We start from the raw sequence: 57,671 nt of genomic DNA, 5'->3' as shown, positions 1-57,671 counted from the left end.
GTAGCTCGCTCGCTTGAACGCAAGATCAGCGTAAACCGAGGCGGCAGCGTGATCGAAGGGCATGACCGCGACCTCCTCGATCAATGTCGCAAGATGAGTAAGGGCAGGCGGCTTTCCTCGCCGCGATCCGTAGAGAACTTCGGCGTAGGCTATCGCCGACGTCACCGCATCTCCTTCGTCGAGGTCAGCGAGCCGCCGACGCGCGGCGTCCGCGGTGGCAAGCGCGACCGCGATCAGGATGTTGGTGTCGAGCATATAGCGCATTAGTCAGGCAGATGCTTCGCTCGCCATTTGGGGTCGTCCCACAACAACGGGCGTTCAACGAACGAACGATCCGGGTCCATTGCAAGTCCTGAGCCCTTGGCGCAGCCCCAGACCTTGTCGATGTTGAACTTGCGCGGCGCGGTTGTGACCGGCTCGACGATCCATTTGCCCTGCACCTCCCGCACCTCGACTGGAGTTCCGGCGACTGCGTTGAATGACGCGGGGAGGCGGACTGCCATGGCGTTGCCCGACTTGAACACCTTGGTTGTCGCCACAGCCGCCTCCGTCTATACGCGACGTATATACTAATCGACGAAGGCCGGGTCAATTACGACCCGGTCGCCGATCTCCGGCACCGCCGTCGGGGTCAGCGGAACCATGAAGATCTTGCGATCGGGTTTTTCGATCTCGAGGATGTCCCCGGCGCCGAAGTTCTCGACCGCGATTACGGTGCCGATCGCAGCGCCTTCGGTGTCGAACACCGCCAGCCCGATCAGGTCGGCGTGGTAATACTCGCCCTCGGCAAGCGGCGGGAGCGTGTCGCGTGGGACGGTCAGCACTGTTCCGCGCAGGGCCTCCGCGGCGTTACGGTCGGCGATCTCGGCAAAACGCGCGATGGCTCCGCCCTTGTCGGGGCGCAGCGACCTGAGCGTCAGCGTTCGCCCGGCGGCGTCGAAGCTTTTGTATCGCTTCAACGCATCGGGCGTATCGCCGAACAGCTTGAGGCGAACCTCGCCGCCGATGCCGTGTGCTCCGGCAACGGCGGCGAGGGTGATCGTCGTACTCAGACGGCGGGACCGGCGGGCGAGGCGTCGGTCTCGGTCGCCGCATCGACCGGAACTTCGGCATCGGCAGGCGCATCGGCAGCGGCTTCGGCCGGAGTTTCGACTTCAGCAACGGCTTCGGGCTCGGGCGGCGCTGCCGCGGCGATCTTGGCGGCTTCGGCTGCTTCGGCGGTCGCTGCATCGAGCTCGGCCTGCTTCGCTGCGGCGGCGTCGGAACGCTCCTTGGCCTTGTCGCCGGGAACGCCCTTGTTCGGGTTCGAACGGGCAGCGCGGGTGCGGATGCCGGCGGCGTCGAGGAAGCGGGCGACCCGGTCCGACGGCTGTGCGCCGACCGACAGCCAATGCGTCGCGCGCTCGCCGTCGAGCTTCACGCGCTCGGGGTTTTCCTTGTTGAGCAGCGGGTTGTACGTCCCGATCTTCTCGAGAAACTTGCCGTCGCGGGCGTTGCGGCTGTCCGTCACGACGATGCGGTAATAGGGCTTCTTCTTCATCCCGCCGCGAGCGAGCCTGATTGCGAGTGACATTCCGGTCTTCCTTCTTCGATCTGTAAGAGTCTGGTTCGAATTCTAGCGTTTGTTGAGTTTGTTGAAGTTGCCGGGCAGGCCGCCCTGGCCGCCGCCGCCGAGCATACCCGCTAGGCCGGCCATGCCGCCCGCGCCGCCGCCCATCTTGCCGAGCATCGCCGCCATGCCCTTCATGCCGCCCATCTTGCGGAGACGCTTCATCGCGCCCTCCATTTCCTGGTGCATTTTCATCAGCTTGTTGACGTCCTGCACCGTCGTGCCCGCGCCCTTGGCAATGCGGATCTTGCGCTTGGCGTTGATCAGGTCGGGCTTGGTCCGCTCCTTCGGCGTCATCGAGCAGATCATCGCTTCCATCCGCCCGAGCACCTTCTCGTCGACCGCGCCCGACGCCATCGCCTGCTTGGCCTTGGCCATGCCGGGCAGCATCCCCGCGAGCGCGCCGAGGCCACCCATCTTCTTCATCTGGACGAGCTGCATCCGCAGATCGTCCATGTCGAACTGGCCCTTGGCCATCTTCGCGGCGAGCTTTTCAGCGCTCGCGGCCTCGAAGCTTTCGGCGGCGCGCTCAACGAGGCCGACGACGTCGCCCATGCCGAGGATGCGTCCGGCGACGCGGTCGGGAACGAACTCCTCGAGCGCGTCGAGTTTCTCACCCGTTCCAGCGAACTTGATCGGCTTGCCGGTGACCGCGCGCATCGACAGCGCCGCGCCGCCGCGGGCATCGCCGTCCATCCGCGTCAGGATGATGCCGGTCAGCGCGACTTCGCTCGAGAACGAGGTGGCGACGTTGACCGCGTCCTGTCCGGTCAGGCTGTCGACGACGAGGAGGATTTCGTCGGGCGTCCCGGCTTCCGCGACCGCCTTCATCTCGGCCATCAGCGCGGCGTCGACGTGGAGGCGTCCGGCGGTGTCGAGGATGAGGACGTCGAAGCCCTGGAGCTTGGCGGCGGTCCGCGCGCGGCGCGCGATCTCGACCGGCTGCTGCCCGGCGACGATCGGCAGCGTCGTGACATTGGTCTGTTCGCCGAGAACGCGGAGCTGTTCCTGCGCGGCGGGGCGCTGGACGTCGAGCGACGCCATCAGGACTTTCTTGCCCTGCTTCTCGGTCAGCCGCTTCGCGAGCTTGGCGGTCGTCGTCGTCTTGCCCGACCCCTGCAGGCCGACGACCATGATGACGGCGGGCGGGGTGACGCCGAGGTTGAGCGGCGCGGCGTCGCTGCCGAGCATCTCGACCAGCGCGTCGTTGACGATCTTGACGACCTGCTGCCCGGGCGTGACCGACCGCGTGACCTCGGCGCCGATCGCGCGTGCGGTGACCGAATCAATGAAGTCCTTGACCACCGGCAGCGCGACGTCGGCCTCGAGCAGCGCGATCCGAACCTCGCGCATCGCCGCACGCACATCGAGTTCGGTCAGCGCGCCGCGACCGCGGAGCTTGTCGAACACGCCTGCAAGGCGATCGGAGAGACTGTCGAACATGCGGCTCGTTCACTCCAAACGGACAAACCGCCGGCGAGCGAGTCTTCGCTGGCCGGCGTACGTCCGTGGACGCTTTGGTTTAGATCGCCCGGTGGCAATCTTCGGCTGCATCTAGGGCAAACGGCCCGCACGGTCAAATCGCTCAAATAGTCGTCGCAGATAACTTCATGTCAGGCTCAAGGAACTTTAACGTTACGACAATGGAACGATATGCGGCTTTGCTTGCCGAACGTTTCATCGGCCGGTGGTGACGATGCAGATCAGCGACAATTACGGCTTCGGCGGGGTCATGCGGATCGACAACAGCGAGTATCAAAGCCGATCAAGATCATACCAATTCCGGCTCTGCAGCGACCTCCGAACGCTTCTGGCATACCAGAGCCGCCGGGGGGGGCGTCTGTAATCCACATCGGCACCCTGTCGCTGATGACCTTCAGCAGCGCGCAGGCGGCGCGCGAACAACGGGCTGGTCCCGACCGTAGATCTCCCCGCCTACACGCTGTCCAACGTCACGGTTTCGAGGACGCCTGATCCGACGACGGCGACGCTGGCGAATCTCGTCCAAGTCGTCGGAACCCTAGTCTCCCACCTGAAGCTCGGGAAGCTCCCGAAGTGAGCGCGGGCTTCTCCACAAACGTCCACGATGCCCACGCGAGCGGAACGCACACCGCAAGCGTCGCCGCGATCAAAATAGGCGGTGTCACATGCGGGTAGAGCGCGATAATCGTCTGCTGAACGGGGAACGCCGTGAGGTACAACCCGTAGGATAGGTCGACCGGCAGCTTCGGCAGGCCCGTATCCGGCACCTTCACGCCAAGCATCTTGAGCGACGCGCCGCCGAGGAAATACGGAATGACGCCCGATGCGCCCGCAAGCCCAAACCCGGCGATGTTTTGCGTGAACGGGTGGAGGATCAGCGCGACCGCGGCGGCGGCGCACGCCCACGGACCGGCGCGAACCAGCAGCGGCGTCAGCACGTACATGAAGGCCTCGACCGGCAGCGTCCACAGCGAGCCGTTGACGGCGGGCAGGGGGTTACTGGTGAACACGCCCGGCAGGACATGGAGCGGCAGCAGCAGCAAGTTGCGCCAGATGTAGCGCCATGCGCCAGCGGCGTAAGTCGGGTCGTTCGACAGGACCGGACCGAGCAACAGCGCGGTTGCGAGAACGACGACGATCAGCGCTGGCATGATCCGTCGAGCTCGTTTCTCGGCATAGCGCGCGATGTTTGGATCGGCGCGCCATGAACCCGTAATGAGGTAGCCCGAGATGGCGAAGAACAGCATCACGCCGAGACCGTGCGGGCCAATTCCGCCGATCGTCGGGACAGGGCTATTCGTCAGCACATAGGAATGGCCGACCAGCACGGCGATAGCCCCGCCGAGACGGAGGTAGTCGAACAGCGATGTGCGTTTCCCCATGATGGTCGGATAGCACACATCGAAGAAGGCGAACAATGATCCTCGCCCACTTCGCCGAGACGCGGCGGCTCCGCAAAGCCGAGTGGCTGCTCGCGTCGATCACAACCGGACTCTGTGTGGTCTACGCCCTGTCTCCCGGGCTGTTCGGCGCGTCTCGAAGGGCCCGGCCAAATACGGCAAGGACGTCGACCTCGACTCACCGATGATGAAGGCATTTTACGCCGAGCAGGCCAAGCGCTGCACGATCATCGACCCGACACTGACGGACTGGGAGCCGCTGATGACCTCCGGCGGCAGCGCCATCTCCCCTGAATGCGGCGTTCGCCGACATCGCGCCGCCGTCTGTCGCGCGCGAGTGGAAGACCAGCGGCTATCCGTTGTTCGGGATGTGACCCGCGACGATTTCGCAGAGCTTTGCCAAGATGGTCGGACTGGTCGGCAAGCTGCATCAGGCCGGCGTGCGGATCGTCGCCGGGACCGATGGCCATGGGCTCGAACTGGTCCGCGAACTCGAACTCTACGAGCAGGCTGGCCTCACCAATGGCGAGGCGCTGCAGACCGCAACGATCGTCCCGGCGCGGATGACCGGGATGGACGATCGAACCGGCTCGATTGCGCCCGGCAAGACGGCGGACATCATCCTTGTCGACGGCGACGTTTCGCAGGACCTCGGTAATCTGCGTCATGTCGAGACGGTGTTTCTCGACGGGTATTGCCTCGACGGAGCCGCGCTGCGGCAGGCGAGTGGTCTCAGCGGAATGCCCGAAATGACGGCGGACAGTCTGCGGCGCTGAGCGTACGCCGAGGACCGAGTTATAGGCGATGGGGCGGAGGCGCAGTTGAGCCGCGTGGCAAGCGACGATGCGCGAGAAGCGCCTGTCCTACAGTCCCATGTGTCGAGTATGCTCACCCGGCAACGCCACCGGGCGAGAGGCGCGGGTTCTTTCTCATTGCTGGATGACGGTCGCGACCGAAAGCGAGAACGCGAAAAAACAATGTGCTTTAGTGTGAACTTAACGTGACCTTAGCGTCCGAATTAACCGGATAGGCTTCTTGCAGCCGCCAGCGTCGCCCCTACCAGCGCATCGGTGGCGCTGACGACCGGCGCCGCGATGTCGCCGGGGGCGAACACCAGCGGGACTTCGGTGCACGCGGCGAGGATGACGTCGGCACCGGCTTCGACGAGCAACTGCGCCTGCGCGGCCATCGCGGCGCGGACGGCTGGGCCGGTGTCGCCGCGCTTTACCGCGTAGATCAGCGGCATGAACGCCGCCATGTCAGGGGCGATTACCGCGATTCCGGCGGCCTCGAAGCCATTATGATAGATACGAGAGGCCTGCGTCGCCTCGACCGCGAGCAGGCCGACGATGCGGGCTTCGGGCACCGCGGCGACGACGGTGGCGACCGCGGCGTCGATCATGCTGACGAACGGCAGCGGGGTTGCGGCGATGATGTCGGCGGCCCAGCTGTGCGCCGCATTGCACGGCATGACGAGGAACTCGGCCCCGGCGGCGGCGAGCCCGCGCGCTGTCTCGGCGAGCAGTCCGGCGGGCGAGGGGCCGTCGGCGACCATCGCGGCGTTACGGTCGGCGTGGCGCGGGTTGTTGTCGGTGATGACGCGAAGGTGGTCGCTCTCCTCGACCGCGCCGGTGGCGTGGTGGAGCTTGTCGAGGAAGTCGAGCGTTGCCGCCGGTCCCATCCCGCCGATGACGCCGACGGTTTTGGTCATGCCGCCAACACGTCGCGATAAGCGAACAGCACCGGCGCGCCGCCGGTGTGGACGAACAGGACGCGGTCGGTCGGCTTGAAGTGGCCTTCGCGCACGAGGCCGATCAGCCCCGCCATCGCCTTGCCGGTATAGACCGGGTCGAGCAGCACGCCTTCGGTCGACGCGAGCAGGCGGACGGCCTCGACCATTTCGGCGGTCGGGATCGAGTAGCCCGGACCAACCCAGCGATCGAGCGCCACGACCGAGTCGCGCGAAATGCCGCTTTTCAGCCCGGCGAACTCCGCCGTCGCCTCGGCGAGCTTGTGGACGTTGCCTTCCTGCTCGGCCTGCGGGCGGCGGACGTTGATGCCGGTGAGCGGGATGCCGGCGTTGGTCGCGGTCAGTCCGACGAGGAGCCCGGCGTGGGTCCCAGCGCTCCCGCTGGCGACCACGATGTGGTCGAAGGCGACGCCCATCTCGAACGATTGGCCGAGCAGCTCCTCGGCGCATGCGACATAACCGAGCGCGCCCAAGGGGTTCGACCCGCCGCCGACGATCGCATAGCCCTTGCGTCCCGAGGCAGCGAGATCGTCGAGTTGGGCCTGCATCGCGGCGGCAAGGTCGGTCCCGGCGGGAACAACGGTGACGCTTTCGACCCCGAGCAGGTCGAACAGCAGGTTATTGCCCGAGGCGTCGGCATGATAGCTGCCGGGGACACGCTCCTCGAGGATCAGGCGGCACTTCATGCCTTCGCGCACCGCCGCCGACAGCGTCAGGCGGCAGTGGTTCGACTGGACCGCACCGACCGTAACGAGCGTATCCGCTCCCTGCGCCAGTGCAGCGGCGACGAGGAATTCGAGCTTGCGGGTCTTGTTCCCGCCTCCCGACAGGCCGAGCAGGTCGTCGCGCTTGATCCACAGTTCGGGACCGCCGAGGTGCGCCGACAGATGCGGCATCGGCTCGATCGGCGTGGCGTTGGGGGTGTAACGGCGGCGGGGGAAGCGGGCGAGGTTCATGGCGTCAGGGTTAGCCCCTTCGCGCCGCGCCGTCATCCCCGTCGATAACGCGAAGTCGCCTGCGCCGACCCCTGTCCCATTGCGTACGGAACGGAAACGCGGGCGCGATTGTTACAGTATCACACCATCAGGATCGCCCCCATGACCATCGTCAAATTGCTGCGCGTTGCCCTTATCGGCGGTGCTGTCGCCACGCTCGGTGCGTGCGCCGACGGTTATGGGTATGGCGGCGGAGGCTATGGCGGCGGCGTCGCTTATGCCGGTGGGTATTCGGGACCGCTGGGTTACGGCGGCGACTATTACGGCGGCGTCGGCTACCCCGGCTATGGCTTCTACAACGACTATTATTACCCTGGCACGGGCATTTACGTGTTCGACCGCGGCGGGCGTCGCCGCGCGTGGAACGACGACGAACGCAACCATTGGCAGCATCGCGGTGAGTTCCGCGGCAACCACCTTTATCAAGGCCGTCAGTTCGATGCGCGCCGCGACCGCGCGTACATGGCGGACCGCGGTGCATCGTACCGCAGCTTCCGCCAGTCGGCGCGGCAGGGTGGCGGCGGGCGGCCGCAGGGCCAGCAGGGGCATGGCGGCGGACGGCCGCACAACTAACTGGGGATCGGGGTCGGCCTTCAGCTAGAAGTGCCACCCCATCGAGGTGACGACCCCGGTCTCGGGGCGGCGCATCCCTTGGACGAAACCGATCCGGACTAAGCCGAAATCGACCCCGACCTGCGCAAGGAACTGGCGGTTCCCGCGCAGGTCGACCGGGTTGGCTGCGAACGTCAGCGACCGGGAATCGAGATCATAGCCGTTGCCGAGCGTTAGCGTGGCGCCGCCACTTTCGACGTTGAGCGGCTCGGCGACGCCGACCGTGACGCGCGCGATCCCGATGTCGCGCCCCGCCTCGATCCCGAAGCGCGAGGTGACCAAGGTCGACGGCGCGGTCAGGAGTGAATTCGTCGCCTCACGCAGCGCAGTCATCCCGATCGAGCCGTAGCCGGTGAACGACCAGCGACCCGCCAACCGGATATAGCGCGCCTCGCCAAAGCCGGTCGTCGTGGCGCTCGCGAGTTGCAGCGCACCAGTCGAACGGCTGCCGAATACCGCACCGTTTTCGCTGATGACCCCGCCGCCGAGGCTCCATCGGCCATTGCTCCAGCCAACGCCGGCGGCATCGACGCTGGCTGTGGCGATATTGCGGACGGCACGAGATCCGCCGGTGCCGGCGTCGAAGGTCAGCGCGCCGTCTCCTAAGGGAACGATCGTCCGCGCCCCTGTCGTCACCGCCCCGGCATACGCCGCGAGCGCCAACGACGGTGCCCCAAGTCCCGCAACGGCGCTCCCTGTCCACGGTGCATAGCCCTGGGTAAAGGCAATCTCGGTCCCGCCCGTCCGAACTCTGATCTCGGTTCCTGCCAGCCGCGCGACGGGTTCACCCTCGCGAACCGGGCCGCTCGCATATTCGATGTCGCTGGTGACGCTGAAGGCCAGCGTGCCAGAGGTGTTGCGGCGGATCGTCCGTGTCAGCCCCGCGACCGCGCCGATGTTGCCCGACGACCGGACGATGCCACGCGCGTCGGCGGTGAAGTCGCGCCCGAAGGCGTCGAGGATCACGGCATGACTGAGCAGCTTGGTGATCGACCCGGTCCCTGTCGCCGATGGCAGAGCGAGGCTGGCAGATGCGATCGGTGTCGTCGTCCCGGTTTGCGTCACCAGAACCGGATCGACCGGGGACAGCGCGGCCTTGATGTCGAGCAACCCGCGCCCGAAGACCGGATCGGTCCCCGGCGCGCCGATATCGCGCGCGGTCGCGAGGATCACGTTGCCGGCGTCCTTGCCCGACAGCTGCGGCCACTTCTGCAGGATCAGCGCCGCCGTCGCCGCGACCAGAGGCACCGCGCCGCTGGTGCCGGTGAACTTGTAGAAGCCGCCGCCGTTCGCCGGGTCGGCAGCGATATTGTCGTACGGCGCGGTGATATAGCGGTCGGCAAGCGTCCCAGCCTGCCCCGACGATGGATCGAGGGTGAAGGTCGTCAACGAGTTCGACAGACCGCCGACCGAAATCCAGCTGCCGCGGTTGGCGGAAGATACAAGCTGGATCGATTCGGGATTGGCCGAGCCGCTGTTTCCGGCGGCGATCACGAACAGTCCGCCGACGCTGGCGAAGCGGTTGATCGCGGCGGTCAGCGACGGCGACGCGCCGCCGTCGATGCCGAGCGAAACCGACAAGATCGGGATCTTGACGCTTGCGGCATAGTTGATCGCGGCCGCGATGTTTGCCCCTGACAGCTCCTCGTTCGGCGAGCCGTCGGCGTTTGGCATGTCGGTCTTGCTGTCGTCGATCCGCAGGAGGGCGACACTCGCTTGCGGCGCGATCCCGACACTGCCCTGTCCGTCACGGTTGGCGGCGAGCAACTCGGCGACGATCGCACCGTGGAGCGATGACGGGTTGAGGCCGATGTCGTTGCGGGCGGTGGCGGCATAGCTGCCATCGGCCTGCTTGGTCAGGATGTTGCCGAAGTCCTTGCTCAGCGCGGACTGCCTTCCGGCGAGTTCACTGTCGCTGGTGGTGAAGCCGCCGTCGACGATGCCGACGGTGACACCCTTGCCGGTGAGCCCCGCATCGGCGGCGTAGAGCGCCCCGATCAGCTCGTACGAATTATAGTTGGCACGGTATTCGGCGGTGTCATTGACCGACCGCGCGGCGGGGCGGGGTGACGCGATCAAATCGGATGGAACGATGGTAGGAGTCGGCGCTGGCGTCGTCACGGGCGGGGGCGTGGTGACCGGAACGGTGACCGGGGCGACAGGCGGAGCGATTGTCGCTGGCGTCGCGACATCGCCGCCGCCACAGCCAGACAGCAACATCGCCGACGCCAAAGTTGCGATCGACACATGCGCTGCGCCCCTGCCCGTCGATCGTAGCGCCACAGTTGCCCACCTCGCGTTGCCCTAGCTCTAGCATGGCGCACGCAGACTAGGCGGTCACGATTAATGTGTGGTTGGCAAACCGTTAAGTAATTGATTTAGCGCCGAAACGATGCGGTCGACATGGAACGGTTTGACGACAAGGATACTGCCGTTGACACCATGTCGAACCCACTCGTGCGCCGCACCTCCGGTCGTATAGACCACCGGAATGCACGGGCAGGCTTCACGCGCGCATCGGGCGACATGCCAGCCATCGGCCCCGGCGCCCATGTTGATATCGGTGACCAGGGCATGGATGTGCGGGTTCATTGCGATCATCGAGAGTGCCTCGCCGCCGTCGTTGGCAACGACGACCTCGAAGCCGCTATCGGTCAGCGCATCGCAGACCATGTCGGCGATCAGCGCTTCGTCGTCGACGACTAGAATTGTTGTCGCATTGGGCACGATGTTTTCCACGACATCCCGCCCAGATGACGGATCGTTAAAACAACAGTCCGGGCATCGTACAGTTTCATACCGACCCGAAACAATTCGTCAGACACCTGCTGCGGGGGGAGCGGGAGAGTTGAGCAGGCTGGCGATCGCGGTGATGATCTGCGCCGTGGCAAAGGGCTTGCTTACCAAAATGCTGCGCGGCACGCCGTGCACCGCCCATTCGTGGGCGACACCGCCGGTCATATAGACCACCGGAAGGTCCGGATTGAGTTCGCGGGCACGGCGCGCCACCGACCAGCCGTCGGCGGTATCGCCCATGTTGATGTCGGTGATGATTCCGCAGATCGCGTGGGTCTCGTCGTTGAGGACTGCCATCGCCCGGTCGCCGTCATTGGCGCTGATCACGGCGAAGCCCGCGTCTTCGAGGGCGTCGTGGACCATCTCGGTGATCAGGATCTCGTCGTCGACGAGGAGGAGCGTGAGGGAAGACGCCATCAAGTCAAGATCCGACAAGCATTATGAGACACATGCGACTCGACCACTGAATTCACCCGTCAATCGAACCAATCGGGCGCGGCATATCGCATTAGTGACAAATCAACCAATGTTTTCAGCAAAACTACCATCCGGGAGGGGCGAAGGTTCACCGTGCGGTCATCGACCGGGCGTGATAGGATCGGATTATGAACCTGTCCGTCCTGTCCGGCGCCGCCGTCCTGATGCTGGCCTCTGTCGCAGCAATCGCCGATCCGGTGACGCCGGTCGTTCCTGCCGACTCCCCCGCAGGCCCTCCGGTTGAGCATCGCCTGTCGCCCGCCGATGCCGATGCGGCGATCGAGGCGGGGGCCGAGCGCAACCGCGCCGCCGAGGCACTGGCGACCGCGCGGCTCGACCCTGCGCTCCAGCTTCCCGGCGAGGATCGGCCGCGCGATAAGAAGCTCCACGGTGAGGCCGGCGTCGCCTTTGGCTCGAACGGCGAGCGCGAGCTGTTCGGAACCGTCAACACCTCGCTCGGCGGCGACAGCACCGCGTCGTTCTCGTACGACAATACCCAGTTCGGCCGCCAACGGTACCGCACCCGCTAGCCCGCGCGGCGCTCCCGGCCTACATAGTCGGCGATGGCAAAGCAGCACCTCTACCTCGTCGACGGCTCGGGTTATATCTTCCGCGCCTATCATCGGCTCCCGCCGCTAACCAACCCCGACGGGACGATGGTCAACGCGGTCTATGGCTTCACGACGATGCTGTGGAAGCTGATCGAGGAGCTCAACAAGGCGGAGGCCCCGACCCACCTCGCGGTGATCTTCGACGCCGGCAGCATCACCTTCCGCAACGATATGTACGACCAGTACAAGGCGCACCGCCCGCCGCCGCCCGACGACCTCGTCCCGCAGTTCCCGCTGATCCGCGACGCGGTCCGCGCTTTCTCGGTCCCGTGCATCGAGCAGCCGGGCTTCGAAGCCGACGACATCATCGCGAGCTATGCGCTAGCCGCGATCGCCGCCGGGTTCGATGTTTCGATCGTGTCGTCGGACAAGGACCTGATGCAGCTCGTCCAGCCGGGGCTCGACCTTTATGACACGATGAAGAACTGCCGGGTCAACCGCGAGGATGTGATCGAGAAGTTCGGTGTCCCCCCCGAACAGCTCGGCGAGGTCCTCGCGCTGATGGGCGACAGCGTCGATAACGTCCCCGGGGTCCGCGGCGTCGGGCCGAAGGGCGCGGCTGAGCTGATCCAGCAGTTCGGTACGGTCGAGGCGATGCTGGCGCGGCTCGACGAGGTCAAGAAGTCCAAGCTGCGCGACAACCTTGCGGCGTCGGCCGACATGGCCCGCCTGTCGCGCGAACTCGTCCGGTTGAAAGACGACCTGCCGCTCGAGATCCCGCTCGACGAACTGACGCTGCGCGAGCCGCCACACGCCCCGCTTGCCGCGTTCCTCGCCAGGCACGGCTTCCGCTCGCTGCTGGCGAAGCTCGGGCGCGAGGTCGAGGCGGCGCATGCCCCGGTCGTCGAGGACGCCCCCGCCGCGCCGTTCGACCACAAGAAGTACGAGTGCGTCACGACGCTCGACCGGCTCGACTGGTGGCTCGCCGAGGCGACGCGGCGCGGGGTCGTCGCGGTCGACTCCGAGACCACCGACCTCGACCCGGTCCGCGCCGACCTTGTCGGGCTGAGCCTCGCGCTAGAACCCGGGCTCGCCTGCTATATCCCCGTCGGCCATAAGATCGGCGATGGCCTGCTCGCCGAACCCGTCGACCAGCTCGACCGCGCGACGGTGATCGAGCGGCTCAACCCGGTTTTTGCCAACCCGGCGGTCCTCAAGGTCGGCCAGAACCTGAAGTACGACATGATCGTCTTCCGCCGCCACGGGGCGGCCGAGATCGCACCATATGACGACACGATGCTGATGAGCTTCGCGCTCGATGCCGGGCGGTGGAACCACGGTGTCGAGGACCTGTCGACCCGCCACCTCGGCCACACCCCGATCGCCGTCAAGGAGCTGACCGGCACCGCCAAGTCGCGGATCAGTTTCGACCATGTCGCGCTCGACCGCGCCACCGAATACGCCGCCGAGGATGCCGACGTCACGCTGCGGCTTCACGGCAAGTTCGCCGCGCGACTGTGGCGCGAGGAGGTCACGACCATCTACCGGACCGTCGACGCGCCGCTGATTCCGGTGATCGCCGACATGGAGATGGCCGGGATCAAGGTCGACCGCGCCGCGCTTGCCGGCCTGTCGGCGGCGTACGAGATCGAGATCGCCGGGCTCGAAACGCAGATCCACGACATGGCGGGCCACAAGTTCACCATCGGCTCACCTAAGCAGCTTGGCGAGGTGCTGTTCGACAAGCTCGGCCATGCCTCGGGCAAGAAGTCGGGCAAGACCGGGGCGTTCGCGACCGACGTCACCGAGCTCGAACGCCTTGCCGCGAGCGGCGTCGACATCGCCGCGCGGGTGCTCGACTGGCGCCAGCTGACCAAGCTGAAGTCGACCTACACCGACGCGCTCCAGGCGCAGATCAACCCCGCGACGGGGCGCGTCCACACCTGCTTCGGCCTTGCCAATGCGAGCACCGGGCGGCTGTCGTCGACCGACCCCAACCTTCAGAACATCCCGATTCGGACCGAGATGGGCCGGCGGATCCGCTACGCCTTCGTCGCCGAGCCGGGGCACGTCATCATGGCCGCCGACTATAACCAGATCGAGCTGCGGCTGGTCGCGCACATCGCCGACGTCCCCGAACTGAAGCAGGTCTATGCCGAGGGCGGCGACGTCCATAACCTGACCGCGCAAGAGGTGTTCGGCGAGGTCACGCGCGACACCCGCAACCGCGCCAAGACGATCAACTTCTCGATCATCTACGGCATCTCGGCGTTCGGGCTGGCGCAGCGCCTCGGCATCGATCGCGGCGAGGCGGCGCGCTACATCGACCTGTACTTCAGCCGCTTCCCCGGCATCCGCAACTACATGGCCGAAACCATTGCCTTCGCCCGCGACCACGGCTTCGTCACGACGCTGTTCGGGCGCAAGGCGAACGTCCCGATGATCGCGTCGAAGGTTATGGGCGAGCGCCAGAACGCCGAGCGCCAGGCGGTCAACGCCCGCGTCCAAGGGACCGCCGCCGACATCATCAAGCGCGCGATGGCGCGGATGCCGGGGGCGCTTGCGGCGGCCGGGCTGACCGGCACGCGGATGCTCCTCCAGGTCCACGACGAACTGGTGTTCGAGGTTCCCGACGCCGAGGTCGAGGCGGCGACGGCGGTGATCCGCGCGACGATGGCGCACTCGCACACCCCCGCGGTCGACCTGTCGATTCCGCTCGGGGTGGAGATCGGGACCGGGGTCAGTTGGGGCGACGCGCACTGAGGGGATGGCCTGGGGAGTTGGAAGTCCACGAAGTCCACACGAAACGGGGGGGGTATTGCGGGCCTGCATCCGAGCGTGTCTGCCCGAAGTCCACGGGGGTGCGAGTCGGTGGAGCGAGTCGCTGCCGCGTTAACTTCCAACGGTCATTGCGGCGTGGCTCGCGCAGTCGGAAGTCCACGAAGTCCACACGAAGCGGGTGTTTTGCGCGCGCGTTTCCGCCGGTGTCGCGACCCGGCAATACTTACGATGAGAATACTGCTCCCGCCGCCCAGTAGCGACTCGACGGTAGGAGGGTATGCCGAAGGCCGGGGTGTAGGACAGGGGTGAGTAGTTGATCCGCCCCGCGTGCGCGAAAGAGCGAAGCTAGGCCTTCCGCCCCGACCCGCTCTTCTTCCCGCCGCCGTCCTGCTTGTTTACGGTCGCCCACGCCCGCGCCTCGGCTTCCTTGTCGGGCACGCCCTTGGCCTCGTAGCTCTCCTCGATATGCTCGGCCTTGCGCTTCTGCTTGTCGGTGTACGCGTCCTTGTCACCCTGCGGCATGGCGCTCCTCCTCGCTGAACGGGCAGCCGCTGCGCGCCGACCGCTCGCCCTGCAGCGTGGCATAGACCGACTTTCGCGCGCGCATGACGCCGCCGAGCGGCTGGTGCGCGGCGAGACCGTGCCACGGCGAGAAGGCGAGGCCGTCGTCGATCGCATGGACCTGGTCGATGCTCCACGACGGCTGTGCGGCCGCGCGCAACCGAGCGACGGTGACGTGCGGGCTGGCATCCTCGGGCCATTCGACCGACGCATCCTCGATCGGCATCTTCTCGAGGTCGGTGCATAGCTGGACCCGAATTTCCCATTCGCCGCCGCCGTTGGCGAACGTCTTACCGATCGCCTCGCGCAGGAAGTTCTGATGGTCGGACTCGACCTTGGCATCCTTCAACTCCGCCAGCGCGCCGACGGGCACGCACGAGAGCTTGGCGATATAGTCGCCGTAGCGGACCGGCACCTGGGTGTAGAAAGTCTCGCCGAGCGGGTTGGTCAATTTGTGCCCGCCGAGCGCGACAAGCGTGCCCGACTTGGTGCCGACGGCTTCGAGCAAAGCCTCGATCCCGCGCGCGGTCGCCGAGAACGCACGCTTCAGCCCCTCGGCCTTGTCGGTCGTCGCAGCGAGCATCTTGACCGTGCCGAGGAAGTCCTTCGGCGTCGCGGCGGCGAACGTCGGCCCTTCGACCATCAGGAAGTCCTGCGTCGTGTCGGTCGCGCTCCCCGACAGCTGGTCGCCGTCGACCCCGTGGATTTTGATCGCGATGCCGCGCGGGGTCGAGACGTGGTCGTCCATCAGGTCGCCGGGCGACGTCGAGAGGCGGATCGACGTCTTGTACGTGCCGGGAGCGGCGAACAGTCCCTGCGAAAGCTCGGGCGACAGCCCGCCGAGAACGGTGAGTTCGCCGTCGAGGAGCGCGTGGCTCTTGGCGTGGACCGCGCGGATCGCCTTGGCTTCGTCCTTGAAGGTCGTTGCCGAAATCGACTCCATTGCCTCGGTCAGCCCGGCGATCGTCTCAGCTTCGTCGGCGGCGGGGGTCTCGACGGACGGGGTAAAGCGGACGGCGGGCATAACGTATCTCCTCGGGTCGATCATCCAACCGCCCGCTGTGGAGGCGGTTCCGCTAGCGTACCGTAATCCGGGCATGGTCGAGCAGCCGCGTTCCGTCGCTCAGCGTGATGCGGTGCGTGCCGGGAACAGGGCTCCAAAGGCGCGCGCTGCCCAGATCGCGGCCGTCGATCGCGACGCTGCCGCCCCCGGCAACCCCCGTTCCCGCAACGATGATCGCGATGCGCTGGCGGGCAGGCGGGATGTCGGGGTCGAGCGCGATCACCGTGCCGTCGGCTGGGGCGACGATCCGCGGGCGCTGTTGCTGCGCGGCGACGCGGACGACCGACAATTCGGTGCCGGGGACGAACAGCTCGGTGCGCGGCGGCTCGACTGCGGGGACGTAGCTTACCGCGCGGGCGACGGTGCCGGTGCGGGCGAACGGCACGGCGGGGACGTCGCGATGGAGGTGGAGCATGATCTCGCGCCACGTCGGGGCCGCGCCGACGACGCCCGACACCCCCGCCGCCATGGAGTCGCCCTCGAAATTGCCGACCCAGACCGCGACGGTGAAGCGGCGGGTGAAGCCGATGCACCAGTTGTCGCGCAATGCCTTCGACGTGCCGGTCTTGACCGCGGCGGGGAAGGGCAGCGCGAGGCCGTTGTCGGGGCCGAAGGTTGCGGTCCGCGCGGCAGGGTCGCTGAGGATGTCGGCGACGATCGAAGTCGCGGGGGCGGCCATGACGCGGCGGTCGGCGATGGCGGTGCCGGGTTCGAAGCGGAGCGGCGACCACAGTCCGCCGCGCGCGAGTGCCCGGAAGGCGGCGGCCTGTTCGACCAGCGTCACCTCGGCCGAACCGAGCGCGAGGCTGAAGCCGTAATAGTCGCCGTCGCGCGAGATGCCACGATACCCCGCATCGAACAGCCGGTCGCGGAAGGCGTCGACGCCGACGAGCAGCAGGGTGCGGACGGCCGGCACGTTAAGCGAGTTGCCGAGCGCCGACCGCACGCTGACCGGCCCGCGGAAATTGCGGTCGTAGTTCTGCGGGATGTAGAGGCCCGAGGCGGTGTCGAGGTCGACCGGGGCATCGTCGAGGATTGATGCCGCCGTCAGCAGCCGCCGCTCGATCGCGAGTTCATAGAGGAACGGCTTGAGCGACGATCCCGCCTGCCGCGGCGACCGCGCGCCATCGACCGCGCCCGACCGCGATTCGGGGCCGCCCGAGCCGACATAGGCGAGAATGTCGCCGCTGGCATTGTCGACGACGATCGCCGCGCCGTCGCGGGCATTGCGCGCGCTGAGCGACGCGAGCTGGCGGTCGAGGGTCGCGCGGACGAAGGTTTGCAGCTCGAAGTCGATCGTCGTGCGGACGGTCGTGCGGCCCGGTGCGATCAGTTGTGCGGCGACTTGCGGAGCGAGGCCGGGGTCGGGCAGGGGGCTGCGCGGGCCGAGCATCTCTGCGGTCCGCAGCTGGATTTGGGCGCAGGGGATTGTGCTCGCGGCGCAGGCGCGGCGGGCGACGGCGGCGGGGCTGGCGCGGGGGGCTGGGAGGAGGCTGGTAAGAATGCGGGCCTCCGTCCGGTCGAGCGCTTCGGGCGGCTTGCCCGCAAGCGCCCGGGCCGCCGCGTCGATGCCGACGAGGTCACCGCGGAAGGGGAGGAGGTTGAGCCACGCCTCGAGGATCTGCCGCTTGCTCCACCGGCGTTCGAGCGCGAGCGCGGCGCGCGCCTGCGTGATCTTCTGCAGCGCCGACCGGCTGCCGCTCGACCCGAGCCCGGGGTCGAGCATTGCTGCGAGCTGCATCGTGATCGTGCTCGCCCCGCGTCTGGTTCGCCCGCGCAGCCGGTCGCGGAATGCACCGCCTGCGCCGCGCCAGTCGACGCCGTGGTGGCTCCAGAAACGCCGATCCTCGGCCCCGACCGCGGCGGCGACGAGCGGCGCGGCGATGCGGTCGAGCGGGATCCAGCCGAGGCGGCGGGTCGAAGCGTCGGCGCGGACGATATCGAGGACGCGCCCGTCGCGGGCGAGGAGGCGGGCTTCGGAGGTGTGCCACGCGGCGCGGACGGCGGGGTAATCGGGGAGGGTGGCCGGTCGGGTCGCGAACCACAAGGCAGCGAACGCGACGGCAAACGCGGGCGCCGCCCAGCGCACGCGGCTCAAGGCCGCGCCGCCACCTCGACCGGGGCGTTCGGGACCAGCGCCATCATCTCGGGCGAATACAGCGCCTCGACCCGCGTCGGCGGCAGGCGGAAGGTTCCTGCGCTGTTCAACCGGACGGTGTATTCATACGCGACCATCGCCTTGGGCATGCTCTCGTAATGCGCGTGGACCGCCTCGGTGCGGCGCTCGACGAAGGTCGGCTGGACCCCGGTCGTCGCCTCGGTCGCGAGGATCTCGCTGCGCCCGCCGAGCGACCCGCCGAGGATCGTCGCGCCCGCCGGGACCGGGTCGTTGATCACCACCCATTGCAGCGGCGCGCGCGGGGTCACCTCGACGCGGACCTTCATCACGTCGCCGCGGCTCCAGTGTCCCGGGACGGCTTGCGTAACGGGAGCGACCGAGCGCCGGACGGCGAAGCCGCTGGCGAACGGCGCGGTGAGCGGGACGGCGGCGCGCGACGTCACGATCGCCCATGGCGCGCCGGTCCCGGCGTGGGTCAGCGTGAACGGTGCCGGCCCGCTTGGCCATGGCAGCGTCGCGAGCGGCGGCGCGGCGGCGGTCCACGCGAAGGCGTGCGACGCTGTACCCAGTGTAGCCGTCGTCGTGCCGGTGACCGGCGTTCCCTCGAACGCCGCCGCGAAGCCGCGCATCGCCAGCGTGCCAATCGCGTTCGCCGGGGTCGAATCCCAGTGCCCGCGCGACTGGTCGAGCATCAGGCCGCGCGCGATGCGGGGGACGTCGGCGCGCCAGTCGGGCAGACCGACGACCGCCTCGAGCAGCCGCGCCGCAGTCAGGTCGGGCGAGCTGAGCAACTGCCACTGGTCGTCGGCGCGGGTGATCGTCAGCCGCGTCCCCTGCAGGTCGAGCCGCGCGCGGAGGACGTTGAGCGCCTGTTGCAGCTTGCCCGCGCCGTCGGGGATGCCAGGGAGGCGGAGGACAGTAACCCAGTCGATCAGCGTCGCGGTCGGCCACGCATCGGGGGCGACCGACAGCGGCTCGACCATCGCCGGGGTCGCCGCGCCGACGCTCAGCAGCGCCGCGACCGCGCCGAGCCGCCGCGAGGCGCCCTCGCCGTCGAAGCTCGCGGTGCCGACGATGCCCTTGCCCTTCTCGACGACGACGACGTTCTCGTGCGACCGCGCGACCTTGCCGCCGACGAAGCCGGTCAGCCCGGCGATCATCTTGCCCCGCGCGTCGTCGGGCAGCGGCCAGCCGCTCTCGGCGGACAGCCGCAGGATATAGCCAGTTAGCGAATCGTCGCCCGCGATCCAGTCGGCGGGGAAGAAGCGAACGAGCCCGTCGCGGTCGAGATATGCGGGGAGCAACGCCGTCGTCGCGTCCCACTTTGCCCGGTCGCCGGTGGCGACGGCGACCGACAGGCGCTGCTCGATACAGTCGTACGGGTAGGCTGCCATGTACGCGCGGACGCCGGGGAGCGAGCCGCCGAGCGAACGGCTCAGCGCGACGTCGATGCCGCCGCGCCCGGGGAGCGCGCCGACGGGGAGGGCGACGGGGAACGATTGCGGCCTGTCGACCTGGAGCAAAGTCGCCTGCAGCGTCTCGACCGGTACGGCGGGGATGACCGACTGCGCGACGCGCACCGCGTCCTTCGCGCCGGTCGTCGCCTGCGCGTTGATCGCCCACGCGACCGGGCCGCTGGTCGCTGGCGCGGCGACGTCCCACGCCACCGTCGTCGCGTTGCCCGCTGGAACGTCGACGATGCGGTTGGCGAGCGCGGCGCTCCCGGCGCTGCCGCCGACGGTGACGCGGAACGGCTTGCCGGTCGCGTTACGCACAAGGACCGTCGCGGTGTAGCGATCGCCCTCGCGGACCAACGGCGGCACCCCGGCGAGCAATTGCAGGTCCTGCGTCGTGCGGACGACCGCGCTGCCGGTGCCGAACAGGTCGCTGCCGCCGGTGGCGATCGCGACGAGGCGGAAGGCGCTGAGCGAGTCGTTGAGCGTCACCGGAATCGCTGCTCGGCCCTGCGCATCGAGCGGCACGCGCCCGCGCCACAGCAGCAGCGGGTTGAAGTCGCGGCGGACGGTGCCGCCCTCACCCTCGCCGCCGCCGCCTCCGGCCGCGACCGCCTTGCGGCCGTAATGGCGCTTGCCGACGACCTGCGTCTGCGCGGTCGAGGTCAGCACCGCGAGCGGGCGGTCGGCCATCATCGCGGTCAGCACGTCCCAGCTGTCGTTGCCGTGCAGCTGGAGCAGCGCCTCGTCGACCGCGGCGAAGGCGATCTCGCTCCCGGCGGGAAGCGCGCGGCCCTTCGGCGGAGTGACCTGCACCATCGTCTGCGCGACCTTGCGGACGGCGTAGCTCGGCGCGTCGGTCGCGACCTTGACCCCGAGGCGGTGATCGTCCCAGCCGACGCGGATCTTCGCCATGCCGAAGCGGTACGACGGCTTGGCGAGGTCGACGAGGCTGGTGGGGGAGGCGGCCTCGCGGCTGATCCACGGCAGGTTCCAGCGGCGGGCGAGGTCGGCGAGCCACAGCCGCCACCCGGCGACGCGCCCGCGCACCGCGAGGACCGAGACATAGACGTCGGGGGCATAGCCGCGCTTGAGCTTGACCTCGACGACCGCGTCCTTGCCCGACAAGGTCGTGACGAAGCTGTCGATCACCCCGTCGCGCAGGACGCTGACGAGCGCGGTCGCCTCGCGGAACGGCATCCGCACCTGGAGCCGCGCGGTTCCCCCGGCGGCATATTCGGGGGCCTCGGGGACGACGTCCATGCGGTCGCCGTTGTCGCCGCCGAACCACCAGTCGTCGTCGCCCGCGAGCCACAGCGACTGCGTCGCGCGGGCGACATGGCCTGCACCGTCGGTCGCGGTGGCGAGGGCGATGACCTCGCCCGACACCCCGGCGTCGATCTTGCAGCCGAGCATCCCCTTGTCGTCGGTGGTGCCGCTGCAGCCGCCGCCGATCTTCTTCGTCTCGCGGCTGTTGTCGTAGCTGTAGAAGCCGCCGATAAGCCGCTTGCGGTACGAATAGGTCTCGCGGCTGAACAATTGAACGCTGATCTTCTGCCCGCGGACGGGCTTGTTGGCGAGGTCGAGCGCGACGAGGTTCAACCGCACGTCGTCGGACTTGGCGATCCAGCCGTCCTTGGCGATGCCGATCCGGACGCTCGCGGGGTCGAGGCTGACCGAGCCCTTGGCGGTGGCGACCTCGCCATTGGCGTCGTCGTAGTCCATCTCGGCGACGAGGGTCGACGGCACCGTCACCGGGGTCAATTTGTCGATCGTGATCCGCGCGGTGCCGTTCGGCGACAGCGTCACCGGGTCGACGCGGGCGCGGGTCGCGGTCGGGGTGCTGGGCTCGTCGGCGCCATCGAGGCGGACGATGCCGGGGACGATGTCCTCGCCGGTGAAGCTGTATTTGGGATAGTCGGCGATCGTCAGGTCGCGCGGCTGGACGAGGGTGCGCAGCTTGACCGGGGCCTTGTTGACCGCGCCGCCCGACAGATAGGCGAGGCTGAGGTCGATCGCGACCTGCGTCGGCGCGACCTGCGGCGTGCGCGGCCCCTCGACCCGCGCGCGGATCGTCGGCAGGCGGAATTCCTCGACGGTGAAGTGCCCCGAATCGTGGCGCTGGCTGCTGCCGCGCTCGCCGATCTCGACGGCATATTCGCCTAGCGCGGCGGCGGCGGGGATCGACCAGGCGTTCTCGCCGATCCCATCGCGGCCGATCGCCGTGTCGAGCTCGTAGGTCTGGTCGGAGCCGAGGTGGCGGATGATAATCGTCGGATCGACGAGGTGGGCCGCGGGGCCGAAGCCGCCATCGGTCCGCGCGCGAATGATATGCTTCATCGACACCCGCTCGCCGGCGCGGAACAGCGTGCGGTCGAACACGGTGTGCCACGCGGTGCGGTCGAAGCCGTAGCCGGTGTCGAGGCTGAAATCGCCGGGCGCGATGCCCTTGTTCCAGTCGGTCAGGGTGAAGCTGTAGTCGTCGGCGGTCCGGGCGCTGACCATCAGCGCTGCGGGGCCGTATTTGCAATTGCCGTACGACGAGGGCTCGGGGAGCACGTCGCCGATCGCGGCGCGGCCGCTCGCGTCGGTCATCCCCTGCCAGAACAGCTTGCCGGTGCAGCTGTCGAGCACCGCGATTTTCGCTCCCGCCACCGGGCTGGCGTCGGCAAGGTGGGTGACCCACGCAAGGCTGCGGCCCCGGCCCCATTGGAAGTGGACCGCCATGTCGGTGACGAGCGCGCCGGTCGCGACATAGCGCGTCCCGCCGCGGCCGAGCAGCGCCGCGCCGAGCCGGGGGGAGGCAAGCTCGACGACGTGGAAGCCGCGCCCCGACAGCGGAATGCCGACAACCTCGAACGCGCGCGGGTCGCGACGGTCGATGGTGAAATGGCGCGCGGGGGCGGCGGCAGCGATCAGCGGGGTGTTGCGGGTGGTTTCGATGCGCTTGACCCGTTCGGTCCCGGCGATCGGCTCCTCGTCCTGCGTCCGTTCCTCGGCATCGTTGAGCCGCACCAGCCAGGCGGCGACCGCGGCATCGGTGGTGACCGAGACGTCGCGCCCGCCGAGTGGCCCCGCGTCGCTGCCGCCTAGCCTGCTTTCGACCGCGCGGACGGTGACGGGCAGAACGCCGCCCTCGGCTGCTTCGATGATGCCGAAGGTCGAAGCGAACTTGACCAGCGGCGGGGCGTCATCGGTGGCGACGTCGAGCGGGAAACGCGCGGCGTTGACCAGCGGGCGGCCGGCGTCGTCGGCGAGGTTGGCGGGCATGACGACGCGGAACTTGGTGCGTTCGGCGAACGGGCCCTTGAACTCGACCGAATCGACAGTCTGAACGTGGTCCTTGATTGGCGTCGCGGCGAGTTCCTTGCCGCTCGCGTCGACCAGCTTGATGCCGCGGGCGATGGCGGCAGGAACCTGCCCGGCAAAGCGTACCGTCATCGGCTCGATCGGCGAGCACGCGGCGGCGGGGTTAGCCCGGCTGCACTCGAAGCGCGCGCTGAACGCCGGGCGGACGGTGAAGTCGAGGCGGCGCGGACGAAGCGTAGCGAGACCGTCGGCGGTGCGGATGCCGGCATTCCATACGATCGCGACGCGACCGCCCGACGGCAGCGCGCGGCGGCACTGCGCGGCGACGACGACGGCCTTGGGCTGCGGCGTCTCGCCCGAATCGGCTTCGGGCGCGATCGCTCCGGCCCGGAGCAGGAAGCGGCGCATCCGGTAATCCTGCTCGGCGCCGTCGGTGATCTTCGCCCGCGTCGCGTCGGGCAGGATGTCGAGCGGCACGGCTTCGCCGACGCCGTCGATAATGCACGACGCGCCGGCGGTCACCGACGCCGGGGTCGGTGCAGCATTGAGTGCGAGAAGGAAGACCTGGTCCTCCTCGATCTGCCCGGCGCCGTCGTTGGGGACGGCGACGCGGATGTTCGGGCCGCCGGTATCGAAGACGAAGCGCTTTTGCCCGGTCAGCGCCGCGCCCCGCGCATCCTTGATCCCCGGCGTCAGGTCGTAGGTGCAGCGCCGCCCGCCGCTGAGCGGTGCGGGCAGGTCGATCGCATAATTTTGCGCGTCGACCCAGCGGCCGGTCGCGCCTTCGCTGCAGTTTCCCGCGACCGGGGCGGGCAGGCGCGGGTCGCCGAACGCGACCATCGGGGTGGCAAAGCGGAGCTTGATCTGCTCGACGCGTTCGACCGATCCGGCGGGGGCAAACGCCGCGACTCCGGGTGGCGAGTCGCCGCCGGCACGCCCGGTGAGCAGCGCGCCGAACACGGCCACCCCCATCGCCACTACCGCCGTACGCCACCGTCCCGCCATAACCGTACGATGCCGGAGGCGCGCATCGGCGGCAAGTCCTTCGCCGGAATGTCATATCGCGCCGGAAATGAAAGTTCGCGACGCCGACGCAGCCTGTTGCTTCAACGTAAATAGAAGTTTACTATAAAATTTAATCGCGTGGCCACTTTTTGAGTGGGGATCGAATGCTGGACTACCGGTTCTTCAAGCTGAACGCTGGTGGCGTCGTCGACACCGCGCAGGTGCTTCGCCTGCCGAGCGACGAGGCTGCCGTGGTTCATGCGCGCGGCTTCGGCAACGGGAGCGCTGTTGAAGTTTGGGTCGGCGCGCGCCGTCTCGTGCTCCTGCCGCCCGCGGCGCATCCGACGGCGAACACGTATCTGCAGCGTGAGGCCAGTCGCTAGGAGCCTGACCGCGCATCTGGCATAGCCGCGCCGATGCAGTATAAATTTCGCGAAACAGCCGTTGGCACCGTGGCGACGATCGAGTCGTTTGCGGCCGGTCCGGCGGCACCGCTGGTTCATTTCGCCCACGCGACCGGCATGTGCGCGGCGCTCTACCGCCCGCTGTTCGATCGCCTGACTCCCCACGTCAACGTCGTCGCGAGCGATTCGCGCGGGCATGGCTCGACGCCGCTCGAGGCCGATCCGGCGGACATGACAAGCTGGGCGACTTATGCCGACGATCTCGCCGCGCTGCTCGCGGTCCTGCCGGTGCCGCCGGTGCTGATCCTCGCGGGGCATTCGATGGGGGCGACGGTCAGTATGGAGTGCGCGGCGAGGATGCCCGGCACCGTCCGCGCGGTCGTCATGGCCGAACCTGCATTCGTCGCGTTCGCCGCCGCCGCCGACTGGAACCCGGCGCGGCCCGGGGGCAATCCGCTCGCCGAACAGGCGCTCCGCCGCCGCGCCGTCTGGCCGTCGCGCTATGCGATTCGCGCGGCGTACGACGGGCGCGGGGTCTTTGCTTCATGGCCCGATGGCGCGCTCGACGCGTATCTCGACGGAGGTTTGCGTGACCGCGACGACGGGCAAGTCGAACTTGCCTGCGCACCGGCGTGGGAGTCGGCCACCTTCGCCGCGGTGTCGCCCCGGCTCGAGGCGGCGGTGACCGGATGGCGCGGCGGGCTGACGGTGCTCCACGGCACCGAACGCAGCACGGTCAACCCGACCGATGCGGCGGCGATTGCAGCGCTGCCGGGGGTGACGGTCACGCGCTTCGACGGAGTCGACCATTTCCTCCCGCTCCATCGGACGGCCGAACTGGCTGATGCGATCCTCGGCTTTGCCTGAACTGCCCGGAACGGCGATGGTGGCGTGGCGTTGACCTCCACACCGACGGGACCCTCGATTATGCGCCATCTCTATCCGATCGCCCTCGCGGCGCTGGCCCTGTCGGCGTGCGGCGAGAAGGCGACCCTCCCGGTCGCGTCGGGGATGGGGGCCAACCCGTCATTGCCTGCGCCGAACGCGACCTTGCTGCCGACGGTCAACGTCGCCTCGGTCCAGCGATGGGCAGCAGGCGCGAAGCCGGTGGCGGGTCCCGGGCTGCAGGTCGCCGCCTTCGCCGAGGGGCTCGATCATCCGCGCTGGCTGTACGTCCTGCCGAACGGCGATGTCCTTGTCGCCGAGACGAATTCGCCGCCGAAGCCCGAGGATAGCAAGGGTATCAAGGGCTGGGTCCAAGGGCTGATCATGGGCCGCGCCGGGGCGACGGTGGCGAGCCCGAACCGTATTACCCTGCTTCGGGACACGAAGGGGACCGGGGTCGCCGACGTCAAGACCGTGTTCCTCAAGGGACTCAACTCGCCGTTCGGCATGGCGCTGGTCGGCAACGACCTTTATATCGCCGACACCGACGCGGTGCTCAAGTTCGCCTACACCCCGGGCGCGACCGCGATCGCGACTCCCGGGACCAAGGTCGTCGACCTCCCCGCCGGACTGATCAACCACCACTGGACCAAGAACATCCTCGCCAGCCGCGACGGCGCGACGCTGTACGCGACGGTAGGGTCGAACTCGAACGTCGGCGACAACGGCCTCGCCGCCGAGACCGGGCGCGCCGCGATCTGGGCGATCGACCTCAAGACCGGGACCCACCGCATCTTCGCCAGCGGCCTGCGCAATCCGAACGGGATGGGCTGGGAGCCGGCGTCGGGCAAATTGTGGACCGCGGTCAACGAGCGCGACGAGATCGGCTCCGACCTCGTCCCCGATTATATGACGAGCGTGACCGACGGCGGCTTCTACGGCTGGCCGTTCAGCTATTACGGCCAGAACGTCGACGTCCGCGTCAATGACCAGCGCCCCGATCTCGTCGCCCGCGCGATCAAGCCCGACTATGCCCTCGGGCCGCACACCGCTTCGCTCGGGCTGACGTTCGCCAAGGGCGATTCGGCACTGCCTGCCGCGTATGCCGATGGCGCGTTCGTCGGCCAGCACGGCTCGTGGAACCGCAAGCCGTTCAGCGGCTACAAGGTCATCTTCGTGCCGTTCGCGCAGGGCGTGCCGAGCGGACCGGCGGTCGATGTCCTCACCGGGTTCCTGACGGCGGACGGCAAGGCGCAGGGCCGCCCGGTGGGGGTGACGATCGATGCAAAGGGCGGGCTACTGGTGGCGGACGACGTCGGCAACAAGGTCTGGCGCGTGACCGGGGCGGCGCAGACCGCGAGTCGGTAAGGGTGATGGGACGCCTTTAACTCCTCCCCCGTCTTCGGGGGAGGAGTTAGACGTCACGGCCGGTAATCCCGCTCGACGTGCCCCGCCAGTTCCGCCTCGCTGAACCACACCGGCTTGAACTTCTCTGCCGCGAACAGCGCGCTCTGGTCGCTGTAATGCCGCGACCCGGGGCGTTCGATCGCCGCCCCGTACGGGCTGATCGACTCGGAATGGACCTGCCCGTCTTTCCACTCGACGAGCATTATGAAGCTGTCGCCGAGGTCGGCGACGCGGGCACCGCGCTTGTCGTCGATCTTCGAATACACCGCGCGCAACTCCTCGGGCCCGCCGATGACGGGGATATCGGTTGTCCCGCGGACGATCCGCAGCATGTCGCCCAAGGGCGGGTCGAGCCGGTGGGCGTGCGTCATCAGGAAGGCGACGTCGGCGGCGAGCGCCTCACGCGCATCGGGCAGCGGGTCGCCGCGATAGCCCTGTCCCGCCGCCGACGACAGGACGAACATCGCCAGCGCATCGGCGGGATTCTTGCCGTCGAGCGTCCAGTCCCACGTCCGCAGCAGCGCCTGTGCCTTCGCGATATTGGCATCGCCCTTCGGGTCGACCGCGAGCACCCGCGCGATCCATGTCCCCGCCCACGACTGCCGCGAATAGCCCTTGTCGAACTTGATCCGCAGCAGGTCGGCGCGGCTGATCTTCGCGGTCCCAAGACCGGCGAACAGGTCGCGGAAGCGGTAGGCGCGGTTGGTCATGTACGTCTCGATGCCCTGCGCGGGCAGGAAGCTGCTCGGGTCGAGATTGTCGCCTGCGCCGGTCGCGACGAACGGGGTGTTGTTCGAATTCGCCACCCAGCCGCTTTTCGGGTCGACGATCGCCGGGTCGGCGGCGATGGGCTCGTAGCTCGTCCAGACGTCGCGCGAGGTGTCGCCGGGCAGGACGCCGAGCCAGTCGAACCCGGGAGTGCGGTGCGGGAACAGTGCATTATAGACCATCGCGATATGCCCGGCCGCGTCGGCGTAGATGAAGTTCGTCGCCGGCACCGCCTGCATCGCCATCGCCGCGCGCCACTCGCCGAAGTCGCGCGCCTTGTTGAGCCGGTAATATTGCTCGATCTGGCGGACGTCGCCGAAGCCGGTGTAGCGCACCGCGAAGCTGCCGAGTTTGTTGGTCACGACCGGCCCCTGCCGCGACCGCGCGATCATCTTCGGGATCGGCAGGACGAATGGGCCGAAGCGGACGCGCAGCCAGACGCGGTGCGTCTCGAGCGGCAGCCACTGCCCGTCGTAGCGATAGTGCGTGCCGTCGGCGCTCATCACAAGTTTGTAGGTGTCGATCAGGTCGGGGCGGTTGACGGTGTTGGTCCAGCCGAGCGTCTTGTTGTGCCCGAGCAGGACGAACGGCGCTCCCGGGAACAGCGCCCCGGCGAAGTCCCAGCCCTCGCCCGAATGGACCACCGCCTCGTACCACGCGACCCCGCCGGTCCACGGCTGGTGCGAGTTCGAGATCAGCCGCGTCGTGGCGTCGGTCGAGCGTGCCGCGGTCACGGCAAAGCCGTTCGACCCGCGCTCGCTCGCCGGGGAGGCGTCGCGTGGCGGCAGCTTGCTGTCGTTGAGCGCGCCCAAGGTCCGGTCGAGCCCGAAGAAGAACGGCGAACGCAGCGCGAAGCCCGCGACGACGTCGTGGCCGGTGACCGGGAACAGGTTCGACAGCCGAACCTCGCTCGCGTGGGTGTCGGCGTAGCGGTTGATCCCGGCGGCATACGCCTCGACGAGCGCACGGGTCGCGGGCGACAGCGTGTCGTACTTCGCCGCTGCGGTGCCGCGCGCGTCGATCAGCGCGCCGACATAATCGATCTTCGCCCCCTCCGCGCCGCTGATCGCCGCCGACCGCCCGCGAATCGCGGCGAGCAACTCCTCGATCGTATGGAAGTCGTCTTCCGATTCGGCGTAGGCGAGGCCATAGGCGACGTCGGCGTCGGTCTTGCCGTCGATGTGCGGGACGCCGAAGCTGTCGCGGCGGATGCGCGCGTCGTGCGCGACCTTGGTGTCGGGGGCCGGGGAGGCGGCGGTTAGCGGCTCCCAGACGATCAGCCCGATCGCGACGAGGACGAGGAACACGACCAGCCCGACCGCCGATTTCTGCCAGACACGCATCGCTTACTCCCCATGACCTCGCCGGGCCTTTGCCGGGTTAAGCCATAGTTGGCCGATCAACTCAAACCGCGTTGCCCGCCGCCACCCCGCTCGCCCACGCCCACTGGAAATTATACCCTCCCAGCCAGCCGGTGACGTCGACCGCCTCGCCGATCGCGTACAGGCCGGGGACCGCGGTCGCGCCCATCGTCTTCGAACTCAGCCCGGCGGTATCGATTCCGCCGGTGGTGACTTCGGCCTTGGCGAACCCCTCGGTGCCGGTCGGGATGACGCTGAACGCCGATACCCCCGCCGCCGCCGCGTCGAGCGCGCGGTCGTTGAGGTTGGCGAGCGTGCCGCCGAGCCCCAGCCGCGTGCTCAGCGCGCTCGCCAGCCGCGAAGGGAGCAACTCGCCGAGCAACGTCGCTCCCTCGGCGCGCGGGCGGGTCCGGCGGCGATCGCGCAGCCATGCGCCGACGTCGGTCCCGGGGGCGAGGTCGAGCGTCACCGCGCCGCCGTGCCAGTAAGACGAGATCTGCAGGATCGCCGGGCCCGACAGTCCGCGGTGGGTGAACAGCAAGGCCTCCTTGAACACCGTCCTGCCGATCGACGTGACGGCATCGACCGCGACCCCGCTCAGCCCGCGGCACAGGTCGAGGAAGTCGGTGCTGAAGGTCAGCGGGACGAGGCCGGGGCGCGGCTCGACGATCTTGAGCCCGAACTTGCGCGCGACATCATAGGCGAAGCCGGTCGCACCGAGCTTCGGGATCGCCGGGCCGCCGGTGGCGAGGATCAAAGCGGAGGCGGTAAAGTCGCCGTGATCGGTGGCGACGCGGAAGCCGCCGCCGTCATGGTCGACCGCACTGATGCGGTGGCCGAGCCGCGTCTCGACGTGCGCCGCATCGCATTCGTCGACGAGCAGCGCGACGATCTGCCGAGCCGAGCCGTCGCAGAACAACTGGCCGAGGGTCTTCTCGTGATACGCGACGCGGTGCTTCTCGACGAGCGCGACGAAGTCCGCCGGGGTATAGCGCCCGAGCGCCGAGCGGGCGAAATGCGGGTTGGCCGACAGGAAGCGGTCGGGCGTCGCGCCGATGTTGGTGAAATTGCACCGCCCGCCGCCCGAAATCAGGATCTTCTTCCCGGGCTCGTCGGCGTGGTCGAGGAGGAGGACGCGCTTCCCCCGCGCACCCGCGGTCGCGGCGGCCATCATGCCGGCGGCTCCGGCGCCGAGGACGATGACGTCGTACTGCGGAGTCACGAAAATCCTCCCCGTCTTCGGGGAGGGGGACCGCTCTTGCGGTGGAGGGGCGGTTGAGCGGGCTCTGAGTGCGAGCTCGCTCCACCGCCCCTCCACCACGCCCCAAGAAGGGCGCGGTCCCCCTCCCCGAAGGCGGGGAGGATCAACTCAGCGTCCCGTCCTTGCCGTAGCGGTTTTCGAGGAACTTGCCCTGCACCAGAAACGCGTCGCGGTCCTCTGCGCCCAGCCGCTCGTTGACCCGCACCAGTTCCGCCTCGATCAGCCCCAGCCCGTCGACCAGCTGCCGCTCGATCGTCGGGCCGCCGGGGACCGTCGCGACCTTGCGCTGGGCAGGGGAGACCTTCTCGTAACGGTCGACGAGTTCCGGCAGGTGCTTGCCGAGCAGGCGGTTCAATTCGAGCGCGGTCGGGTCGCCTGCCGGGACGGCGGCAAGCTGGGGGCCGAGCGCGGCGAGCTGCGCCGAGATCGCGTCGACCTTCGGCGCGGCAAGCAGCGGCAGCGAGCGGCGCTTAGCGTCGAGCCACGCATCGACCTGCGCCGGCAGCACTGCGGGCTTGGCGGTGGCGAGCTTGACCGGTTCGGGCGCGGTATCGCGCGGATAGGTGCCGAGCGCGATCAGCAGACAGATCGTCGCGAGGATCACCGCCATGAACGCGCCGATGCCGATCGGCCCGACGAGCACCCCCCACATCACCGAACCGACGAGCACCGCGATGACGGTCAGCGCCATTCGCATCGCCTTCTGGCCGATGCGCTGCGCCTTGCGCTGCGCCCGCCGCCGCCGGACATCACGCCCGGCTCGGCCCTCGCGCAGGATATCGCTAATCGGCTGGAGCATCGGGATGCGCGACATCACCTCGTCGAAACGCTCCATCCGCTCCTCGAAGTCGCGGAACTTCGCCATCAGACGGGGGCGAACGACGAGGAAATCTGGGTTGCCGCCGCCGGGGTGCTCAGCTGTGCCTGCCCCGCCGAGCGGGCGATGTAGCCGCGCGACTTCTCGACCTCGACCCCGAGCGTGTCGACCGTCGTCTTCATCGACGCGAGCGCCTGGACCTTGAACGTGTCGATCGCGTCCATCGTCGCGTAGATGTTCTGGAACGCGCGCTGGAGCGTCTCGATCGGGATCGTCGAGCTTGCCGCCTGCTGGTGGATTACCCCGGTCTGGGTGCGAAGCAGTTCGCCCGTGCCATCGATCATCTTCGCCGTCGTCGTGTTGAGCGCGCCGATCTGTTCGAGCACGAGCTTCTGCGCCGTCAGCGCCTGCGCGACGGTGACCGCGGTGCGTAGTGCGGCGACGGTCGTCGTCGACGCGCGGTCGACGCCCTTGATCAGCTCGACATTGTTCTTCTTGACGAGGTCGAGCGCGAGATAGCCCTGCACCGACACCGCCATCTGGGTGAGCAGGTCGGTCGTCCGCTGGCGGACGTAGAACAACGCGCTCTCGCGGATCGCCTTGGCCTTCGCCGGGTCGGTGTAGTCGAGCTCGTTCGCCTTGTCCTCGAGCTTGGCGTCGAGCGTCTTCGAGACGTGGACCATCTGTTCGAGCTTGCCCATCGTCGTCCACAGGTTCGCCCGCTCGACGTCGACCGCGGCATTGTCGGTCAACAGCTCGTCCTTGCCGTCCTTCAGCCGCTCGAGGATCGTCGAGATGTGCGACTGCGCCGACTTGTAGCTGTCGAAATAGTCACGGAGCTTGTCACCGCCGAAGGGGATCAGCCCGAACAATTTCTTGCGGCTCGTCAGCTTGCCGCGCTTCGACGGGTCGAGGTCCTCGACGGTCTGGCGCAGCGCGGTGAGGTCGCTGCCGATGCCGGTGTCCTTGTCCATCGCGCGGACCGGCTTGTCGAGGAAGCGGTTGGTCTGCCCGGCGGCGTCGGCGATCTGCTTCGCGCCCAATGCCGTCAGTTCGTCGACCTTGCGGCCGAATTCGGGGGAGGCGGCGTCCAAAGCGACGAGGTCGGTGACGAAGGCCTCGGCGCGCGCGTCCAACTCGCTCGCCGCCTTGTCGCTGACCGGGACCAGCCCGCCGGCACGCGAGGCGGCAACCGGTGCGACGGGCACAGGCGGCGTCAGGACGATCGGTGCTTCGCTGGCCATCACAGGTCCCCTCGGGCGTGTTCGTGCGCCTATCTAAGCACTCGCGGCGCGCTGTGGTAGTCCTCTCGCACACCGCGCCACATGGCGGTCAGGCGTTGACGGACAGGGCGGTCGTAAAACCGGTCGAGCAAAAGCGCCGTAACGAAGACCAAAGCGACGAGCGCGACTGCTCCCCACGATCCAAGCCCGTCGTAGACGAGGACGCGCCGCCACGGCAGCAGCGTCTCGAACCAAGACTCGATCGGTTTGTGGAGGACGTAGATGCCGTACGACGCGCCGCCCGCGATCGCGAACGGCCGCGCGAGCCAACGCCCCGGCTCGTTTCGTGCACTGGCGAGGACGAGCGCAGGCATTAGAATAATCGCCACGGTATCGCGCATGGCCTGATATTGAGCCGGCTCGACCGCGAAGATCGCGACGACGACGCCGATCGCCGCCCACGGCGGAATCCGGAGCCACGGCAGCGCCTCGGCGCGCCAAAGCCGGTATGCAGCGACCCCGGCGAAGAAGCCGAAGCCGACTCGCCCGATCCCGCCCCAGACATTTGCCTGCATATAGCCGACGTCGATCGAGTCGAAATACCACGCGGCGGCAATCAGCAAGGCCGCCCCGGCGGCAACGATCAAGGCGAGCAACCACTTGCCGAGGTAAGGCGCGACGACCGCAAAGACGAGGTTCGCCGCCAGCTCGAAGGCGAGCGACCATGCCGGTCCGACGAGCGGATACAGGCTAAGGTTGGGCTGCGCCGCATCGATCTGCGGCACGAAGAACAGCGCAAAGACGATGTCGCGCAGCGTCGGGGCGGGCGGGTGATAATGGCCGGGCATTGCCGGCACGAAGACGATCAACAGCGTGATCAGGCTCGCGACGAGGTATAGCGGATAGAGCCGGATCAGCCGCGCGGCGAAGAAGTCGACGATCCCCATCCCCGCTCGCAGCCGGGCCTCGTACGCGTGCGCGAGGACGAAGCCGCTGAGGATGAAAAACAAATCCACCGCGAGATAGCTTTCGGGCGTCAGGCTGCCGATCGCATTCTCGGGGATGTGCCGGAACACCACCGCGAGCGCCGCGATCCCGCGCAGCCCGTCGAGGGTGTGGAAGGTGCGCTTGTGCTCGATGGCTCTGCCTGCCGTCACTGCGCCGCGTCGTGGTGAAGTTCGAGGCCGAGCAGCCAGCGGCGCTGGAAGCCGGGCCAGTACGTCGCCTGCGCCGCCCCGGCATAACCGCGGGGCGCATCTGCCCACGTCGCCGCGTCGCCGTCGACCGTCGGGACGTCAAGATAAGCGCCGTGCTTCGCGTCGCCCTTGAGGAAGCGGTCGAGGAAGGCGGTGACGAAATGCTGGTTGATCGCGTTGATCCGCTCTGCCCGCCACACAGGCTCGGCGAAGCTTTCGGCCATGTCGGGGCGGTCGCGCGTCTCGGGCATCGGCGGGTTGCCGCCGGTGTTGTGATGCGCCTCGCGGTAGACGAGCAGCCAGCGGTTCGAGCCGGTCGCATGGTCGTAAAGCCAGCGGATGCCGTCGGGATATTGCGCGACGTCGTCGTGATCCCCGGCGATGAACAGCGACGGCACCTTGATCGCGGCGACGCTGTCGGCGGTCCACGAGCGGAACGCCGGCTGGCCGCCCCATGGCGCGATCGCGACGATCGCCTTCAGGCGCGGATCGACGACGCGGACGGTCTGGTCGTCGAGCCGCCCGCCGAGCGGGGCGACGGTCGGGGCGTTCTTGTCGTATGCCGCGCCCGCGGTCGCGAGCACGCCGAAGCCGCCCATCGAATAGCCGATGATGGCGATGTTGCTCGCATCGATCCGGCGGCCGATCGCGTCCTTCGGGTCGGCGGCGCGCGCGGCGAGGGCGGACAGCACCGCCTCCTGGTCGCGCGCGCGGTTAATGATCGTGCCGGCGACGCGCTTGAGCCGCCCCGCCGCGCCGCCGCCGTTGACGCCACCCTGGCCGTCGGCATGGTCGATCGCCGCAACGATGTAGTTCTTCGACGCGATGTTCTCGGCGAGGTAGGTCATGCCCCCGGCCCAGCCGCCGAAGCCGTGGCTGATGATGACGAGCGGCAGGCGGCCCGGCTTGGCGGGTGCGCCCGGGACCGCGATCCCCTCGGTCGTCACGGCGAGCGGCGGAAAGTCGTCGGGGGTCAGGGTCCGGGCATAAGTCTGGGGCTTCGCTCCCGGAGCCGGCGTCGCCGGATACCAGACCATGACGTCGAGGCTGCGCCCCGCGGGCGTCGTCACCGTGACATGCTCGAGCCCGACCGCCGACGGCCCGAGTGCGGCGAGTTCGGGGGCGTCGGCGACAGGGATGCTCGGCGATCGTGCAGCAGCGGGCGCTGCGATCGTGAGCGCGACGGCGACGATAAGCGAACGCATCACTGGGACCCTTGCGGAAAATGCTGGAAGGCGGTGACCTCGACCCAGTCGTGCTTATCCTCTTCCCAGACCGACCGGATCGGCGACGGGTAGTGCGGATCGGCGAAGGTCCCGATCGGAATGCCGATCATTTCGGGACGCCGCGCGAGCGCGAGCGCGATGGTGCCACCGCACGTCGGGCAGAAACTCGTCGTTGCGGTCGATCCGCTCGCGGTCGCGCGCGTCCACTCGCGACGCTCACCCGTGATCGTCACCGCCTCGACCGGAAAGTAAGCGGCGGTGCCGAAGGGCGACCCCGACCGGCGCTGGCACGCGAGGCAATGGCACGCCGCGACCACCGGCGAATAGGCGTCGACCGTGGCGGTCAGGCCACCACAGCTGCATTGCGCCACCGGCATCGATCTTCCCCTGCTGTCGATCACGCCGCCGCGACCCGAGTCATGCTGCGATACCCACCCCATGTGTCGTTGTCACGACGGCAGGCCGCCGGGCGGCCGCGCTGCCGCGTCATCTCGACCGGGATCGCCGCGACGCTTGGCAGCGGGCCGCCGCAGCCGCTAGGGATTGGCGATGCCCACCGATCTTGAAATCGCCCGCACCGTCGACCTGTTGCCGATCGCCGAAGTCGCCGGTCGGCTCGGTGTTCCCGCCGCCGCGGTCGAGCCGTACGGCCGCGACAAGGCGAAGATCGACCTCGACTGGCTGGCGACGCAGCCGCCGCGCGGCAAGCTGATCCTCGTCACCGCGGTCAACCCGACGCCTGCGGGGGAGGGCAAGACGACGACGTCGATCGGGCTCGCCGATGCGCTGAACCGGACCGGACGCCGCGCGGTGCTGGCGCTGCGCGAGCCGTCGATGGGGCCGTGCTTCGGGGCGAAGGGCGGGGCGACCGGCGGCGGCCGTGCACAGGTCGCGCCGATGGTCGACATCAACCTTCATTTCACCGGCGACTTCCACGCGATCACCGCCGCGCACAACCTGCTGACCGCGCTGCTCGACAACCACATCCACTGGGGCAACGCGCTCGGCATCGACGTCCGCCGCGTGACGTGGCGGCGCGCGCTCGACGTCAACGACCGAGCATTGCGCGACATCGTCCAGTCGCTCGGCGGCCCAGCGAACGGCTTCCCGCGCGAATCGGGGTTCGACATCACCGTCGCGAGCGAAGTCATGGCGTGCCTGTGCCTCGCCGAAAATCTTGCCGACCTGCAGGCGCGGCTCGCGCGGATCGTCGTCGCCGAAACCCACGACCGCCGCCCGGTGACCGCGCGCGACATCGCCGCCGACGGCGCGATGGCGGTGTTGCTGCGCGATGCGATAAAGCCCAACCTCGTCCAGACGCTCGAGGGCAATCCCGCGTTCGTTCACGGCGGGCCGTTCGCCAACATCGCCCACGGCTGCAATTCGGTGATCGCGACCCGCGCCGCACTCGCGCTCGGCGACTATGCGGTGACCGAGGCGGGCTTCGGGGCCGACCTCGGCGCGGAGAAATTCTTCGACATCAAGTGCCGCGCGGCGGGCCTCGCCCCGGCGGCAGTCGTGATCGTTGCCACCGTCCGCGCGGCAAAGATGAACGGCGGCGTCGCCAAGGCCGATTTGGGTCGCGAGGACGTCGCGGCGGTGACACGCGGCGCGGTCAACCTCGCGCGGCACATCGACAATGTCCGCAGCTTCGGCGTCCCCGCGGTCGTCGCGATCAACCATTTCCAGGGCGACAGCGACGCCGAGACCGCCGCGCTCCAGGCCGCCGCCGCAGCGCACGGCGTCGAGGCGATCGTCTGCCGCCACTGGGCCGACGGCGGGGCAGGGGCGGTCGAGTTGGCGGAGGCAGTCGCGACGCTCGCCGAGGGCAGCACCGCGCGGTTCGCGCCGCTGTACCCCGCCGGCCTGCCGCTGTTCCAGAAGATCGAGGCGATCGCCACCGGCATCTATCGCGCGACCGGCGTCACCACGTCGCCCGCGGTCCATGCCCAGCTCGCGCACTGGGAGGCGGCGGGCTACGGCCATTTGCCGGTGTGCATGGCAAAGACGCAGTACAGCTTTACGACCGATCCGGCGCGGCTCGGCGCACCCGAGGATCACGTCGTCGACGTCCGCGAAGTCTGGCTCGCGGCGGGGGCAGGGTTCGTCGTCGCGATCTGTGGCGCGATCATGACGATGCCCGGCCTGCCGCGCGTCCCCGCCGCGAACGGGATTGGGCTCGATGCAGAGGGACAGGTCGTGGGGCTGTCTTGAGGACTATAGAACGATCTGCTTGTCCCTCACGGCGAGCGCGATATCTTGTTGTTTCCAATCCTCGAGCGCCTGTTGTGCCGCGTGTTCGAGCGCTGGGCGATCGCTTGGGGGCGCATCCCCTGCCGCGATCAACACGTCGGGCAGCCGCATGATCGATCCAGTATAGTCAAGCGAATCGTTGAGCCGATGCCCGAGCGCTTTTGCCAGATCTACAAGATTACCCCAGGCAGGAAGGCCTTCGGCCATTACGCGATGCTTAAGCCGTTTTTCCCATCCGCCTCCGAAACTGCTGTTAAGGTTTCGATCGATGAAATTCATCAAAGTTAGACCCGCTTCGTTATTGCCAGCACTCCTAGGAAAGGCGTGATCGCTGCCGCCGCCGTTGAGAATATCGGGCGGCACTTCAACATTGATTGAGTCAAAAAAACTGAGATGCGCATCGCGATAGCGCTTGAACTTCGGGTCGAGCCAGAGCTCACTATAACCCGTGCTTCCCGCGCCGTAACTGACGATCAGAGCGCTCAGGCCGTAGCGATCCGACAAAGGCTTGAGCGCGGTCGGCCGGACGAATTTCTGCAGCGCAACCGTATCGCGTACGGCGACAACGTAGTTGCCCGTTGTAAAGCGTTCGTAGAGGCGGCGTTTTCCCTCGCGCTGGTAAACGGAAAAACTCGTGTTCGGCATGCTGCTTGTCTCCCGTTGCCGGAATCTCAACGCTTACCTACCATGCCATCATTGGCGGACAGGCAGCTTGAGCGTCAAGGGCCGCCGTCGCAAGGGCGCTTTATTGTTTAGCAGCAAATGGATTCGCGGAGTGAGTGAGCGAATGTTAGATCGCGCGGCATGAAGATAACTGCCGCCGTCCTCGACGCGATCGGTGCCGCCGCACCCTATGACACGAGCCGCCCGTTGCGCCTCGCCGAGCTCGACCTTGCGCCTCCGGGACCCGGCGAATTGCTGCTGCGGATCGACGCCGCCGGCCTGTGTCATTCCGACCTGTCGGTGGTCAACGGCGACCGGGTCCGCCCGACGCCGATGGCGCTCGGGCATGAGGCGACTGGGATCGTCGAGGCCACCGGATCGGCGGACAGCGCCTTTGCGGTGGGCGACCGGGTGGTCCTGTCGTTCCTCCCAGCGTGCGGCCGATGTGCGGACTGTGGTGCGGGTGAGGGCTATTTGTGTGCGCCCGCCGCCGCGGCGAACGGCGCGGGGGTGATGCTGACCGGGGGGCACCGGCTCCACGACCACGGTGCCGATATCTTCCACCACCTCGGCGTCTCGGGCTTCGCCACCCATGCGGTCGTCGACGAACGCTCGGCGGTCAAGGTCGACCGCGACATCCCTGCTGAAATTGCTGCGCTTTTCGGCTGCGCGGTGCTGACTGGGGTCGGTGCGGTGGTCAATTCGGCGAAGGTCCGGCCGGGCGAGAGCGTCGTCGTCTACGGTCTCGGCGGGGTCGGGCTGGCGGCGTTGCTCGGTGCCCTCGCCAGCGGCGCGCAGCCGGTCATCGCGGTCGATCCGGTTGAATCCAAACGACTTCTCGCGCTCGACCTCGGCGCGGCGGCAGCGGTCGCACCCGACGAAGCCGCCGCCACGGTCAAGGCGCTGACCGGCCGCGGTGCCGATGTCGCGATCGAGACCGTCGGCAAGGCAGCCGTCCTCGCCGAAGCATACAGGGTCACCCGTCGCGGCGGCCGCACTGTCACCGTCGGCCTGCCCAACCCCGCGGAATTGCTCAGCATTCCGGCAGTGTCGCTGGTCGGCGACGGCAAGATGCTGATGGGCAGCTATATGGGCTCGGCTATCCCGAGCCGCGACATCCCGCGCTATATCGCGCTGTGGAAGGCCGGACGCCTGCCCGTCGAGCGGCTGCTGACCTCGACAGGTCCGCTGTCCGGCATCAACGCCGCGCTCGACGAACTCGCGAGCGGCCGCGCGATCCGCCAGATCCTCGTGCCATGAGCGTCGCCTTCACCAAGGAGGGCGATGCCGAGGCCGTCGCTGCCGACCTCCCCGACCGCCCGATTTCAACGCACCCGAACCTCGTCACTACATCGGGCCTCGCGCAACTCGACGCCGAACTCGCGACCGCGCGCACCGCTTACGATGCCGCGCAGGCCGGGGGCGGGATTTCCGCCGACCGCACCGCAATGGCACGCGCCACTCGCGACCTGCGTTACTGGGGCAGCCGCCGGGCGAGCGCGCAGCTGATCGAGGCCGCCGACTGCGATCAAGTCCGCTTCGGCTGCACCGTCACCTTCGAACGCGCCGACGGAACGTTCGCGACCTACCGCATCACTGGTGAAGACGAAGCCGACCCCGCCGCCGGCCGCATCGCTTACATCGCCCCCGCCGCCCGCGCCCTGCTCGGCAAGAGCGTGGGCGACACCGCGGTTATCGCCGGGGGAGAGATCGAGATCGTCTCGATCGGCTAGTCGGTCTTGATCTCGTCGCGCACCTGTCCGTGCGCGAGAACCGCGAACAAGCCGGTGCCGCCGATGATGTTACCTGCGAGCGCGGGGCCGATGAACCCGCCGACCGCCCAGCCAAACGACGCCTTGCCGGTCAGCCACAGCAGCCACGCCTCGCCCGATCCGGCGACGACATGGCTGAACCCGCCGACCGCGATGACGTAGGTGACCATTACCACGACCCAGAATTCGCTGCCGCGCGCGTTCGGCAGGATCCACGCGATCGACGCGACGAGGAAGCCGGCGGGAATACCGCGCAACAGCGTCGTTGCGGCATCGTTGTCGAGCAGCTTCGCCGAGACCGCGACCGCGGCGTCGAGCTGATCCTGCGATACGATCATTCGGTGCGCGAGCATCGCGGCAACAAGGAACGTCCCCGCGAGGTTCGCGACGATCGCAAGGCTCCACAATCGCCCGAGCCGGCCGAAATTATGCAGGCTCGGCTTGACCGCAACGGGGAGGACGACGGTGATCGTGTTCTCGGTGAACAGCTGCAGGTTGCCGAGGATGACGATGACGAAGCCGACGCAGTAACCGAACGACGTCACCAGCGGGGTCCATTGCGCATCGGGCAGATGCTGGTGGAGGAATGCCTCGGCGAGGACCGACGCGGAGATGCCGACACCGGCGGCGAAAGCCGAACACAGCAGCGACAGCGCCGGGCGGTTGAGCTCGTCGTCGCCCTGGATGCGGATGACCTCGTGGACGACCTTCGCCGATCCCGACCGGCGCTCGGAGACCGCCTTGTTTTCCTCGGGGGTCAGCGCGACGCCGTCATCATCCTGGTCATTTGGCTTGGTCATCGGGAGCGAACGGTTACGGCGGGTCAACGTTCCTGCCGCAAGGTGCAGGACGCCGGATACTAGCACGAGGGCTCCAGTCTTACGGCACAGTAGCAGCCGCCGCATCCGCCTGCTTCTGCGCGGCCGCATCGCGCATGAACTGTTCCCAGCACCCCGTCTGTCCGCCGCTGCCGACCGCTGAGCAGCTGTTCGGGCGCTGTGCCCGGCCGGTCTCCTCGATGTCGCGGGTGCGCGCGACCCACGACTGTTCCTTGCGCTCGACCTTCTGCTGGCGGAGCGGCTTCGGGATGCGGTAGCGTTCGGACTCGGGGAGGCGCGCACAGACGACGATCTCGTCGCCCGGACCCTTCGGGCACGGATCGGTGCCAAAGACGTCGACCTGGACAACCTTGCGCGGCGGCGGCGAATTGCGCGCGCCGTCGCCGGCATAGGCCGGGACCGCAGCGGCGAAGAGCACGGCGGCGAGCGTCAGGTGGCGGATCATCGTTGCAATTCCTCGAAGCCGGATACGCTCGGCCCCCGGGGCTTAACGCAAGGTGACGCGCTCAGCCCCCGCGCGCAAGCTGGCAGCATTCAGCCCCCGGCAAGCGCCTTGGCGAACACCGTCGCATCGAATGGGCGGAGATCGTCAATCCCTTCGCCGACCCCGACCGCGTGGATCGGCAGGCCGAACTTCTCCGCCGCGGCGACGAGGACGCCGCCGCGCGCGGTGCCGTCGAGCTTGGTCATGACCAGCCCGGTCACCCCGGCGACCTCGCGAAACACCTCGATCTGGTTCAATGCGTTCTGCCCGGTCGTCGCGTCGAGGACGAGGACGACGTCGTGCGGCGCGGCGGGCATCGACTTGCGCAGCACGCGCTTGATCTTGGCGAGCTCGTCCATCAGGCCGCTCTTGTTCTGCAGCCGCCCGGCGGTGTCGATGATCAGCACATCCGACCCCGCCGCCCGCGCCGCATCGAGCGCGGTGAACGCCAGCCCCGCCGCGTCGGCGCCCTGCTCGCCCGAAATCACCGGGACCCCGGCGCGCGCGCCCCAGATCTTGAGCTGCGCGATTGCCGCGGCGCGGAAGGTGTCGCCCGCCGCGAGCATCACCGAATAGTCCTGCTCGGCGAACAGATGCGCGAGCTTTGCGATCGTCGTGGTCTTGCCCGACCCGTTGACGCCGACGACGAGGATCACCTGGGGGCGCGGGAAGGCGATAACTTCCAATGGCTTGGCGACCGGGGCGAGGACCTTGGCGATCTCGGCGGCGACGACCGCGCGGACCCCGGCCTCGTCGATCCCGCGCGCATATTGTCCCGAGCCGAGTTCGGCGACGATCCGCGCCGCGAGCGCGGGGCCGAGGTCGGAGGCGATCAGCGCCTCCTCGATCGCCTCGAGCCGCGCCGGGTCGAGCGTCGTCGTGCCGAACGGCACCGCACCGAACAGCCCCGACAGATTGCCGCCGAGCTTGTCCGACGACCGCGAGAGCCCGGCGGTCAGGCGGGAGAGCCAGCTTGTCTTTTCGGTCATCCGCAATCCAGTTTGCCGCCGGTCACGCTCAATGCGGTGACGCGGGCGATGCTGCCGCGCGCGGCGGGGGTGGCGAGCCGCACGGGGAGGAAGGTTTCGCTATGCCCGCTGACGCCGTCGCGCTCGACGAGGATGCGCTGCGGGCGGCCGATCTCCGTCGCCATCGCCGCCGACCGGCGCAGGTCGCCGAGCGCGCGGAGACGGGCAGCGCGCTCGCGGGCAACGCCGGGGGCGACCTGCGGCATCCGCGCAGCTGGGGTGCCGGGACGAGGTGAGAAGGGGAAGACGTGGAGCTGGCTCAATCCGCACTCGTCGACCAGGGCCAGCGTCTGGTCGAACATCGCCTCGGTCTCGGTCGGGAAGCCGGTGATGAAGTCCGCGCCGAAGGCGATGCCGGGACGGGCGGCGCGGAGGCGGTCGCAGATCGCCACGGCCTGCGCGCGGCTGTGACGGCGCTTCATCCGCTTGAGGATGAGGTCGTCGCCCGCCTGGAGCGACAGATGGAACTGCGGCATCAGGCGCGGATCGGCGGCAGCCTCGACGAGCGCATCGTCAACCTCGATCGAGTCGATCGACGACAGACGCAGGCGGGGGAGGGTGGGGACGTCGCGGAGGATGCGCTGGACGAGGATGCCGAGCGGCTCGGGGCCGAACGAGGTGATGTCGACCCCGGTCAGCACGACCTCGTTGACGCCGTTGTCGACCAGCTGGGCGATGTGCTCGACGACCGTCGCGGCGGGGAGCGAGCGTGAATTGCCGCGCCCGAACGGGATGATGCAGAAGGTGCAGCGGTGGTCGCAGCCGGTCTGGATTTCGACGAAGGCGCGGGTGTGGTGGGCGAAATTTGTGGGCGCGCGCGGGGAGATGCTCGTGGCGAGCATGATGTCGGCCACACGCACCTCTGCGCTGCCTTCTGCTCCCCTCCCCCTCGGGGGAGGGGCCGGGGGTGGGGCAGTCGCCGCGAGCTCATCGCCGGAATAAGTGTCTGGTCCCTCGTAGGGGGTACCAAAAACTTCCCGGTGCGCGACTGCCCCACCACCGGGCCGGTGCAAGGGCATCGTCTCTCGCCCCTCCCCTGAAGGGGAGGGGAGGGCGAAAGCATAACTCTCCGCCTCGAGCTTCTCGACATTCCCCAACACCCGCGCAACTTCGGGCATCGCCGCGAACCCCGCCGGGTCGATCTGCGCAGCGCAGCCCGTAACGACGATCCGCGCGTCGGGCTGCGCGCGGGCGGCGCGGCGGATCGCCTGCCGCGCCTGCCGCACCGCTTCGGCGGTTACGGCGCAGGTGTTGACCACGATCACGCCCGATCCGGTGATGCCGTCGATATGCTCGGCCTCGGCAGCGTTGAGGCGGCAGCCGAAATTGAGCACGCTCACAGGTCGATCGTCCCGGTGAAACTGGTCACGGCAGGCCCTGCCAGCGTCACCTCCGCGCCGTGCCACTCCACCGTGAGATCGCCGCCCGGCAGCGTCACCATGACTCGCGGATCGACCAGCCCGCGCCGCATCGCCGCGACCGCGCACGCCACCGCACCAGTGCCGCACGCCAGCGTCAATCCGGCGCCGCGCTCCCACACCCTGAGCACGATATGGCCCCGGTCGACGACATGCGCGACGCCGACGTTGACGCGCTCGGGGAACAGCGCGTCATGCTCGATCAGAGGGCCGAGGTCGGCGAGCGGCACCGCGTTCGCGTCGGCGACGAAGAAGACGATGTGCGGGTTGCCGACGTTGACCGCCTGCCCGTGTTCGAGGCTGTCCCACGCCACCGGCACGTCGCGCGTGTCGACCGCATAGGCGAGCGGGATCGCGTCCCAGTCGAATTGCGGCGGCGGGTAAGTCACGCTCGCACTCCCCGCGGTCGAAGTCGCATCGAGGATGCCGCCTGCGGTCGCAATCGTCGCGCTCGTTCCGAGCAGCGTCGCGACACAGCGCGCGGCGTTGCCGCAGGCTTCGACCTCGCCGCCGTCGCCGTTCCAGATCCGCATCAGTGCGGTGGCGACGGTGCTCGGCTCGATCACGATCAGCTGGTCACAGCCGATCCCGGTGTGGCGATCGGCGACCGCGACGACCTGCGCGGGGGTCAGCGCCAGCGGCTGGCTCCGCGCGTCGAACACGACGAAGTCGTTGCCGAGGCCGTGCATCTTGATGAAAGGGCGGAGCATCGCCCGCGATGTAGCGGCTCGGGTGCAACCATGCCAGCCGTGGGGATCATGGTTGATCGTTACGCACCCATAAGATATAGAGTACGGCAGCGACGGGGGTACGTTGCGGGGGGCTGCACGATGAAGATGCTATTCGCACTGGCCGTGGCGCTTGCCGTCGCGTCGCCTGCCACCGCCGGCTATCATTACACCACCGTCGATGGCCCGAGCAGTGCGTCGCTCCTCGGCACCGTCGTCACCTCGATCAACGACGCCGGCCTCGCCGCTGGGTATTACGTCAATGACGACGGCGTCGGCGGCCCGGGCAATTACACCGCCTTCACCGTCAACAAGGACGGCAGCGGTTTCAACAGCTTCAGCCGCCCCGGCTACGCCCAGACCGGCGCGGCGGGGATCGACAACGCCGGCGACGTCACCGGCGTTTCGGTCACGTCGCTCGGCCACGGGACGGGCTTCGTCCGCTCGGGCGCCGACGGCAGCTATGCCGATATCGACCCCAACCTCGACCCGACCTTTGGCGTCACCTCGCTGTATTCGGAGGCGATCGGCCTAAACAACCTCGGCGCGGTGACCGGCTATTACACCACCGACCCCGCCGCGACGGTCGGCACGCTCGCGCAATACGCGCACGGCTTCATCGAGTTCGGCGGGGTCTACACCGCGGTCGATGTAGATCCGCTCGACGGCTACGGCACGCAGGTGACGTCGATCAACGACCTCGGCCTGTTCACCGGGACATACCTCGACAACAGCGCCGACCATTTCAGCCACCCGTTCCTCGGCGTGTTCGCCCCGGGTGCCGGTGCCGCGATCATCGCCCTCGACACCGACCCATTCGGCGCGCCGTCGTCGTCGATCGGCAACATCACCGACAATTTCTACTCGACGTATAACTCGCTCTATCCATGCGCGTGCAGCCCGACCGGGTTCGCCTCGGCGGCGTATGTCCTCGACGTGGCCTTCGGCGGCTACGAGCCGATCGCGGTTCCCGGCGCGTTCTTCACCAACGTCTTCGGCATCAACCAGTCGACCGATGTCACCGGCTATTATCTCGACCCGACCGGGCTCCACGGCTTCGTCGCCTCGTGGGTCCCTGAGCCGGCGAGCTGGCTGATGATGATCGCCGGTTTCGGCCTGACCGGTGTCATGCTGCGGCGGCGCGAGCGCGGTTTCGCGCAGGGGTTCGTCGCACGGGGCTAGGCCGGAACGCCGCCAGCCTCTATATCGGCGGCATGTCACCGGAGCACAGAGTATGAGCGTTAGGCCTTGGCGCGATATCGCGCGTCGCCAGTCGCGCCAGATCATGGTCGGCAACGTCCCCGTCGGCGGCGGCGCGCCGATCACCGTCCAGACGATGACCAACACCCCGACCGAGGACGCCAAGGCGACGATCGAGCAGATCCGCCAGTGCGTCGAGGTCGGTGCCGACCTCGTTCGCGTCAGCTGCCCCGACGTCGAATCGACCGCGGCGATGCGCGAGATCGTCCGCGCGTCGAAGGTGCCGATCATCGCGGACATCCATTTCCACTATAAGCGCGCGCTCGAAGCCGCCGACGCCGGCGCCGCTTGCCTGCGGATCAACCCCGGCAACATCGGCTCGCCCGAGCGCGTCCGCGAAGTCGTCCGCGCCGCCAAGGCCAACGGCTGCTCGATGCGGATCGGCGTCAACGCCGGATCGCTCGATCGCCACCTCCTCGAGAAATACGGCGAGCCGTGCCCCGAGGCGCTCGTCGAATCGGCATTGGAGCACGCCAAGCTGCTCGAGGACGCCGACTTCCGCGAGTTCAAGATCAGCGTGAAGGCGTCCGACGTCTTCCTCGCGGTCGCCGCGTACAACGGGCTGGCGGAGGCGTGCGACTATCCGCTCCACCTCGGCATCACCGAGGCCGGCGGCTTGCAGGGCGGCACGGTGAAGTCGTCGATCGGCCTCGGCATGCTGCTGTGGGCCGGCATCGGCGACACGATCCGCGTCTCGCTGTCGGCCGACCCGGTCGAGGAGGTCAAGGTCGGCTACCACATGCTCAAGTCGCTCGGCATCCGTGCCCGCGGCGTCCGCGTCGTCAGCTGCCCGAGCTGCGCCCGTCAGGGCTTCGACGTCGTCAAGACCGTCGAACGCCTCGAAGCCGCGCTCGCCCACGTCACCACCGAATTGTCGCTCAGCGTCCTGGGCTGCGTCGTCAACGGCCCAGGCGAAGCGCGCGAAACCGACATCGGCATCACCGGCGGCGGCAACGGCAAGCACATGGTCTTCCTGTCGGGCGTCACGAGCCACCACATCGACGAACCCGCGATGGTCGACCACATCGTCGGACTGGTCGAGAAGAAGGCGGCTGAGATCGAGGCGGCGAAAGCGGCGAAGCTCTTGGCAGAAGCAGGACTGCTGGTCGCTGCGGAGTAGACGGGCAGGGGGGACGACATGCTGCAACCGACTCCGGCGGACGCCTTTGAGCTGTCGATAACGCGCGTGATCCCGGTGGCGCGCGCCACGCTCTACCGCTGCTGGACCGACCCAGCGCTGATCGTAAAGTGGTTCACCCCGCCACCGTTCACCACGGTCTCGGCGGAGATGGACGTCTGCCCCGGCGGCGCGAGCCTCATCGTCATGCGCGCCCCCGACGGCACCGACTATCCCAATCGTGGGCAGTATCTCGACGTCATCCCCGACCGCCGCCTCGTCTTTACCGACGCCTATACCGGCGACTGGCAGCCGTCTGCCAAGCCGTTCATGACCGGCATCCTGACTTTCGACGACGAGGGGGAGGGCACCCGCTACACCGCGGTCGTCCGCCACTGGACCGCCGCAGACCGCGACGCGCATGTCGCGATGGGGTTCGAGACTGGCTGGGGCATCGCGACCGACCAGCTTGCTGCGCTCGCAGCGACACTGTGAGCATCCGTCCCGCCACCCCTGCCGACGTCCCCGCGATCCTCCAGTTGATCATCGATCTCGCGGTGTACGAGCGCGAGCCCGATGCGGTGAAGGCGACCGTTACCGGGCTCACCGAGTCGCTGTTCGGCGCGGCCCCGACCGTCGAGGCGATCGTTGCCGAGCACGACGGCGCCGTCGCCGGCATGGCGCTTTTCTTCACTAATTATTCGACGTGGTCGGGCAAGAACGGGCTCTACCTCGAGGACCTGTACGTGACGCCGGAGGCACGCGGGTCCGGGCTTGGCAAGGCGCTGCTACAGCGGCTCGCGGCGATTGCGGTCGAGCGGGGGTATGCGCGGGTCGAGTGGTCGGTGCTCGACTGGAACGCGCCGGCGATCGGCTTCTACCGCTCGATCGGCGCGGTCCCGAAGGACGAGTGGACGGTCTACCGGCTGGACGGCGATGCGCTGGCGCGACTTGGGGGCGATGCGCTGGCGCGACCTGGGGACGATACGCTCGCGGCGCTGGGCACCACGCCGGCATGAACCCGTGGGCGGCGCTCGTCATCGGCGGGCTGTGCGAAGTCGGGTTCACCACGTCGCTGCGCTACGTCGACGGCTTCCGCAACGTGCCGTGGGTCGCGGCCTTCCTCGTCGCGGTGACGTGCAGCATGGGGCTGCTCGAATACGCCGGGCGGTCGATCCCGCTCGGGACGGCGTATGCGGTGTGGGCGGGGATCGGCGCGGCGGGGACGGCGCTGGTCGGCATCGCGGTCTACGGCGACCCAGCGAGCGTGCCGCGCCTGCTCCTGCTGACCGGGCTGATCGGCTGCATCGTCGGCCTCAAGGCGCTGGCATAGGCGCTCGCCCGACCTTGACAAATCGTGTGGATTAGGTTAATCGTCCGCATGAGATCAAACCCAAATCCTACAGATTATCCGTCGCGAGCCGCCGCAGCACTTTCTGCACGCGATTGCGCGGCTGCGCGCCCGGAAGCGACCGACACCGGCGTCGTCGCGGAGGGCACGCGTTTCATCGCGACGTGGCGTCAACTTCGTCAACTTCCAGCCGCCGCGGGGCGGAGATGGAAGACGAAACAACACACGCTTTTGTGTGAACTTATTTTGAACTTCCCAAACTGGTACAAAGTGACAGCGACGGCGAGTTCGCCTATCTGCCCCCATCATGGCTGACAAAGTACAACGGGTCCGGGGAACGCAGGACCTTTATGGCGACGACATCGCGCGGTTCGACACCGTCGTCGACGCGTTCAACCGGGTCCGCAAGCTGTACGGCTTCCGCCGCGTCGATGTGCCGATCTTCGAATTCACCAGCGTCTTCGCGCGATCGTTGGGTGAGACGACCGACGTCGTGTCGAAGGAGATGTACAGCTTCAAGGATCGCGGCGACGAATCGCTGACGCTTCGCCCCGAATTCACCGCCGGGATCTGCCGCGCGTACATCTCGAACGGCTGGCAGCAGTTCGCGCCGATGAAGCTCGCCGCGCACGGGCCGCTGTTCCGCTACGAACGCCCGCAAAAGGGGCGCTACCGCCAGTTCCACCAGCTCGACGCCGAGATCATCGGCGCGGGGGAGCCCGCCGCCGACGTCGAGCTGATCACGATGGGGGCGCAGTTGCTCGGCGAACTGGGCATCGCCGACAAGGTCACGCTCCAGCTCAACACCCTCGGCGACGCCGAGACGCGGCACGCGTGGCGCGCGGCCCTGGTCGCGCACTTCCGCGCCAACGCCGACGCCCTGTCGCGCGAAAGCGTCGAACGGCTCGAGAAGAACCCGCTGCGAATCCTCGACAGCAAGGATGCGGGGGACCGCGAGTTGGTCGCCACCGCGCCGGGCATCGACGCGCACATGACGAGCGAGGCGGGGGCGTTCTTCGAGGCGGTGCAGAAGGGTCTGCAGGCGGCGGGGGTCGCGTTCGAGCGCGCGCCGGCGCTGGTCCGGGGGTTCGATTATTACCGGCATACGGCGTTCGAGTTCGTGACGGACCATTTGGGGGCGCAGGGGACGGTGATCGGCGGCGGGCGGTATGACGGGCTGATCGAGACGATGGGCGGGCCGCATACGCCGGCGGTTGGTTGGGCGGCGGGGATCGAGCGGCTGGCTATGCTGGTGGCGAAGCCGGTGGGGGAGGGTCCGATGATCGCCGTTATTCCCGACAGCCCTGCGCTTGAGGAAGAAGCAACTGGCCTTGCCTTCCGGTTGCGGCGCGAAGGTTTTCGGACCGTCATCGCCTATCGCGGAAACGCAAAGCGTCACGCCGAAGTTGCCCGTCGAGAGGGGGCGGACGCGGCGGTATATGTTCGCGAACCGAGTGCGCCGCATCTTACTCGCTACCACCTGACGCAGCTTCGGCCCGACCCTGATCGCGAATTTATGAGCAAGGTGCTCCATGCCGTCGGGTCGGGCCAGGGCGGCTTATCAGGCGAGGGACCTGCTTTGTGAGCCGGAAATCTTCATACATCGTCATCCCCGCGAAGGCGGGGACCCATTTCCCAGAGACTAGTCGGTGTTGCCCACCGCGGCGCGACGGGCGTCGCCTCACTAATTCCGCTTCGGGAAAATGGGTCCCCGCCTTCGCGGGGATGACGATACTGGGTGTGGGCGGCGCTTTATCTTCAACAAAAACCGGGCGCGCGGCATGATCTCCATCCCCCCCGAGCGCATCGCGCAGATCGAACGCCGCCACGCCGACCTCGCCGCGCAGATGGGCAATCCCGACCTCCCCTCGGACAAGTTCGTCGCGCTGTCGAAGGACTATGCCGAACTCACCCCCGTCGTCGTCGCGGCGGCGGAGGTGCGGCGGTTGCGGGACGAGGCGGCGGGGTTGGAGGCGATGCTCGCCGACCCCGAGATGCGCGAGATGGCCGAGGCCGAGGCGGCCGAGATCGCCGAGGCGCTGCCGCTCGCCGAACGCGCGCTGGCGCTCAAGCTGCTGCCGCGCGACACCGCCGACGACCGCCCGGCGATGCTCGAACTCCGCCCCGGGACCGGCGGTGACGAGGCGGCATTGTTCGTCGGCGACCTGTGGCGGATGTACCAGCGCTACGCCGACAGCCGCGGCTGGCGGGTCGAACTGATCTCCGCCAGCGCGGGCGAAATGGGCGGGTACAAGGAGATCATCGCCAGCGTCACCGGCGCGCAGGTCTTCGCGCGGTTGAAGTTCGAATCCGGCGTCCACCGCGTCCAGCGCGTCCCCGCGACCGAGACGCAGGGGCGCATCCACACGTCGGCGGCGACGGTGGCGGTGCTCCCCGAGGCCGAGGAGGTCGACGTCCAGATCGCCGACAAGGACCTGCGGATTGATGTCTATCGCTCGTCGGGCCCTGGCGGCCAGTCGGTCAACACGACCGACTCGGCGGTGCGGATCACCCACATCCCGTCGGGGCTCGTCGTCATCCAGCAGGACGAGAAATCGCAGCACAAGAACAAGGCAAAGGCGTTGCGCGTGCTGCGAACCCGGCTGTACGAGCTCGAACGCGCCAAGATCCACGACGCGCGGGCCGCCGATCGCAAGTCGATGGTCGGGTCGGGCGACCGGTCGGAGCGCATCCGGACGTATAATTTCCCGCAGGGTCGGGTGACCGATCACCGGATCAACCTGACGCTCCACCGCCTGCCCGAGATCATCGAGGGGTCGATGGACGAGTTGATCGGGGCGTTGATCGCCGAGGATGAGGCGACGCGGCTGGCGGCGCTGAATGACTGAGGCACACCCTCCCTCTCCCCTCGAGGGAGAGGGACAGGCGTACTTGCGCAAGGGTGAGGGTGCGGGTGGTATTTCGGGAGGCACTCACCCTCACCCTGGTCGCCAAGGGGCGACCTGTCCCTCTCCCTCGAGGGGAGAGGGAAGGGCGGTTGCTCGATGAACGCCGACGCCGCACTCCGCGCCGCGGCCAAGCGGATCGACCGGCTCGATGCGGAGGTGCTCCTCGCTTATGTCGCCGGGGTCCCGCGTCTGAAGCTGCTGATGTCGCCGTGGCGGACGATCGACACCGAGGCGTTCGATCGCCTCGTCGACCGACGAGCAACGGGCGAGCCGGTCGCCTATATCACCGGGCGTCGCGAATTCTGGTCGTTGGTCCTGCAGGTGACCCCCGACGTCCTGATTCCGCGTCCCGATTCGGAGACGCTGGTCGAGGCCGCGCTCGACCATTTCGCCGCGACGCCGGGGCCGGGCAGGGTGCTCGATCTCGGCACCGGGTCCGGGGCGCTGCTGCTGTCCGCGCTGACCGAATGGCCGGCGGCGCGTGGGGTCGGGGTCGATACCTCGGAGGGCGCGCTGCGGATCGCGACGGCGAACGCGGTGACCGCCGGCGTCGACGAGCGCGCGGAATTCGTCCACGGCGGCTGGGACGCGGCGGCGGGGGCGTTCGACCTCGTGCTGTGCAACCCGCCGTACATCGCGACCGGCGAAATCCTGCCGCGCGATGTCGTCGAGTGGGAACCCGCGACCGCGCTGTTCGCCGGGGCCGATGGACTCGACGACTACCGCGTGCTCGCACCGCTGCTCGGGGCGTATATTGCGCCGGGCGGCGTCGGCTGCATCGAGATCGGCTCGACGCAGGCCGACACGGTGACGGCGCTGTTCGCCGCGCAGGGGCTGAGCGTCGAATTGCGCCATGATCTCGCGGGGTTGCCGCGCTGCCTCGTGGTCACCAAATAGCGCTTGGAGCAGCGGTGGTTTACCGCTAGACGGGTGATAAGCGTGGTCGACCGGACACGGCTCCCCGCTTCTGACTTCCTTGCTGCGATGTGCGCCAACGATCGGCTCGCCCCCGGCGGATAAGCAGACCCTTCCGTTGATGCATGCCGCACGGGGATCGAATCGTTGATCAGAAACAATAACCAGAACGGTCGTCGCCGCGGGCGTGGCGGTGCGCGTCCGCCGCAGGCCGGTGGCGGTCCGTCGGGCAATTATGGCAACAACAACGGCGGCGGCAGCCGGATCGACGTCCGCCAGCGCGGTAATGCGACTCAGTTGCTCGAGAAGTATAAGGCGATGGCGCGCGACGCGACGCAGAACGGCGACCGCGTCCAGGCTGAATTCTACATGCAGTACGCCGACCATTATTATCGCGTGCTCAACGAATTCCGTGCCCGCGACCCGCAGCCCGCGCCGCGCCAGAATTACGACGAGGACGACGGCTTCGACAACATGGGCGGCGTCGGCCAGAATTATGCGCAGCCGCAGTCCGGATCGTATGCCGATGACGGCGACGATGAGGACGAGGGTGACGATGCGCGCCAGGCCGCAGCGCAACCCGAACGCGCGAACTACGACCGCCAGAACGCCGACCGCCAGGGCGGTGACCGGCAGAATTATAACCGGAATGCGAACGGCAGCGCGAATGGCAACGGTGCGAGTGCGCCGCAGCAGCGCGCATACAACGGCCAGCGTGACGGCCAGCAGCAGCGCGAGGGGAACCAGCAGCGCGACGGTCAGCAGTCGCGTGAGAATAATCAGCAGCGCGATGGGCAGCAGTCGCGTGAGAGCAATCAGCAGCGTGATGGCCAGCAGCCGCGCGAGACCTATCAGTCGCGTGATGGCCAGCAGCGCGAAGGTTATCAGCAGCGCGACAATAGTCAGCGTGACAATAGTCAGCGTGACAGCGGGCAGCGCGAAAACGGGCAGCGCGCCAGCAGCAACCGCGATGCCGAACCCCGTGAGACGCAGGCGGTCGAGCCACGTGAGGCGCAGCCGGCCGAAGCGCGTGAACCGGGTCGCGCCGATCGCGTCCGTGGCTCGGCCCGCCACACGCCCGAGGCTGGTTCGGCAGCGACCGAGCCGCGTGTAGCTGAGGTGACGCCGACGTTGCCGTTCGAGCAGCGCCCGGTCGAGAACATGATCGCCGGTCTTCCCGGTCCGGCGACGATCGCCCCCGCGGTGCCCGTCGAAGCGACGCCAGCAGTCGCAACTTCTGCCGTCGATACAGACAGCGTTGTCGAGCCGGTTCGCCGCCCGCGCGGTCGTCCGCGCAAAGTCGTCGCTCCGGTCGAAACGTCCGCAGTCGAGGATGTCGCCGACGCCTGACCCCAAAGCTGGCTTCGACGCCGCGCTCGCTGCCGGTTTCGACCGTGCGTGGGCGCTGCTCGCAGCGGCGCCGGGCGACCCGGGATCAGGGCTGCGGCTGCCGGTGGTCGCGACCGCGTATGCCGGTGAGTCCGATGCTCGGGTGATGGTCGTACGCGCGGTCGATCGCGCGGCGCATTGCCTGACCGTCTACACCGATAGTCGCGCAGCGAAGGTCGCCGTCCTCGTCGCCGCGCCACGCGTCGCCGTCACCGGCTACGACACGCCGACCCGGCTCCAGCTTCGTCTCCACGGTGCGGCAACGATCGCAACCACCGGGAACGCCGTCGATGCGGCGTGGGCAGCGCTGACGGCGGGCGGTCGCACCGCGTATCAGAGCATCCAGCCCCCCGGCACGCCGGTCGCGCAGCCACAAGCGTCACCGGTTCCACCGCCCGATGATGGCCGCGCGAACTTCGCTGTCGTGACGATCGTCCTCGACCGCTTCGAGTGGCTCGACCTCGCGGTTCCCGGGCACCGGCGCGCGATCCATATCCGCGACGGCGTAGACTGGCGCGGGACTTGGCTCGTCCCCTGAGTTAACCGACCGTTGCAATCCTGCCACGTTTCGCGACGATCGGCGCTGTCACAAAGTTGCAATATCGAAGTCGCCGAAGTGTCATGGCCCGCGTCTAGGCCCCGCTCATCCAATGAGCACAGGGGACTTCGTGAACATGACGACGACCAAGTGGGGCTTCGCGCTCCTCGCCGCGACCGCGATGACGACGATGGTGTCCGCGCCGCTGCACGCGCAGACCGCCGAAGCGACCGCATCGCCCGAAGAAGCGGCTGCCCAGCTCGAATTCCTCAAGGCGCAGGTCGATGCCCTCCAGGCGCAGCTCGACGCCGTCAAGAAGTCGGCCGGGATCAACACCCCGTCATGGTCGGGCGGCATGCCCCAGCTGTCGAACTCCGACGGCTACAAGTTCAAGGTCAGCGGCGAGCTGCAGTTCGACGCCGGCCAGGTCGGCAACCCCGGGCCGAACAAGATCGTCACCAACAACCTCGGCTATAACGCGCGTTCGCGCCGCCTGCTGATCGGTGCCTCGGGCGCGCTGCCCGGCGATTTCTCGTATAACTTCCAGTTCAACCTCGCCGAAGGCGTCGTCGACTATGAAGACCTGATCTTCGAATACGCGCCGCACAAGACGCCGTTCACCTTCACCGTCGGTTACTTCTACCCGTTCAGCTCCATGGAAAACATGATGAGCAACCGCTTCACCTCGTTCACCGAGCGGGCGCAGTTGAACGACGCGACGGGCAACGGCCGCCGCCTCGGCCTCGCGGCAACCTACGCCGACAAGGCCGGCGACTTCCGCATCCAGGTCGGTGCGTTCGGCGAAGGCATCAACGGCAACACCGCCCTGACCTACACCGGCACCTCGACGTCGGTGCTCAACGCTCCCGCCGGGACCGTCGCGACGACGACCACTGTCGCCACGAACAACAACGGCCTGTACGATCGGACCGGTTACCAGTTCTCGGCACGCACGGTCTACTCGCCGCAGATCTGGGGCGGCCAGCTCCACCTCGGCGCGAGCGCGCAGTATCGCCGCTTCCGTCAGGACGCGCAGGGCATCCAGTATCGCGCCCGTCCGTTCACCCAGACGACCGATCAGCGCTTCGTCGGCACCGGCAACATCGCGTCGAAGGGCGACCAGATCTACGGCATCGAAGCGATGTTCATCGAAGGTCCGTTCCACGCGGCGGGTGAAGCCCAGTACGTCAACGTCGACGGCTATCGCCCCGGCACCGTCGTCGTCAGCCCGAAGGTTCTCAGCGGCACGCTGTATCCGCAGGATGCGCACTTCATCACCGGCTACGGCGAAGCGGGCTTCTGGCTCACCGGCGAGACCCGCGGCTACAAGAACGGCAAGGTCGACCGGACCAAGATCCTCAACCCGGTCAGCGCAGGCGGCCTCGGCGGCGTGCAGATCGTCGGTCGCGTCGATTACCTCGACCTGACCGATGCGGTCGGCAACACCGCGGCGAACAGCCTTGGGCTGATCAACGGCGGCAAGCAGATCGGCTACCTCGGCGCGATCAACTACTGGCCGATCGACTATGTCCGCTTCACCGCCGAGTATGCGCGTGCGGAAGTCACTGGCGGATCGTTTGCCGCGACCGTCGTCCCGACCAGCACGGCGAACCCGTCGCAGCGCAAGTACGGCACCGACACCTTCCTGTTCCGCGCGCAGATCGACTTCTAAGCGCATCCAGCAATATCGAACGGGGCGGTCCGGCAACGGACCGCCCCGTTTCGTTTCACCTCGTGGGGCGCCCAGTGGCCCCAAGACGGCCCGGGCTGCGTCGAGCTTAGCGCCGCTTCGAGGTCGGATCGATGACCTCGTCGTCGTGGCCGCTGTTCGCGCTGACGAACACCAGCCCCATCAGCGCGCCGGCGAGCAGCAGCGACACGCCGATGCCGAGTCCGAGCGCGAGCATGAACTGCCAGTGGAGAACGACGCCGTCGCGGTGGAGAATCCATAGCGCGCCCGCGATCGCGATGGCCGCGATCGTCACCATGAACGCCATCAGCCGGCGGAAGCGCCGCCAGTGATCGATTCTCACGGGGATGACGTCGTTCATCGTCTTTCCTTTCGGCCCGATTCGGCAGACACTCTGTCGGCGTGAAGCGGATATGGGGGCAACCCGGACGCTGCGCATCCTTGGGACGGAGTTGGCGCGATGTCGATCGGATCGATTCTCACCGGCAAGAAACCGCTTATCAGCGTTGCGACCGCGACTCCGATTCGCGAGATCGCCGCACTGCTATTTGAAAACCGAATCGGGGCGGTGCTCGTCGTCGAGGATGACGCGATCCTCGGTATCGTCTCCGAACGCGATATCGTCGCCGGCCTTCATGTCCACGGCCCCGCCATCCTTGAGACGACTGCAGGCGCAGTGATGACTTCCCCCGTGGTGACCGCGACACCGCGCACAACTGTCGTCGCTGCCATGGAGGTGATGACCAATCGCCGAATCCGCCACCTGCCGATCGTCTTGGACGGCGAGCTGCTCGGGCTTGTGTCGATCGGCGACCTAGTCAAGCGGCGGATTGATGACGCCGAACACGAGGCGAGTGCTCTCAAGGAGTACATCACGACCGCGTGAGGGGGATTCCGAGGCGTCTCACGCGGGTCCTGAGGGGCAGGGACAGGCGAAAGCGCACTTTTTTGCGCTGCAGCGAAGAAAGTTCTTGCCAGCCCTGAGGTCCGCGCCTAGATGACCACTCCCGGTTGACGGGCGGTTCGGGGCTTCCCCGGGCGCCGGTTTTCCCAGACAGCGATGACGGCTCGAGCGGCCTTTTACAGGCCAGGTTGAACGTCGCCGCCGCACTGAAACGGGTTTTCGCCTTTCGGTTTCAATCGAAAGCAACGAAAAAAAGAAGTTGACGGGGTTTGAGACACGGCCCATAAGCCGCCCCCGACGCCGAAGCGAACCACTGGGTTCTCCTTCGGGTCTCGGAAAAATTCAAGGCCGCTCGGCACCCCATCAAACGGGGAACTGAGTGGTGTCGCTCTTTCTCATTGTAGGTTGAATGAAGGGACATGTGGGCGGCGGTCCATGGCTCCGAGCGTACAAGGGCTCGGGTGTCATGGTTAAAACACGCCTCCTATATGTCTACCACAATGCACTACCGACTTTCGGGTCGGAATTGTCAGACTGGTTTTGCAGATTAGGACGCTCCTTGAACGGGGTGTCGTTGGCAGCGCGGCTTTCGGGCAGCGTTGGTGGCGATATTTCGGACATGAACTTGAGAGTTTGATCCTGGCTCAGAACGAACGCTGGCGGCATGCCTAACACATGCAAGTCGAACGAGACCTTCGGGTCTAGTGGCGCACGGGTGCGTAACGCGTGGGAATCTGCCCTTAGGTACGGAATAACAGTGAGAAATTACTGCTAATACCGTATGATGTCTTCGGACCAAAGATTTATCGCCTAGGGATGAGCCCGCGTTGGATTAGCTAGTTGGTGGGGTAAAGGCCTACCAAGGCGACGATCCATAGCTGGTCTGAGAGGATGATCAGCCACACTGGGACTGAGACACGGCCCAGACTCCTACGGGAGGCAGCAGTGGGGAATATTGGACAATGGGCGAAAGCCTGATCCAGCAATGCCGCGTGAGTGAAGAAGGCCTTAGGGTTGTAAAGCTCTTTTACCCGGGAAGATAATGACTGTACCGGGAGAATAAGCCCCGGCTAACTCCGTGCCAGCAGCCGCGGTAATACGGAGGGGGCTAGCGTTGTTCGGAATTACTGGGCGTAAAGCGTCCGTAGGCGGCTTTCCAAGTCAGAGGTGAAATCCCACGACTCAATCGTGGAACTGCCTTTGAGACTGGTTCGCTTGAAGATGGGAGAGGTTAGTGGAATTCCGAGTGTAGAGGTGAAATTCGTAGATATTCGGAAGAACACCAGTGGCGAAGGCGGCTAACTGGACCATTCTTGACGCTGAGGGACGAAAGCGTGGGGAGCAAACAGGATTAGATACCCTGGTAGTCCACGCCGTAAACGATGAGAACTAGCTGTCGGGGCTCTTAGAGCTTCGGTGGCGCAGCTAACGCATTAAGTTCTCCGCCTGGGGAGTACGGCCGCAAGGTTAAAACTCAAAGGAATTGACGGGGGCCTGCACAAGCGGTGGAGCATGTGGTTTAATTCGAAGCAACGCGCAGAACCTTACCAGCGTTTGACATGGCAGGGCGATTTCCAGAGATGGACTTCTTCTCGTAAGAGACCTGCACACAGGTGCTGCATGGCTGTCGTCAGCTCGTGTCGTGAGATGTTGGGTTAAGTCCCGCAACGAGCGCAACCCTCGTCTTTAGTTGCCATCATTTAGTTGGGCACTCTAAAGAAACCGCCGGTGATAAGCCGGAGGAAGGTGGGGATGACGTCAAGTCCTCATGGCCCTTACACGCTGGGCTACACACGTGCTACAATGGCGGTGACAGTGGGCTGCAAACCAGCAATGGTGAGCTAATCTCCAAAAGCCGTCTCAGTTCGGATTGTTCTCTGCAACTCGAGAGCATGAAGGTG

50 protein-coding genes, 1 rRNA gene and 1 pseudogene (2 of these 52 cut by a window edge) are annotated in these 57,671 nt (G+C 67.7%); 23 read left to right on the top strand and 29 right to left on the bottom strand.

Annotation, left to right across the window (positions count from 1 at the left end):
• The 6 genes from KTC28_RS18265 to KTC28_RS18240 all read right to left on the bottom strand — a co-directional run.
• Window positions 1-255 carry the 5' portion of a type II toxin-antitoxin system VapC family toxin gene (locus KTC28_RS18265; RefSeq protein WP_255602147.1) on the bottom strand. 111 nt of this gene lie to the left of the window's left edge, so 255 of the gene's 366 nt are visible here — the first part of the coding sequence; it begins with the start codon at window positions 253-255; the stop codon falls past the left edge of the window.
• A gap of 8 nt (window positions 256-263) precedes the next feature.
• Window positions 264-539, bottom strand: a complete 276-nt coding sequence (locus KTC28_RS18260) for an AbrB/MazE/SpoVT family DNA-binding domain-containing protein (protein WP_216709077.1) — start codon at window positions 537-539, stop codon at window positions 264-266.
• Window positions 540-569: 30 nt separating this feature from the next.
• The gene (gene rimM / locus KTC28_RS18255; protein WP_216709347.1) at window positions 570-1,052 is read right to left on the bottom strand and encodes a ribosome maturation factor RimM; all 483 of its coding nucleotides are present in this window, start codon (window positions 1,050-1,052) and stop codon (window positions 570-572) included.
• Window positions 1,049-1,573 (bottom strand): 30S ribosomal protein S16, encoded by a 525-nt coding sequence (gene rpsP, locus KTC28_RS18250; RefSeq protein ID WP_216709078.1) that lies wholly within the window; start codon window positions 1,571-1,573, stop codon window positions 1,049-1,051. The genes rimM and rpsP overlap by 4 nt, the downstream gene beginning before the upstream one ends.
• A 42-nt stretch (window positions 1,574-1,615) precedes the next feature.
• Window positions 1,616-3,052: a signal recognition particle protein gene (ffh, locus tag KTC28_RS18245; protein WP_216709079.1), complete on the bottom strand. Its 1,437-nt coding sequence runs from the start codon at window positions 3,050-3,052 to the stop codon at window positions 1,616-1,618.
• 509 nt (window positions 3,053-3,561) lie between these two features.
• Complete coding sequence (locus KTC28_RS18240) at window positions 3,562-4,473, bottom strand: acyltransferase family protein (RefSeq protein ID WP_216709080.1); 912 nt, start codon at window positions 4,471-4,473, stop codon at window positions 3,562-3,564.
• A gap of 422 nt (window positions 4,474-4,895) precedes the next feature.
• Between KTC28_RS18240 and KTC28_RS22945 the strand changes: the two genes are divergently transcribed.
• Window positions 4,896-5,267 carry an amidohydrolase family protein gene (locus tag KTC28_RS22945; RefSeq protein ID WP_255602146.1) on the top strand — a complete coding sequence of 124 codons (372 nt, stop codon included), beginning with the start codon at window positions 4,896-4,898 and terminating at the stop codon, window positions 5,265-5,267.
• A 242-nt stretch (window positions 5,268-5,509) separates the two neighbouring features.
• Here the strand turns inward: KTC28_RS22945 and cuyB are convergent, their stop codons facing one another.
• Window positions 5,510-6,202, bottom strand: coding sequence for a cysteate racemase (gene cuyB, locus KTC28_RS18230; protein WP_216709081.1), 693 nt, complete (start codon window positions 6,200-6,202; stop codon window positions 5,510-5,512).
• Window positions 6,199-7,197 carry a D-cysteate sulfo-lyase gene (gene cuyA, locus KTC28_RS18225; protein WP_216709082.1) on the bottom strand — a complete coding sequence of 333 codons (999 nt, stop codon included), beginning with the start codon at window positions 7,195-7,197 and terminating at the stop codon, window positions 6,199-6,201. Before cuyA ends, cuyB begins: the two co-directional genes overlap by 4 nt.
• Before the next feature lie 141 nt (window positions 7,198-7,338).
• On the opposite strand from cuyA, the gene KTC28_RS18220 reads away from it, so the two are divergent.
• Complete coding sequence (locus KTC28_RS18220) at window positions 7,339-7,809, top strand: hypothetical protein (RefSeq protein WP_216709083.1); 471 nt, start codon at window positions 7,339-7,341, stop codon at window positions 7,807-7,809.
• 24 nt (window positions 7,810-7,833) lie between these two features.
• On the opposite strand, the gene KTC28_RS18215 is transcribed toward KTC28_RS18220, so the two are convergent.
• From KTC28_RS18215 to KTC28_RS18205, 3 genes are all read right to left on the bottom strand, one after another.
• Window positions 7,834-10,095: a S8 family peptidase gene (locus tag KTC28_RS18215; RefSeq protein ID WP_223132262.1), complete on the bottom strand. Its 2,262-nt coding sequence runs from the start codon at window positions 10,093-10,095 to the stop codon at window positions 7,834-7,836.
• 96 nt (window positions 10,096-10,191) lie between these two features.
• Window positions 10,192-10,587, bottom strand: coding sequence for a response regulator (locus tag KTC28_RS18210; protein WP_216709085.1), 396 nt, complete (start codon window positions 10,585-10,587; stop codon window positions 10,192-10,194).
• 78 nt (window positions 10,588-10,665) lie between these two features.
• The gene (locus KTC28_RS18205) at window positions 10,666-11,061 is read right to left on the bottom strand and encodes a response regulator (RefSeq protein WP_216709086.1); all 396 of its coding nucleotides are present in this window, start codon (window positions 11,059-11,061) and stop codon (window positions 10,666-10,668) included.
• 188 nt (window positions 11,062-11,249) lie between these two features.
• Here KTC28_RS18205 and KTC28_RS18200 point away from each other — a divergent pair, with 188 nt between their 5' ends.
• Window positions 11,250-11,651 carry a hypothetical protein gene (locus KTC28_RS18200; RefSeq protein WP_216709087.1) on the top strand — a complete coding sequence of 134 codons (402 nt, stop codon included), beginning with the start codon at window positions 11,250-11,252 and terminating at the stop codon, window positions 11,649-11,651.
• A 33-nt stretch (window positions 11,652-11,684) separates the two neighbouring features.
• Entirely contained in the window at window positions 11,685-14,435 is a 2,751-nt protein-coding gene (gene polA, locus KTC28_RS18195; protein WP_216709088.1) for a DNA polymerase I, read from the top strand.
• 372 nt (window positions 14,436-14,807) lie between these two features.
• Here polA and KTC28_RS18190 read toward each other — a convergent pair.
• The 4 genes and pseudogenes from KTC28_RS18190 to KTC28_RS18175 all read right to left on the bottom strand — a co-directional run.
• Window positions 14,808-14,975, bottom strand: a pseudogene (locus tag KTC28_RS18190) (plasmid stabilization protein); the annotation flags it as partial.
• Window positions 14,962-16,038, bottom strand: coding sequence for a catalase family protein (locus tag KTC28_RS18185; protein ID WP_216709089.1), 1,077 nt, complete (start codon window positions 16,036-16,038; stop codon window positions 14,962-14,964). The pseudogene KTC28_RS18190 and the gene KTC28_RS18185, both read right to left, overlap by 14 nt.
• Window positions 16,039-16,090: 52 nt before the next feature.
• On the bottom strand, window positions 16,091-18,166 hold the full coding sequence (gene pbpC, locus KTC28_RS18180; RefSeq protein ID WP_216709348.1) for a penicillin-binding protein 1C: 2,076 nt from the start codon (window positions 18,164-18,166) through the stop codon (window positions 16,091-16,093).
• 5 nt (window positions 18,167-18,171) lie between these two features.
• Window positions 18,172-23,925: an alpha-2-macroglobulin family protein gene (locus KTC28_RS18175; RefSeq protein ID WP_216709090.1), complete on the bottom strand. Its 5,754-nt coding sequence runs from the start codon at window positions 23,923-23,925 to the stop codon at window positions 18,172-18,174.
• A gap of 203 nt (window positions 23,926-24,128) precedes the next feature.
• Between KTC28_RS18175 and KTC28_RS18170 the strand changes: the two genes are divergently transcribed.
• From KTC28_RS18170 to KTC28_RS18160, 3 genes are read left to right on the top strand one after another with little or no spacing between them, the layout of a single operon-like run.
• Window positions 24,129-24,347, top strand: coding sequence for a hypothetical protein (locus tag KTC28_RS18170; protein WP_216709091.1), 219 nt, complete (start codon window positions 24,129-24,131; stop codon window positions 24,345-24,347).
• A gap of 33 nt (window positions 24,348-24,380) precedes the next feature.
• Complete coding sequence (locus tag KTC28_RS18165) at window positions 24,381-25,235, top strand: alpha/beta fold hydrolase (protein WP_216709092.1); 855 nt, start codon at window positions 24,381-24,383, stop codon at window positions 25,233-25,235.
• 60 nt (window positions 25,236-25,295) lie between these two features.
• Complete coding sequence (locus KTC28_RS18160) at window positions 25,296-26,621, top strand: PQQ-dependent sugar dehydrogenase (RefSeq protein WP_216709093.1); 1,326 nt, start codon at window positions 25,296-25,298, stop codon at window positions 26,619-26,621.
• A gap of 53 nt (window positions 26,622-26,674) precedes the next feature.
• Here KTC28_RS18160 and KTC28_RS18155 read toward each other — a convergent pair whose 3' ends face one another.
• The 7 genes from KTC28_RS18155 to KTC28_RS18125 form a co-directional block, all read right to left on the bottom strand.
• Entirely contained in the window at window positions 26,675-28,771 is a 2,097-nt protein-coding gene (locus KTC28_RS18155; protein ID WP_216709094.1) for a penicillin acylase family protein, read from the bottom strand.
• Between the two features lie 61 nt (window positions 28,772-28,832).
• Window positions 28,833-29,963 (bottom strand): BaiN/RdsA family NAD(P)/FAD-dependent oxidoreductase, encoded by a 1,131-nt coding sequence (locus tag KTC28_RS18150; RefSeq protein ID WP_255602466.1) that lies wholly within the window; start codon window positions 29,961-29,963, stop codon window positions 28,833-28,835.
• 190 nt (window positions 29,964-30,153) lie between these two features.
• On the bottom strand, window positions 30,154-30,915 hold the full coding sequence (locus KTC28_RS18145) for a hypothetical protein (RefSeq protein ID WP_216709095.1): 762 nt from the start codon (window positions 30,913-30,915) through the stop codon (window positions 30,154-30,156).
• On the bottom strand, window positions 30,915-32,111 hold the full coding sequence (locus KTC28_RS18140; protein WP_216709096.1) for a toxic anion resistance protein: 1,197 nt from the start codon (window positions 32,109-32,111) through the stop codon (window positions 30,915-30,917). Before KTC28_RS18140 ends, KTC28_RS18145 begins: the two co-directional genes overlap by 1 nt.
• A gap of 29 nt (window positions 32,112-32,140) precedes the next feature.
• Window positions 32,141-33,247, bottom strand: coding sequence for an acyltransferase family protein (locus KTC28_RS18135; protein WP_216709097.1), 1,107 nt, complete (start codon window positions 33,245-33,247; stop codon window positions 32,141-32,143).
• Window positions 33,244-34,491 carry an alpha/beta hydrolase family protein gene (locus KTC28_RS18130; RefSeq protein WP_216709098.1) on the bottom strand — a complete coding sequence of 416 codons (1,248 nt, stop codon included), beginning with the start codon at window positions 34,489-34,491 and terminating at the stop codon, window positions 33,244-33,246. The genes KTC28_RS18135 and KTC28_RS18130 overlap by 4 nt, the downstream gene beginning before the upstream one ends.
• Complete coding sequence (locus KTC28_RS18125; protein WP_216709099.1) at window positions 34,491-34,889, bottom strand: GFA family protein; 399 nt, start codon at window positions 34,887-34,889, stop codon at window positions 34,491-34,493. Before KTC28_RS18125 ends, KTC28_RS18130 begins: the two co-directional genes overlap by 1 nt.
• 172 nt (window positions 34,890-35,061) lie before the next feature.
• Here KTC28_RS18125 and KTC28_RS18120 point away from each other — a divergent pair, with 172 nt between their 5' ends.
• Complete coding sequence (locus KTC28_RS18120) at window positions 35,062-36,726, top strand: formate--tetrahydrofolate ligase (protein ID WP_216709100.1); 1,665 nt, start codon at window positions 35,062-35,064, stop codon at window positions 36,724-36,726.
• A gap of 3 nt (window positions 36,727-36,729) precedes the next feature.
• Here the strand turns inward: KTC28_RS18120 and KTC28_RS18115 are convergent, their stop codons facing one another.
• On the bottom strand, window positions 36,730-37,410 hold the full coding sequence (locus KTC28_RS18115) for a hypothetical protein (protein ID WP_216709101.1): 681 nt from the start codon (window positions 37,408-37,410) through the stop codon (window positions 36,730-36,732).
• Between the two features lie 159 nt (window positions 37,411-37,569).
• Between KTC28_RS18115 and KTC28_RS18110 the strand changes: the two genes are divergently transcribed.
• Together KTC28_RS18110 and greA are read left to right on the top strand one after the other, a co-directional pair.
• Window positions 37,570-38,688, top strand: a complete 1,119-nt coding sequence (locus KTC28_RS18110; protein WP_216709102.1) for a zinc-binding dehydrogenase — start codon at window positions 37,570-37,572, stop codon at window positions 38,686-38,688.
• Window positions 38,685-39,161, top strand: coding sequence for a transcription elongation factor GreA (greA, locus tag KTC28_RS18105; RefSeq protein WP_216709103.1), 477 nt, complete (start codon window positions 38,685-38,687; stop codon window positions 39,159-39,161). Before KTC28_RS18110 ends, greA begins: the two co-directional genes overlap by 4 nt.
• Here the strand turns inward: greA and KTC28_RS18100 are convergent.
• The 5 genes from KTC28_RS18100 to dapF all read right to left on the bottom strand — a co-directional run bounded on the left by KTC28_RS18100 (window position 39,158) and on the right by dapF (window position 43,679).
• Window positions 39,158-40,000, bottom strand: a complete 843-nt coding sequence (locus tag KTC28_RS18100; RefSeq protein WP_216709104.1) for a formate/nitrite transporter family protein — start codon at window positions 39,998-40,000, stop codon at window positions 39,158-39,160. The genes greA and KTC28_RS18100 overlap by 4 nt on opposite strands.
• Window positions 40,001-40,079: 79 nt before the next feature.
• Entirely contained in the window at window positions 40,080-40,484 is a 405-nt protein-coding gene (locus tag KTC28_RS18095; protein ID WP_216709105.1) for a hypothetical protein, read from the bottom strand.
• Between the two features lie 89 nt (window positions 40,485-40,573).
• A complete protein-coding gene (gene ftsY / locus KTC28_RS18090; protein WP_216709106.1) occupies window positions 40,574-41,512 on the bottom strand; it encodes a signal recognition particle-docking protein FtsY in 939 nt (312 codons plus the stop codon).
• Entirely contained in the window at window positions 41,509-42,885 is a 1,377-nt protein-coding gene (gene mtaB / locus KTC28_RS18085; RefSeq protein ID WP_439650127.1) for a tRNA (N(6)-L-threonylcarbamoyladenosine(37)-C(2))-methylthiotransferase MtaB, read from the bottom strand. The genes ftsY and mtaB overlap by 4 nt, the downstream gene beginning before the upstream one ends.
• A gap of 2 nt (window positions 42,886-42,887) precedes the next feature.
• Window positions 42,888-43,679, bottom strand: coding sequence for a diaminopimelate epimerase (gene dapF, locus KTC28_RS18080; protein WP_216709108.1), 792 nt, complete (start codon window positions 43,677-43,679; stop codon window positions 42,888-42,890).
• Window positions 43,680-43,799: 120 nt separating this feature from the next.
• On the opposite strand from dapF, the gene KTC28_RS18075 reads away from it, so the two are divergent.
• The 11 genes from KTC28_RS18075 (at window position 43,800) to KTC28_RS18025 (ending at window position 54,848) form a co-directional block, all read left to right on the top strand.
• A complete protein-coding gene (locus tag KTC28_RS18075; protein WP_255602145.1) occupies window positions 43,800-44,879 on the top strand; it encodes a PEPxxWA-CTERM sorting domain-containing protein in 1,080 nt (359 codons plus the stop codon).
• 52 nt (window positions 44,880-44,931) lie between these two features.
• Complete coding sequence (gene ispG, locus KTC28_RS18070) at window positions 44,932-46,077, top strand: flavodoxin-dependent (E)-4-hydroxy-3-methylbut-2-enyl-diphosphate synthase (RefSeq protein WP_216709109.1); 1,146 nt, start codon at window positions 44,932-44,934, stop codon at window positions 46,075-46,077.
• Between the two features lie 18 nt (window positions 46,078-46,095).
• A complete protein-coding gene (locus tag KTC28_RS18065) occupies window positions 46,096-46,569 on the top strand; it encodes an SRPBCC family protein (RefSeq protein ID WP_216709110.1) in 474 nt (157 codons plus the stop codon).
• Window positions 46,566-47,093, top strand: a complete 528-nt coding sequence (locus tag KTC28_RS18060) for a GNAT family N-acetyltransferase (protein ID WP_216709111.1) — start codon at window positions 46,566-46,568, stop codon at window positions 47,091-47,093. The genes KTC28_RS18065 and KTC28_RS18060 overlap by 4 nt, the downstream gene beginning before the upstream one ends.
• Entirely contained in the window at window positions 47,090-47,407 is a 318-nt protein-coding gene (locus KTC28_RS18055; protein ID WP_216709112.1) for a DMT family transporter, read from the top strand. The genes KTC28_RS18060 and KTC28_RS18055 overlap by 4 nt, the downstream gene beginning before the upstream one ends.
• A gap of 325 nt (window positions 47,408-47,732) precedes the next feature.
• Window positions 47,733-49,010, top strand: coding sequence for a histidine--tRNA ligase (gene hisS, locus KTC28_RS18050; protein WP_216709113.1), 1,278 nt, complete (start codon window positions 47,733-47,735; stop codon window positions 49,008-49,010).
• Window positions 49,011-49,206: 196 nt separating this feature from the next.
• Complete coding sequence (gene prfA, locus KTC28_RS18045; RefSeq protein ID WP_216709114.1) at window positions 49,207-50,274, top strand: peptide chain release factor 1; 1,068 nt, start codon at window positions 49,207-49,209, stop codon at window positions 50,272-50,274.
• 156 nt (window positions 50,275-50,430) lie between these two features.
• Entirely contained in the window at window positions 50,431-51,231 is an 801-nt protein-coding gene (gene prmC / locus KTC28_RS18040) for a peptide chain release factor N(5)-glutamine methyltransferase (protein ID WP_216709115.1), read from the top strand.
• A 165-nt stretch (window positions 51,232-51,396) separates the two neighbouring features.
• Window positions 51,397-52,599: a DUF4167 domain-containing protein gene (locus tag KTC28_RS18035; RefSeq protein WP_255602144.1), complete on the top strand. Its 1,203-nt coding sequence runs from the start codon at window positions 51,397-51,399 to the stop codon at window positions 52,597-52,599.
• Window positions 52,583-53,176: a pyridoxamine 5'-phosphate oxidase family protein gene (locus KTC28_RS18030; protein ID WP_216709116.1), complete on the top strand. Its 594-nt coding sequence runs from the start codon at window positions 52,583-52,585 to the stop codon at window positions 53,174-53,176. Before KTC28_RS18035 ends, KTC28_RS18030 begins: the two co-directional genes overlap by 17 nt.
• Before the next feature lie 136 nt (window positions 53,177-53,312).
• Complete coding sequence (locus KTC28_RS18025) at window positions 53,313-54,848, top strand: OprO/OprP family phosphate-selective porin (protein WP_216709117.1); 1,536 nt, start codon at window positions 53,313-53,315, stop codon at window positions 54,846-54,848.
• Between the two features lie 106 nt (window positions 54,849-54,954).
• Here the strand turns inward: KTC28_RS18025 and KTC28_RS18020 are convergent, their stop codons facing one another.
• The gene (locus tag KTC28_RS18020) at window positions 54,955-55,227 is read right to left on the bottom strand and encodes a hypothetical protein (protein WP_216709118.1); all 273 of its coding nucleotides are present in this window, start codon (window positions 55,225-55,227) and stop codon (window positions 54,955-54,957) included.
• Window positions 55,228-55,326: 99 nt separating this feature from the next.
• Between KTC28_RS18020 and KTC28_RS18015 the strand changes: the two genes are divergently transcribed.
• Both KTC28_RS18015 and KTC28_RS18010 read left to right on the top strand, forming a co-directional pair.
• Window positions 55,327-55,752: a CBS domain-containing protein gene (locus KTC28_RS18015; RefSeq protein WP_216709119.1), complete on the top strand. Its 426-nt coding sequence runs from the start codon at window positions 55,327-55,329 to the stop codon at window positions 55,750-55,752.
• Window positions 55,753-56,391: 639 nt separating this feature from the next.
• A 16S ribosomal RNA gene (locus KTC28_RS18010) occupies window positions 56,392-57,671 on the top strand; it runs 207 nt beyond the window's last position.

The organism is Polymorphobacter megasporae, assembly GCF_018982885.2.
GTDB lineage: Bacteria > Pseudomonadota > Alphaproteobacteria > Sphingomonadales > Sphingomonadaceae > Polymorphobacter_B > Polymorphobacter_B megasporae.
Note: the sequence above shows the minus strand (reverse complement) of the source record. Positions and strands in the feature narration are given on the sequence as shown.

Bases quoted from the DNA above. Each gene is read 5' to 3' on its own strand.
- rpsP (WP_216709078.1), bottom strand. From the start codon at position 1,573: ATGTCACTCGCAATCAGGCTCGCTCGCGGCGGGATGAAGAAGAAGCCC.
- ffh (WP_216709079.1), bottom strand. From the start codon at position 3,052: ATGTTCGACAGTCTCTCCGATCGCCTTGCAGGCGTGTTCGACAAGCTC.
- KTC28_RS18240 (WP_216709080.1), bottom strand. From the start codon at position 4,473: ATGGGGAAACGCACATCGCTGTTCGACTACCTCCGTCTCGGCGGGGCT.
- KTC28_RS22945 (WP_255602146.1), top strand. From the start codon at position 4,896: ATGGTCGGACTGGTCGGCAAGCTGCATCAGGCCGGCGTGCGGATCGTC.
- cuyB (WP_216709081.1), bottom strand. From the start codon at position 6,202: ATGACCAAAACCGTCGGCGTCATCGGCGGGATGGGACCGGCGGCAACG.
- cuyA (WP_216709082.1), bottom strand. From the start codon at position 7,197: ATGAACCTCGCCCGCTTCCCCCGCCGCCGTTACACCCCCAACGCCACG.
- KTC28_RS18220 (WP_216709083.1), top strand. From the start codon at position 7,339: ATGACCATCGTCAAATTGCTGCGCGTTGCCCTTATCGGCGGTGCTGTC.
- KTC28_RS18205 (WP_216709086.1), bottom strand. From the start codon at position 11,061: ATGGCGTCTTCCCTCACGCTCCTCCTCGTCGACGACGAGATCCTGATC.
- KTC28_RS18200 (WP_216709087.1), top strand. From the start codon at position 11,250: ATGAACCTGTCCGTCCTGTCCGGCGCCGCCGTCCTGATGCTGGCCTCT.
- polA (WP_216709088.1), top strand. From the start codon at position 11,685: ATGGCAAAGCAGCACCTCTACCTCGTCGACGGCTCGGGTTATATCTTC.
- KTC28_RS18185 (WP_216709089.1), bottom strand. From the start codon at position 16,038: ATGCCCGCCGTCCGCTTTACCCCGTCCGTCGAGACCCCCGCCGCCGAC.
- KTC28_RS18170 (WP_216709091.1), top strand. From the start codon at position 24,129: ATGCTGGACTACCGGTTCTTCAAGCTGAACGCTGGTGGCGTCGTCGAC.
- KTC28_RS18165 (WP_216709092.1), top strand. From the start codon at position 24,381: ATGCAGTATAAATTTCGCGAAACAGCCGTTGGCACCGTGGCGACGATC.
- KTC28_RS18160 (WP_216709093.1), top strand. From the start codon at position 25,296: ATGCGCCATCTCTATCCGATCGCCCTCGCGGCGCTGGCCCTGTCGGCG.
- KTC28_RS18155 (WP_216709094.1), bottom strand. From the start codon at position 28,771: ATGCGTGTCTGGCAGAAATCGGCGGTCGGGCTGGTCGTGTTCCTCGTC.
- KTC28_RS18150 (WP_255602466.1), bottom strand. From the start codon at position 29,963: ATGATGGCCGCCGCGACCGCGGGTGCGCGGGGGAAGCGCGTCCTCCTC.
- KTC28_RS18145 (WP_216709095.1), bottom strand. From the start codon at position 30,915: ATGGCGAAGTTCCGCGACTTCGAGGAGCGGATGGAGCGTTTCGACGAG.
- KTC28_RS18140 (WP_216709096.1), bottom strand. From the start codon at position 32,111: ATGGCCAGCGAAGCACCGATCGTCCTGACGCCGCCTGTGCCCGTCGCA.
- KTC28_RS18130 (WP_216709098.1), bottom strand. From the start codon at position 34,491: ATGCGTTCGCTTATCGTCGCCGTCGCGCTCACGATCGCAGCGCCCGCT.
- KTC28_RS18125 (WP_216709099.1), bottom strand. From the start codon at position 34,889: ATGCCGGTGGCGCAATGCAGCTGTGGTGGCCTGACCGCCACGGTCGAC.
- KTC28_RS18120 (WP_216709100.1), top strand. From the start codon at position 35,062: ATGCCCACCGATCTTGAAATCGCCCGCACCGTCGACCTGTTGCCGATC.
- KTC28_RS18115 (WP_216709101.1), bottom strand. From the start codon at position 37,410: ATGCCGAACACGAGTTTTTCCGTTTACCAGCGCGAGGGAAAACGCCGC.
- KTC28_RS18110 (WP_216709102.1), top strand. From the start codon at position 37,570: ATGAAGATAACTGCCGCCGTCCTCGACGCGATCGGTGCCGCCGCACCC.
- greA (WP_216709103.1), top strand. From the start codon at position 38,685: ATGAGCGTCGCCTTCACCAAGGAGGGCGATGCCGAGGCCGTCGCTGCC.
- KTC28_RS18100 (WP_216709104.1), bottom strand. From the start codon at position 40,000: ATGACCAAGCCAAATGACCAGGATGATGACGGCGTCGCGCTGACCCCC.
- KTC28_RS18095 (WP_216709105.1), bottom strand. From the start codon at position 40,484: ATGATCCGCCACCTGACGCTCGCCGCCGTGCTCTTCGCCGCTGCGGTC.
- ftsY (WP_216709106.1), bottom strand. From the start codon at position 41,512: ATGACCGAAAAGACAAGCTGGCTCTCCCGCCTGACCGCCGGGCTCTCG.
- dapF (WP_216709108.1), bottom strand. From the start codon at position 43,679: ATGCTCCGCCCTTTCATCAAGATGCACGGCCTCGGCAACGACTTCGTC.
- KTC28_RS18075 (WP_255602145.1), top strand. From the start codon at position 43,800: ATGAAGATGCTATTCGCACTGGCCGTGGCGCTTGCCGTCGCGTCGCCT.
- ispG (WP_216709109.1), top strand. From the start codon at position 44,932: ATGAGCGTTAGGCCTTGGCGCGATATCGCGCGTCGCCAGTCGCGCCAG.
- KTC28_RS18065 (WP_216709110.1), top strand. From the start codon at position 46,096: ATGCTGCAACCGACTCCGGCGGACGCCTTTGAGCTGTCGATAACGCGC.
- KTC28_RS18055 (WP_216709112.1), top strand. From the start codon at position 47,090: ATGAACCCGTGGGCGGCGCTCGTCATCGGCGGGCTGTGCGAAGTCGGG.
- hisS (WP_216709113.1), top strand. From the start codon at position 47,733: ATGGCTGACAAAGTACAACGGGTCCGGGGAACGCAGGACCTTTATGGC.
- prfA (WP_216709114.1), top strand. From the start codon at position 49,207: ATGATCTCCATCCCCCCCGAGCGCATCGCGCAGATCGAACGCCGCCAC.
- prmC (WP_216709115.1), top strand. From the start codon at position 50,431: ATGAACGCCGACGCCGCACTCCGCGCCGCGGCCAAGCGGATCGACCGG.
- KTC28_RS18030 (WP_216709116.1), top strand. From the start codon at position 52,583: ATGTCGCCGACGCCTGACCCCAAAGCTGGCTTCGACGCCGCGCTCGCT.
- KTC28_RS18025 (WP_216709117.1), top strand. From the start codon at position 53,313: ATGACGACGACCAAGTGGGGCTTCGCGCTCCTCGCCGCGACCGCGATG.
- KTC28_RS18020 (WP_216709118.1), bottom strand. From the start codon at position 55,227: ATGAACGACGTCATCCCCGTGAGAATCGATCACTGGCGGCGCTTCCGC.
- KTC28_RS18015 (WP_216709119.1), top strand. From the start codon at position 55,327: ATGTCGATCGGATCGATTCTCACCGGCAAGAAACCGCTTATCAGCGTT.